Raw genomic sequence first — 56408 nt, 5'->3', positions numbered from 1 at the left:
AGCAAGTAAAGCACGGTAGCCGAAAGTGTACAAAAAGAGTGTCTTGGAATACCCGATATTTAAACCTTGTCGAGAAAAACTTGACACATACGAAGTTTTGAAGAGCCTTGACAAGCAGGAAAGTTCGTCATTATAATGATATAGACTGTCGTTTATCATTCGAACGAATTCCCTCGAGGAGGTGTCATACATGAAAAGAACTTATCAGCCTAATAAAAGAAAAAGAAGCAAAGTCCACGGCTTCCGTGCGCGCATGAGTACAAAAAACGGCCGCAAAGTATTGGCAAGACGGCGCCGCAAAGGAAGAAAAGTATTATCCGCATAACCACTGAAAAGTCTCAGTGGTTTTTTTTAACAAAAAAGGCGGTTTCGGGGTCACCGCTTTTTCACTGCATCACTGTTGGCAGGTCAGAAGGAGTATATATGAGAAAATCTTATCGGATAAAAAAAAATACAGAATTTCAGGAGGTTTTCAAGCACGGGAAGTCGTTCGCAAACCGCCAGTTTGTTGTATACGTGCTGGAAAAGGAAAACCGAAAACATTTCAGAATCGGGCTTTCCGTCAGCAAGAAGCTGGGGAATGCCGTCAAAAGAAATCAAATCAAAAGATATATCCGGCAAGTGTTTTTAGAGTTGAAAGAAGACATCCCGCCCGGATATGATTATATTATTATCGCCAGAAAACCGGCGGCCGAGATGAATTACCATGAAGTCAAGAAGAGCTTAATCCATGTCCTGAAAATAGCCCATGTCCTTAAAAAAAGTTAGAATAAAAGAAAGAAGTGCCAGGGCGTGTGGCAGCATCCGGCTGCTTTGGATCATCTAAAAAAGTAAGCGTTTTTTGCTGAAATCTCACACAGGGGAGGACAAACGATTGGGAAAAAAGTTTTTTCTGGCAGGAATGGTACTTGCCCTTGCCGCCGTGATGGCCGGCTGTACGGAATTTAATCAGGATATCACACCGGAAAGCAAAGGAATCTGGAACCAGTATATTGTATATCCCTTATCCTGGCTGATTATAAAGGCAGCCCAATTTCTGGGGGGCAGCTATGGGCTATCCATTATTTTGATTACGATTATCATCCGCCTTGCCATTTTGCCGCTGAATATCACCCAGTTAAAAAGTGCGAAAGCCATGCAGGCACTCCAGCCTGAAATCAAAAAACTGCAGGAAAAATATGCCTCAAAAGATGCGGTAACACGGCAAAAACTCCAGCAGGAAATGATGAAATTGTATCAGGAGTACCATATCAATCCTGCCGCAGGATGCCTGCCGATTTTAATTCAAATGCCGATTTTAATCGGATTTTACCATGCCATCAACCGGACGCCGGCTATCCGCGAATCCGCTTTTCTTTGGTTTGATCTCGGATCCGTGGATTATGTGCTTGCTGTGATTGCCGGGATCACCACCTTTCTCCAGCAAAAAGTGATGATGTCCGGGGGAAATTATGATGCAAATCCGCAAATGAAAATGCAAATGAACATGATGCTTTGGTTTATGCCCATTATGATTATTGTAATCGGCGTGGGGCTTCCGTCCGCGCTGCCGCTGTACTGGATTGTCGGGAACATCTTCATGATTGTCCAGTCGTATTTCATTAAAAGTCCTACTGCAAGTATGCCTGTCCAAAACGCGAAAGCCAGGGGGACGAAAAAATGAAGGAAACGACTTCAACAGGGAAAAATGTAGAAGATGCTGTCAACCAGGCCCTTCGCGAGCTTGAAACGGAAAAAGAAAATGTGGAGATTGAGATTCTTGATGAAGGCAAAAAAGGCATATTCGGTCTGCTCGGCGCGAAACCGGCAGTGGTCCATGTCCGGCTGAAAGAGACGCCGGTTGAGCAAGTGCTCTCATATTTGCGCAATATTATCGAAAAAATGGGGGTTTCCCCCGGCCTTCAATTCGAAGAACATGACCGGACATTGCATATTAACGTGACAGGCGAAAATCTTCCACTGCTGATCGGAAAAAGGGGACAAACATTAAACGCTTTGCAGTTTCTCACGCAGCTGGCAGCGAACCGGTATTATCCGCATTATGAAAGAGTGATGCTCAATATCGGCGATTACCGGAAAAGGCGGGAAGAGGCGCTAACCCGGCTTGCGGAAAGGCTTTCTGCCCAGGTTTTGCGCACCGGACGGCCGGTAAAGCTCGAGCCAATGCCATCCTATGAAAGAAAAATCATCCACAGTGCGCTCGCTCATCATAAACAGGTCATCACCTATTCAGAAGGAAATGAACCAAAACGTTATGTTGTCATTGATTTGGCAAAGCGTTGAACGGCCTCCTTCCGGGAAACCGGGGGAGGCTTTTTTTTAGCCGCACCCTCTGGACGGAAAGCTTTTTTGCCGGTTGAAAAAAACCAGCATATCCACAACCTGGAGCAATCAGCTTTTTCTGCCGTTGTTATTCACATGTGGATAAGTTAAAATGGAATTATCGGCTTTTTGTGGATTGTGGAAAAGAACATATCGCTTGTATTCACGAAAAAATTTGGTATTCTATTACGTTAGGTGAAAAAAAGAAAACAGAATGCCAATCTTTTATATAAATGACCAAAAAAGGAAGCGGGGTGAAAAAATGGAAATGGATACAATTGCGGCGATCTCGACGCCGATGGGAGAGGGAGCGATTTCGATTGTCCGGCTAAGCGGCGAAAATGCGATTGCGATTGCGAATCGATTATTTGCAGGTGTCGGCGGAAAAAAACTAGTGAATGTCCCTTCGCACACGATCCATTATGGGAAAATTGTCGACACGGACACTGGAGAAACCGTTGAGGAAGCGATGGTGAGCGTGATGAAAGCGCCGAAAACGTTCACGCGCGAAGATGTCGTGGAAATCAACTGCCATGGCGGGCTTGTCGCTGTAAACCGGGTATTGCAGCTCGTTTTAAAAAATGGTGCGCGCCTTGCCGAGCCGGGCGAATTTACAAAACGGGCGTTTTTGAACGGACGCATTGATCTCTCACAGGCGGAAGCAGTCATGGATTTAATCCGCGCCAAAACGGATAAAGCGATGAACGTGGCGATCGGCCAGATGGAAGGCAGATTGTCGAAACTGGTCAAAAAGCTGCGCCAGGAAATACTGGAAGTCGTCGCGCATATCGAAGTCAATATTGATTATCCGGAATACGACGATGTTGAAGAGATGACGCACCGCATGCTGAAAGAAAAAGCACAGTACATCAAAAATGAAATTGAAAAACTGTTGCGGACAGCGCATCAGGGAAAAATTTTGCGGGAAGGGTTGTCAACGGCTATTATCGGCCGCCCGAATGTTGGAAAATCATCATTGTTAAACAGCCTTGTCCAGGAAAATAAGGCAATTGTCACCGATATTCCCGGCACGACACGCGATGTGATCGAAGAATACGTCAATGTCCGCGGTGTGCCGCTGCGCCTGATTGACACCGCAGGCATCCGCGAAACAGAAGATATCGTGGAACGAATTGGTGTGGAACGTTCGCGGAAAGCGCTCAAGGAAGCGGATTTGATTTTGCTTGTTATCAACTCATCCGAGCCGCTCAGCCCGGAAGATGAGGCATTGTTTGAAGCGGTGGAAGGCATGGATGTGATTGTCATCTTAAATAAGTGGGACCTGCCGCATCAAGTGGAGATGGAAAGCGTCCGCGAACTTGCACAAGGCGCGAAAATCCTTACCACGTCGCTTGTAACAGAGGAAGGCATGGAAAAATTGGAAGATGCGATTGCTGCGATGTATTTTGAAGGGCAGATGGAAACAGGCGACCTGACATATGTATCAAACAGCCGCCATATTGCGCTTTTGAACCAGGCATTGGAAGCCATTCAAGATGTGCAAAACGGCATTCAATCCAACACCCCGATTGATATCATCCAAATCGACCTGACCCGGACATGGGACCTGCTCGGCGAAATCATCGGCGACACCGTCCAGGAAAGCTTACTGAACCAACTCTTCTCCCAATTCTGCCTCGGGAAATAGAAAAGCGGAGGCGACTGTATAGCGGCGTACGGATTTTGTAGTCTTCGACCGAGATAAAGGAAACACGATGAGCCGGTAGGCGAATCGATGCCCGCTTATCGAAAGGAGAAGACGTAAAAATCCGCTAGCCGCTAGGAGCCGCAGCTAGACAAAGAAAAGCGGAGGGCGTTTGCCCGTTGATTTTATAAAATAAAGGAGTGATAAGCATGCGGCAATACGATGCAGGAGACTATGATGTCATTGTAGTCGGCGCCGGGCATGCCGGTTGTGAAGCAGGCCTGGCCGCCGCAAGAATCGGTGCCAAAACGTTAATGATCACGATTAACCTTGATATGATTGCCTACATGCCGTGCAACCCGTCGATCGGCGGTCCGGCAAAAGGGATCGTCGTCCGCGAAATCGATGCACTCGGTGGTGAAATGGGCAGGAATATCGATAAAACCTATATTCAAATGCGGATGCTCAATACTGGAAAAGGGCCGGCCGTTCAGGCGCTCAGGGCCCAGGCGGATAAAGTCGAGTACCAGCGTGAAATGAAAAAAACCATCGAAAACCAGGAAAATTTGACGCTTTTGCAAGGGATGGTCGAAGCACTTGTACTTGAAGACGGTGTCTGCAAAGGCGTTGTTACAAAAACCGGCGCAAAATATACAGCCAAAACGGTTGTGCTGACGACCGGCACGTTCCTGCGCGGCGAAATTATTATCGGGGAACTGAAATATTCAAGCGGCCCGAATAACCAGCAGCCTTCCATTGCCCTCGCTGAAAAACTGGAAGAACTCGGCTTTGACCTCGTCCGCTTTAAAACCGGGACGCCACCGCGCGTAAACGGCAAAACGATTGATTACAGCAAAACGGAAATCCAGCCGGGCGATCTGGAACCGCGGGCATTCAGTTATGAAACGACGAAGATGATCACGGACCAGCTTCCTTGCTGGCTGACTTACACCAATGAACGTACCCATGCCATTATTGACGCCAATCTCGGCCGCGCGCCGATGTTTTCCGGCATGATTAAAGGCACCGGGCCGCGTTATTGCCCATCGATTGAAGACAAAGTCGTCCGCTTCCATGACAAGCCCCGCCACCAACTCTTCCTGGAACCGGAAGGCCGCCACACGGAAGAAGTATATGTACAAGGGCTCTCAACAAGCATGCCGGAAGAAGTGCAAAGGGAAATTTTGGCCTCAATTGAAGGGCTGGAGCATGCAAAAATGATGCGCCCCGGTTATGCGATTGAATATGATGCGATCACGCCGACCCAGCTGTGGCCGACACTCGAAACGAAAAAAGTGAAGAACCTTTATACAGCCGGCCAAATCAACGGGACGTCCGGTTACGAAGAAGCAGCCGGGCAGGGGATTATTGCCGGCATCAATGCAGCGCAGAGAGCACTGGGGAAAGAAGAACTTGTCCTCGGCCGTTCCGATGCTTATATCGGTGTTTTAATTGATGACCTGGTCACAAAAGGAACGCGCGAACCGTACCGCCTTTTGACCTCCCGTGCCGAATACCGCCTGCTGCTGCGCCATGACAATGCAGATCTCAGGCTGACTGAAATTGGCTATAAAATCGGCTTGATTTCCGAAGAACGTTACCGGAAATTTACGGCGAAAAAACAGGCGATTGAAGCGGAAATCAAGCGTTTGAAATCCGTCATTCTGAAACCGGATGAAAAAACGCAGACACTGATCCGGGAAGCGGGAGGAAGCGAACTGAAAGACGGCATCCACGCCGCTGATCTCCTGAAACGGCCGGAAATGCGGTATGAACATATCAAAGCGCTTGTGCCGCCTGAAACGGAACTTCCGCCTGAAGTGGAAGAACAGGTGGAAATCCAGATCAAATATGAAGGCTATATCGCAAAATCATTGCAGCAAGTGGAACGGATGAAAAAGCTGGAAGACAAAAAAATCCCGTCTGATATTGATTATGATGCGATCCACGGGCTGGCAACGGAAGCGCGCCAAAAATTAAACAAAGTGCGCCCGATCTCGATTGCCCAGGCATCGCGCATTTCCGGCGTAAATCCGGCTGATATTTCAATTTTGCTTGTCTACATTGAACAGGGGAAAATTGCAAAAATCCCTGGATAAGGCATGAAGCCCGGGTTTTTCCGGCTTCTCTCTTTTTTTACATATCAATCGAAAGGATGGAAAAATGGACAGCGGACAATTCATTCCATTATTGGCTGAAAAAGGCATCACCTTAAGCGGGGAACAAAAGCAGCAGTTTGAAACGTATTATGAATGGCTTGTTGACTGGAACAACAAGATGAACTTAACGGCGATTACGGAAAAAGGGGAAGTGTATCTCAAACACTTTTATGATTCGCTGACAGCCGCCTTTTTTACCGATTTTAACGGCCCACTGCACGTTTGTGATGTCGGCGCCGGCGCCGGCTTTCCGGGCATCCCGTTAAAAATCTGTTTTCCGGAAATCCGGCTTTCGATTGTCGATTCATTGCAAAAAAGGATTACATTTCTCGGGCATTTAACAGAAGCGCTCGGTTTAAAACAAGTTTTTCTATTTCACGACAGGGCTGAAACCTTTGCCAAAAAACCGGAACACCGCGAACAATACGATGTGGTCACGGCAAGGGCGGTCGCCAGAATGTCCGTCCTCTCCGAACTGTGCCTGCCGCTTGTGAAACCCGGCGGCAGATTTATCGCGATGAAAGCCCAGCATGCCAAAGAAGAGCTCGAAAAAGCGGAAAAAGCGATCCGTCTCCTCGGCGGACAAACGGAAAATGTATACAACTTTACCTTGCCGGTTGAAGAAAGTGAAAGAAACCTGATTGTCGTCAAAAAGGTAAAGGAAACGCCGAAAAAATATCCGCGCAAACCGGGAACCCCGGTAAAACTCCCGCTTGAATAAGGCGGGCGTTTTACCGTGCCGGAAATCGGGATGATGCGCTAAAATGAGGGAGATTGTTCGAAAAATCGCCGGGAGTTTGGCAGGAACTTGTCTTATAATAGAGAATAAGTAGTTAGGGAGAATTTATAAGGTGGTGTACAGTGAATGAAGCATCCTTTCTCTCGTTTTTTCGGAGTGGAGGAAGAAATCGGGGAAGAAGAACTGGAAGCAGAGAATGAAAATGAAGAGATTAAAAATATCTCCGTCTCCTGCATTATCCCGAACCGGTTTCAGCCACGGACCATTTTTAATGAAGAGAAAATAGATGAACTTGCAAGAACGATCCACACCCATGGCATCATCCAGCCAATCGTCGTCCGCGAATACGAAGCAGGCCAGTATGAAATCATTGCGGGGGAAAGAAGATTCCGGGCTGTCCGGAAACTGGGCTGGGAAACCGTGCCTGCCATCATAAAGAATATGAGCGATACGGAAACAGCCTCGATTGCTTTAATTGAGAACCTACAGCGCGAAGAACTGACGCCGATTGAAGAAGCGATGGCTTACGGAAAGCTTTTGGAACTTCACCATTTGACCCAGGAAGCACTGGCACAGCGCCTTGGCAAAGGACAATCAACGGTTGCAAATAAACTGCGCCTTTTGAAATTGCCCCCGGAAGTGCAGGAAGCCCTTTTGAAAAAACAGATCACGGAACGCCATGCACGGGCATTGATTCCTTTAAAAGAGGCGGAAAAGCAGGTTCGCGTCCTCAATGAAATACTCGCAAAAAATTTAAATGTGAAACAAACGGAAGATTATGTCACCCGTATGATGAATAAGCCGGAAAAAAAAGCAAAGCCGCGCAGACAGGCGTTCAGCAAAGATATGCGCATTGCCGTCAATACGATCCGCCAGTCTGTTTCCATGGTGACCGATTCCGGGATCAATCTCGATTCAAAAGAAGAAGATTTCGAGGACTACTATCAAATTACGATTCGGATCCCGAAAAAGGCGAAATCCCAATAAAAGAAACTTGGATGACAGGTTTCTTTTTTTTCAGGTGCAGGCCACTCCCTATCCACCGGCTTTAAACATCTGCCGGGTTTGTGCTGCCTGCCTTGGCTTTACAACAAAGCCCTTTTTCCTGGTATCCCGGCGGTGCTGCGTTCTTTTCTGCATGGGTGCAAGGCTTTGGCATTAGAAGCCGCGCCTCCTGGTTTTCAATTGCCGAAAAAACTTGAAACATACTTTTTTCGGTTTACAGTAAACGAATCTTGCAAACTTTGATACAATAAAGTTACGTGTTTGCCGTTTCTGCAAATGCAGACGGGCCGTGACTAGCGTGACAAAAAAGGTAGGTGGCAACCGTGGGAAAAGTGATTTCTATCGCCAATCAAAAAGGAGGCGTAGGAAAAACAACCACTTCTGTCAACTTGGGTGCCTGCTTAGCATACATCGGGAAGAAGGTTTTGCTTGTCGATACCGACCCCCAGGGAAATGCAACAAGCGGAGCCGGAATTGATAAAGGCGAAGTTCAGCAGTGTATTTATGATGTGTTAGTGGAAGATGCGAATATAAAAGATGTGATCAGGGCAACGGCCGTGGACGGGCTTTATTCCGTGCCGGCAACGATTCAACTGGCGGGAGCGGAGATTGAACTGGTTCCGACCATTTCAAGGGAAGTCAGGTTAAAGCGGGCGATCAGCGCCATCAAAGACGATTATGATTATATTATCATTGACTGCCCCCCCTCTCTCGGGCTATTGACGTTAAATGCACTGACCGCGTCGGATGCCGTCATTATCCCCGTCCAGTGCGAATATTACGCGTTGGAAGGGTTAAGCCAGCTGCTCAGCACGGTCAGGCTTGTCCAGAAGCATTTGAACCACAATCTAATGATTGACGGCGTGCTGCTGACGATGCTCGATGCCCGTACCAACTTGGGGCTCCAGGTCATTGAAGAAGTGAAAAAATATTTCAGGGACAAAGTATACCGTACCATTATCCCCCGCAATATCCGGTTAAGCGAAGCGCCGAGCCACGGGCAGCCGATTATTCTTTACGACCCCAAATCGCGCGGTGCGGAAGTGTATTTAGACTTAGCAAAGGAAGTGGCGGCAAATGGCTAAAGGACTTGGAAAAGGCATTAACGCGTTGTTTGCGAATATGGACGTCGACAAAGAAGATGCCGTGCAGGAAGTCAATATTAAAGAATTGCGCCCGAATCCTTATCAGCCGCGGAAAAATTTTGAACCCGAAGCGCTTAATGAATTAAAAGAATCCATTCTCCAGCATGGCATCCTGCAGCCGCTTATCGTGCGCAAGAGCATTAAAGGATACGAAATCATTGTCGGGGAACGGAGATACAGAGCTGCAAAAGAAGCAAAACTTACAACGGTGCCGGTTGTTGTCCGCAATTTGAACGACCGGCAGATGATGGAATTTGCTGTGCTCGAGAACCTGCAGCGGGAAGATTTAACGCCGATTGAAGAAGCCAATGCGTACCAGTTTTTGCTTGAAAAATTAAATGTTACACAGGAGGAGCTGGCAAAACGGCTCGGAAAAAGCCGGCCCTATATTGCCAATCACCTCCGTATTTTGTCTTTGCCGGTCAGCATCCAGGAAGCCATGTCTAAAGGCAAACTTTCGATGGGGCACGGCCGTACGCTGCTTGGCCTGGAAAAGAAAGAAAAAATGGAAGAAATCGCTGAAAAGGCTATTGCCGAAGGATTAAGTGTCCGCCAGCTGGAAAAGCTTGTCCAGCAGTTGAACCGGAATGTTTCACGTGAAACGAAGAAAGACAAACAGGAAAAAGATATTTTTATCCAGGAACACGAAACGGTTCTGCGCGAAAAGTTTGGGACAACCGTTCATATTAAGCGGACAAAGAAAAAAGGGAAAATTGAAATTGAATTTATGTCCAATGAAGATTTAGAACGGATATTGCAATTGCTGGATGCCGGTTTTGAACAGGAAACGTAAGAATTACAAAGATAAAGACAAAAACGGGTGAAAAAGATGGTATTGCTGGGGACAATTGTAAACGGGCTGAGCATTGTAGCCGGTTCGTTTATCGGAAGGCTGTTAAACCATATTCCGGAGCAAATGAAAGGCACCGTAATGCAGGCGATCGGGCTTGCGGTGATGGTGCTGGGGCTCGGAATGGGGCTGAAAAGTGAACAGTATATTATTGTAATATTGAGCCTTGTGATTGGCGCAGTCATCGGCGAAATGCTGCAGCTTGAAGCTCATTTGAACGGGCTTGGTGCCTGGCTGGAAAAAAAGTTTGGAAACAGCAGCCAGGGCAGTACGGCCGAAGCCTTTGTCACGGCAACGCTCGTTTTTGTGATTGGCGCGATGGCCATTCTCGGAGCATTGGATAGCGGAATCAGGGGCGACCATACGGTGCTGTACACGAAATCTGTTCTGGACGGTTTCACAGCACTGATCTTGTCTTCAACCCTCGGTTTCGGGGTGGTTTTTTCGGTTGTTCCGGTGATCCTGTATGAAGGCGCTATTGCGTTATTTGCCACGCAAATCAACCGGCTTGTCCCCGCACCGGTGCTGCACTCGTTTATTACCGAGATGACGGCAACCGGCGGGATTATGATTTTTGCCATCGGTTTGAATATTGCGGGGCTTGCCAAAATCAGGGTGGCGAATTTATTGCCGGGCATCCTGGTGGTTGCCGTGCTGGTCGGCCTGTTGCATGCTTACCATACGGTTTTCGGATGAATTTTACAAGAATGAATCAACACCTGTTTATCGGTTGAAGTATGAATGTGAACCGGCAGAAACTTACTGAAGTTGCGGATCCTTTCACTGGATCCCGGGGGCTATACAGGTTGCCGGCTTATTCATTCATTTGGTTTCGTTGTCATGATATTTTTGTTTAGAAGTTTGCGTTCACCGGGGGATTTCGGATAAACGGTTTCAAAAATGCTGCTGTTTCCGGATAACTTAAATCAGCTTTTCCTTCGCCTGTCCGCTGTTCATGGAAATCATGGCGTTTTGGTATTGAAGATGCAGATGGGCGCGGCTGATGCCTGCAGCGATCAGTTTTGCCATTTTCAGAACAAGATTTAAACGGGTATTCTGAAGGACGGTAAACTCCATAAAACCGCTGATGTTCACAATGCCTGTAATATGGATGTCGCCAACAGGAGGCAAATCTTTCTTTACACCCGCCCCCGGTTTCACCGGGCCGTCGCCGATTTGGATCATGCCGACGCTCTTCATTTTTCCAAGGCAGGCATCGACGGCAATGATGAAGGGGTCGTGGTGCTTTTGATAAATCCTTTCAATATTTTCTTCCAGGTTTAAAGCATGGACCGGCTTATCCAGCGTTCCGTATACGTTGAAGCAGGCCAGGCCTGTTTCTTCCAGAAAAGTGCCCGTTAAAGGCCCGAGCGAGTCCCCGGTGGAACGGTCGGTGCCGATGCAGACCACCACCAATTCCCGGTTTATGCTTTTCGGAAGTGCTGATAAAATATGGTTGGATATGATTTCTTTTGCCAGAACATCATCATGAAATACCTTGATACGATTGCCGCCGAATTCCAATTGTCCTTTTCTCAGATTCATATCAGCCACTCCCTCTTTGTAATAGTACCAGTATACGGAAAATCAAAAAAATCTATACATTAACATATCTCTTTTTTGATACCCGCAACCGGCAGTTTTACACATGATTCAGCCGCCAATCAAAAAGGTAATTTTTGAAAAGCGGAGCCGGTTGTCGAGCAAGCGCGGTTTTTTTGTTACAATAACGTTAAAAGAAATGAAGGTTGGTGGAATATGGGCCATTTTGAGACATATCTCAAACACCTCACATCCAAGTGGTTAAATGAAAATACATGGATCGGAATCGGGGAGACAGTACTGAAGATGATTGTGGTGCTGCTTGTCGCATCACTGGTCATTAAATTCGGCAAAAAGGCGATCGGCAAAATTTTTGCAGTCCGCGCCAAAGCCCCTCTCCGGTTTTCAGAGCGGCGCGAGGCCACATTGTTGCGGCTGATGGTGAACACATTGACCTATCTCGTCTGGTTTGTTACCATTGTCACGATTTTGTCCATTCTCGGCATCAATGTCCAGGGGCTTCTGGCCGGTGCCGGAATTGTCGGGCTGGCTGTCGGGTTCGGGGCACAAAGCCTTGTAAAAGACGTGATTTCCGGATTCTTTATTATCTTTGAAGACCAGTTTTCGGTCGGCGATACGGTGCAGATCGGGAAATACGAAGGCGTTGTGGAAGAAATCGGGCTCAGGACAACAAAAATCAAAAACTGGACCGGCGAATTATACATCATTCCGAACGGCAATATTTCCGAAGTCACCAATTTGTCCATTCATAACAGCGTCGCCGTTGTGGATGTCCGTATTCCGTACGAAGAGGATATCGACAAAGCGGAAGCGGCCATTCAGGAAATACTGGTGTCATTTGCGGGAGAGCACGAAGAAGTTGTGTCAGAGCCTGAACTGTTGGGCGTCCAGCAGCTCGGCACCACGGATGTTACGCTCAGGGTGGTGGCGGAAACCCTCCCGATGGCACACTGGTATATTGCGAGAGTGTTGAAAAAAGAAATTAAAAAAGCATTGGACGAAAATCGCATCCATGCACCTTATCCTAAAATGGTGACTTATTCCCGTACTGAGAAAGAAGAGACATTAGCCGGCCAATTTCTAAAGGGGGATGAACATGGAAGATAAAAATTTCGGGTTGTATGATATTGTGGAAATGAAAAAGCAGCATCCGTGCGGCACAAACCGCTGGAAAATCATCCGGATGGGGGCGGATATCCGCATTAAATGTGAAGGATGCGGACACAGCGTGCTGCTGCCGCGCAGGGAATTTGTCCGCAAACTGAAAAAAATCCTCGTCAAGCACGAAGAAGCATAGCCCTTTTACGGGTGTCTTTTTTTGGGAGCCGGGGTGCGGTTAAGTAAGGCCGGCAAACGAAAAATGTTAACCGGGCGCATCCAGCGGCACCCTGGGGGTTTTTGATACGGCCGGGAAAAACTTGAAAGATACGAGAATGTTTGAAGGAGTGGACATAAAATGGCGTTAACAGCCGGAATTGTCGGTTTGCCGAATGTCGGAAAATCGACTTTATTTAATGCGATCACAAAAGCTGGGGCCGAATCTGCGAACTATCCGTTTTGTACGATTGACCCGAATGTCGGCATGGTGGAAGTGCCGGACGAACGGCTGGAAAAATTAACAGAACTGTACCATCCGAAAAAAACGGTGCCGACCACTTTTGAATTTACGGATATTGCCGGGATCGTCAAGGGCGCGAGCAAAGGGGAAGGGCTCGGGAACAAGTTTCTTTCCCATATCCGCCAGGTGGACGCAATCTGCCATGTCGTGCGCTGTTTTGAGGACGAGAACATTACACATGTTTCCGGGAAAGTCGATCCGATTGATGATATCGAAACAATTAATCTTGAATTGATCCTGGCCGATCTTGAAACGGTGGACAAGCGTATCGGGCGTGTGGAGAAAATAGCAAAACAGAAGGATAAAGAAGCCGTTGCCGAATACGAAGTGCTGGCCAAATTAAAGGCGGCTTTTGAAGCGGAAAAACCGGCGCGGGCGGTGGAACTGACCGAAGACCAGCAAAAAATCGTCAAAGGGTTCCAGCTTTTAACGAGCAAGCCGGTTTTGTATGTGGCCAATGTCGGTGAAGACGACATTCAGGACCCGTCCGCAAACCCGTATGTCGGGAAGGTGCGCGAATATGCCAAACAAGAAGGCGCGGAAGTGATTGTCATATGTGCCCGCATTGAAGAAGAAATTGCCGAGCTGGATGACGATGAGAAAAAAATGTTTTTAACCGAACTCGGCATCCGGGAATCCGGTCTTGACCAGCTGATTAAAGCTGCTTACAGCCTGCTTGGCCTTGCGACTTATTTTACGGCTGGGGAACCGGAAGTCCGCGCGTGGACATTCAAAAAAGGTATGAAAGCCCCGCAATGCGCAGGCATTATCCATTCCGACTTTGAAAAAGGGTTTATCCGGGCTGAAACGGTGTCGTATGAAGATTTAATCGAATATGGCAGCGTGGCAGCTGCAAGAGAAGCCGGAAAAGTGCGCCTGGAAGGAAAAGACTACGTTGTCCAGGACGGCGATGTCATGCATTTCAGGTTTAATGTATAACAGGACTTTTGGACGAATATTCGAATTGTATTGAAAAAATTCAAATCATCCGTTAAAATAAATATCAGTCGAATATTTTCCTTCGGGGCAGGGTGCAATTCCCGACCGGCGGTGATGAGGAAACTCAAAGCCCGTGACCCGTATTCTCCGGAATGCGGTGGATTTGGTGAAATTCCAAAGCCGACAGTAACAGTCTGGATGGGAGAAGGATCAGGCGTTTATTGGAACGCGTATTTCATTATGCCGTTTTGCCCCGCACATCTTCGTGCGGGTTTTTTGTTTTCACGGGTGTATGTTGGCGGAAATTGAATACAGGAGGCATGAAAGGATTGCAAAAAGAAGATTATATGCAGCTTGCACTCCAATTGGCCGAAAGTGTGGCCGGGCAGACTTCCCCGAATCCCCCGGTTGGAAGTGTCGCCGTGAAAAACGGCACGATCGCCGGGATGGCGGCCCACTTAAAGGCAGGAGAAAAACATGCGGAAAGGCTTGCAGTGGAACAGGCCGGGCCGCTAGCAAAGGGCGCTGAAGTTTTTGTGACGCTGGAGCCGTGTACCCATTACGGAAAGACGCCGCCGTGCGCAGATTTTTTAATTGAAAAAGGCATCAAAAAAGTATATATCGCTGCATTGGACCCCAATCCGCTTGTCGCAGGCAAAGGAATAGAAAAGCTCAGGCAAGCCGGCGTAGAAGTGGAAACCGGGGTATTGAAGGAACAAGCGGAAAGGTTGTACCGCCCTTTTTTCCACTTTATTCAAACGAAAACACCGTTTGTCACTGTCAAAACCGCCATGACGGCAGACGGAAAAATTGCAGCTGAAACCCGTGACAGCAAATGGATCACAAGTGAAGAAGCAAGGCGTGATGCCCGCTGGTTAAGAAGCAGGCATGATGCAATACTTGTCGGCATACAAACCGTTCTCCAAGATAACCCCCTTCTCACCGCACGTTTGCCCCATTCCGGGAAAAATCCTATTCGCATTGTATTAGACACCCATTTGCGCATCCCGCCGGAAGCGAAAGTGCTAAACGGCGATGCGCCAACCATTATTTTTTGCGGAAGCGATGCACCAAAAGAAAAAGAACAATGTCTGAAGCAGCTTAATGCCGAAGTGGCCCGCATGCCGCATGCCCGCCTCTTGATCCGTGACGTGTTAGCGGCGCTCGGAAAAAAAGGCATGATGACTTTACTCGTCGAAGGCGGCGCGGCGGTAAACAGCTCATTTTTAAAAGAAGGCGCAGTGCAGCAGTATATTTTTTACATTGCCCCGAAAGTGGTCGGCGGGCAAAACGCGCCGTCCCCTTTCGGCGGACACGGGTTTGGCAAGGTGGCCGATGCTTTGCCGCTCCGGTTTGAAAAAGTGGAACAGATCGGGCCGGATTTAAAAATTACGGCTGCCGTCCAAAAGGGGGTGCCGGAGCATGTTTACAGGAATTATTGAAGAAACCGGCATATTGAAACGTGTGGAAAGAGGCCCCCGCTCCCTTAAGCTTGCCGTACAGGCCAGGACGGTTCTCCAAGATGTACGGCTTGGCGACAGCATTGCAGTGAACGGTGTTTGCTTAACCGTCACATCCTATACGCCAAATGCATTTACGGCTGATGTCATGCCTGAAACATTTTTCAGCACGGCATTGGCCGGGCTGAACATCGGCAGCAAGGTCAACCTTGAACGGGCAATGGCTGCAGGCGGGCGGTTCGGCGGGCATTTTGTCACAGGGCATGTTGATGGCACGGGCACGGTCTGTTTGAAACAAAGGATGGAAAATGCCGTTTATATCACGATTTCTGTTCCCTCCTCCCTGTCCGCCTTTCTGATCCCAAAAGGCTCGGTTGCACTCGACGGCACCTCCCTGACTGTGTTCGGGGCTGCGGACGGGCAATTAACCGTTTCATTGGTGCCGCATACGCAGCAGCATACGATATTGCCGGAAAAAAAGATTGGCGATGCCGTGAATATTGAATGCGATATTTTGGCCAAGTATATGGCAGGGCTGTTCAGGAACGGAGAACGGGCGGAAAAAGAGAGCGGCATGATGGCGCTCTTAAAAGACCAAGGTTTTATGTAAACAAAGGGGTGAAAAACTTGTTTCATACCATTGAAGAAGCAGTAGAAGACTTAAAGGCCGGAAAAGTCGTGATTGCCGTCGATGATGAAAATAGGGAAAACGAAGGTGATTTTATCGGCCTTGCGGAAAAAGCGACACCGGAAATGATCAATTTGATGGCCAAAGCAGGACGCGGGCTCATCTGTGCACCGATTACGGCGGAAAAAGCACGGCAGCTCGATCTTTACCCGATGGCACGGCAAAATACCGACAGCCATGAAACGGCCTTCACCGTGAGCATTGACCATGCTGCCACCCGGACCGGCATCAGCGCATTTGAACGTGCCAAAACGGTCCGGCACCTGGCAGAAGACGCGGTAAAAGCCGAAGACTTTCACCGGCCGGGGCATATTTTCCCGTTAGTGGCCAAAGCAGGCGGCGTCCTGGAACGGTCCGGCCATACGGAAGCAGCCGTTGACCTGGCAAAACTGGCAGGCGCAAATCCGGCCGGCGTGATATGCGAAATCATGAATGAAGACGGCACGATGGCACGACTCCCTCAACTGGAGGAAATGGCCAAAAAATTTGGCATCAAACTGGTGACGATCCAATCGTTAATCGAGTACAGAAAAAAACATGAGAAACTGATTCAAAAAGAAGCGGAAATCACGCTGCCGACGCGTTACGGCACGTTCCGGGCTGCCGGCTACAAAGATTTGCTGTCAGGGGGAGAACATGTTGCCCTTATAAAAGGGGAAGTCAACAGCGAAGAGCCGGTGCTGGCAAGGATCCATTCCGAATGCCTGACCGGTGATTGCTTCGGTTCCCTCCGTTGCGACTGCGGCCCGCAGCTTGCCCGGAGCCTAGCGCGGATTGAAAAAGAAGGGCGCGGTGTCCTCGTTTATATGCGGCAGGAAGGGCGGGGGATCGGGCTTCTGAATAAATTGAAAGCTTACCGGCTGCAGGAAAAAGGATTGGACACAGTGGAGGCCAACCGACGGCTTGGATTTCCGGCAGATATGCGCGACTACTGCATCGCTGCGCAAATTTTAAAAGATCTCGGGGCAACACAAGTCCGGCTTTTAACAAACAATCCTGATAAAGTGGAGGCATTAACGCGTTACGGTATCCGAATTGCGGAAAGAGTGCCGGTTGAAATCGCACCTGTCCGTGAAAATGAAGGATATTTGCGTACGAAAGCGGAAAAAATGGGGCATTTGCTGCATATATAGGAGGAGATCAAATGGGACAAGTATTTGAAGGCAATCTGGTTGGAACCGGCTTAAAAATCGGCATGGTTGCTGCCCGCTTTAATGAATTCATTACAACAAGGCTTGTAAGCGGGGCAAAGGATGCATTATTAAGGCATGGCGTTAAAGAAGAAGCAATTGATCTTGCCTGGGTACCGGGCGCGTTTGAAATCCCGCTGGCGGCAAAAAAAATGGCAGAAACGGACAAATATGATGCCGTATTGGCACTTGGCGCGGTGATCCGCGGCGCGACCCCGCATTTTGAATATGTAAGTGCAGAAGCGGCAAAAGGAGTCGCCCATGCAAGCCTTTCTACAGAAACACCTGTCATTTTCGGGATTCTGACAACCGACACGATTGAACAGGCGATTGAGCGAGCCGGGACGAAAGCAGGCAATAAAGGCTGGGATGCGGCAGTGAGCGCGATCGAAATGGCGAATGTCATCCGGAAAATAGAAGCATAAATTTGAAAAGGGTGTTATTGCTTTTGATGTAAAAACTTAAGTCCGTTTTATAAAAAAGCCCTTGCGAAAGGAACGTATGTTTGATAAAATAGGGATGTCAGCGATAGCAAAAAGCGGGATGGAGTCTTAAGACAATTGATTTTGCCTGCGGGATATGGTATACTTACGACTTGTGAGTAATGAATGCATGAACCATTGCTCCTTGCCCTTTTGAATAAAAGGGCCGCATAGTCCATAAGGAGGTGACAAACAGATGAGAAAGTACGAAATTATGTACATTATCCGCCCAAATATTGAGGATGAGGCAAAAAAAGCGCTTGTTGAGCGTTTTGACAATGTCCTCAACAACCAGGGTGCGGAAATCATCGAATCGAAAGAGTGGGGAAAACGCCGTCTTGCATACGAGATTCAGGACTTCCGTGATGGTTACTACCATATCATCAACGTGAATGCTGAACCGGTTGCAGTCCAGGAATTTGACCGTCTGGCGAAGATTAATGGTGATATTATCCGCCACATTGTTGTAAGAGAAGAAGAATAATTTTTAACGATAAAACGTTTCACGTGAAACGGATTTTGAATCATGAGAGGGGTTGATTCTGATGTTGAACCGTGTTGTTCTCGTAGGCAGGCTGACAAAAGATCCCGATTTGCGCTATACGCCGAGCGGAGTAGCGGTTGCTACTTTTACCCTGGCTGTAAACCGTACGTTTACAAACCAGCAGGGGGAAAGGGAAGCGGATTTCATCAATTGTGTTGTTTGGAGAAAGCAGGCTGAAAATGTGGCCAACTACTTAAAAAAAGGAAGTCTGGCAGGCGTAGACGGCCGGATTCAGACACGCAACTACGAAGCTCAGGACGGCCGGCGCGTGTATGTCACAGAGGTCGTGGCAGACAGCGTCCAGTTTCTTGAACCGAGAAGTGCGAATCAGGAACGCGGCAGCAGCCAGAATTACGGGAACAACCAAGGGAGTGCTTTCCCGGGGTACAATCAGAATCAAAATCAGTATCAGCGTAATGATTCAAAGCCTGATGAAGATCCGTTCTCAAATGATGGACAACCGATTGACATCTCTGATGATGATCTTCCGTTTTAATGCGGGAAGACCCGTAAAGTTGTGATAAAAAGGAGGGTGAAAAAATGGCAGGTGGACGCAGAGGCGGACGGAAACGCCGGAAAGTATGCTACTTTACAGCGAACCATATTACCCATATCGACTATAAAGATGTGGACTTGCTGAAAAAGTTCATTTCTGAAAGAGGAAAAATTCTTCCTCGTCGTGTAACGGGTACAAGTGCAAAATACCAACGTAAATTGACAACTGCAATCAAACGCGCACGTCAAATGGCGTTGCTTCCTTATGTTGCAGAAGACAAATAAGCAGCGGAAAAAGCAACTGGATTTTTCTTTCAATATATGAATGAAAAAAGACACCCTGTTTTCAGGTTGTCTTTTTTCATTTTATTATCTTTTTGCTTCATGGAATGGTTATGGTAAAATGAGGGGAAATGATGGTTTTTTGAAGGGAGCATGCGTGTGAAAAAAACAAGAATGCTGACAGAAGGGGCGATGCTTGCAGCGGTTTTCGGCGTCATGCTGCTTGTTGCATTGCATGTCCCGGTGATCCGGATAATTGTTCTGGTTTTTCTTCCGCTGCCTTTTATCCTGTTTTGTGCCAAATATCCTTTGCGTTCGATTCTTGTCTTTTGTCTGGTTTGTTTGCTTGTGTCTGCCATTATGGGAACAGTCATGGCAATCCCGATGGCCGTTTTTTTTGGTTGTATTGGATTTGTTATGGGATACGCTATTCAGCTAAAAAAATCAAAATTATTTATATACATAGCTACCAGCCTGGCCTTTTTAGCAGTCACGATCATCGGGCTGTTTGCCGCCCTGAAGTTATTCCATCTGAATATCATCGCGGAAAACTTAAACATCATGCAGCAGTCAATCGAACAGTCGAAATCTCTTGTCAACAGCCTTGGGGAACCACAGGCCTATGAGGACCGGTTTGCGCAAATGGCCGATGTCGCAAGCCAGATGTACTCTGTCTATTTGCCGAGCTTGTTATTGCTTTCTGCCTTTATCGCCGTTTTTGTGCTCATTTCTGTGAACTTTCCAATCGCCAAACGTTTCGGTGTCCCGGTTCCGTCCTTTCAACCTTTCCGCGAAATGCGGCTGCCGGGAAATATCTTATGGTATTTCATTCTGGCAATGGTGGCCAACCTGCTGATGCACGGGGACACGGGCAGCTTCTTTGCAAAAGCGGTTCTGAATCTGATGCTGATTTTCCAAATTCTCATTTTGCTGCAGGGGTACGCTTTTATAAGCTTTGTCAGCCACGAGAAAAAATGGCCAAAAGGGTTACTGGCTTTCGCCGTCATTTTATCAATCATATTCAGCCCGCTGCTTTATCTTGTTATGATATTCGGTATAATGGATTTAGGATTTGATTTCAGGCGGATGATTCAAAAGTGACCCTTTCTTAGTTTCTCAATATAGGAGCTGAAGGTATGCCTTCTTACTACAATAAACGGTTCATGCGCTATCCGTTATACGGCTTAATTGCAGTGTCTCTCATCCTGCTCGGTATTATTTTCTTTTACCACTGGTGGATAACGGCAGCCGGCATTGTTGTGCTCGGGGCGTTATCCTACTGCGCATTTTACGTGGAACAACGGTCGAGCGAAGAAATCGAACGCTATATCTCCAATCTTTCCTACCGGGTCAAACGCGTCGGTGAAGAAGCGCTGATGGAAATGCCGATCGGGATCATGCTGTACAATGAAGATTACATCATTGAATGGACAAACCCGTTTATGGCCTCCTGCTTTAATGAAGACACACTTGTCGGGCGTTCCCTTTATGATGTAGCGGAAGTGCTCGTACCGCTGATTAAGCAGGAAATGCATTCCGAGACGATTAGTCTGAATGAAAGGAAGTACAGGGTTGTCCTGAAACTGGAAGAGCGGCTGCTTTATTTTTTCGACATTACGGAACAGGCCGAAGTCGAGCAGTTGTATGAAGATGAACGGACCGTGATCGCCATTATTTATTTGGACAACTATGATGAAGTGACACAAGGCATGGACGACCAGTCTGTCAGCAGCCTGAACAGTCTCGTGACTTCGATTTTAAACAAATGGACAATGGAGTTCGGCCTGTTTTTTAAACGAATTTCGTCTGATAAATTTATTGCGGTATTTAATGAACGGATTTTGCATGAATTGGAAGACAATAAATTCTCGATTCTTGATGAAGTCAGGGAGGCCACAGCGAAGCAAAACGTGGCGCTGACTTTGAGCATCGGGGTTGGCGCAGGTGTCCCGTCCCTCCCCGAACTTGGGGAGCTTGCCCAATCGAGTCTCGACATTGCCCTCGGGCGCGGTGGTGACCAGGTTGCCATCCGGCAGGCGAACGGAAAAGTGAAATTTTACGGTGGCAAAACAAATCCGGTTGAAAAGCGGACAAGGGTCCGGGCCCGCGTGATTTCCCATGCGCTGCGGGAACTCATGATGGAAAGAGACAAAGTGATGATCATGGGCCACAAATTTCCGGATATGGATGCCATCGGAGCGGCTGTCGGCATCCGGAAAGTGGCGGAAATCAACCAAAAAGACGGCTATATTATTTTAAATCCGAGTGAAACGGACACAAGTGTCAAGCGGCTGCTTGGGGAAATAAAACAGTATCCGGATTTGTATGCCCGCTTCATTACACCGGATGAGGCGCTTGAAATGGCGACGGATGACACATTGCTTGTTGTCGTTGATACGCACAAGCCTTCCCTTGTCATCGATGAACGAATCGTCAGGCGGATTGAAAATGTCGTTGTCATTGACCATCACCGCCGCGGGGAAGACTTTATTAAAAACCCGCTGCTTGTCTATATGGAACCGTACGCCTCTTCGACATCCGAACTTGTAACCGAATTGATGGAATACCAACCGAAAAACGGCAAAATCAATATGCTTGAAGCAACTGCCCTGCTTGCTGGTATAATAGTGGATACAAAAAGTTTTACATTGCGGACAGGCTCACGGACGTTTGATGCAGCATCCTATCTTCGTGCCCAGGGTGCCGATACGGTGCTTGTACAAAAATTTTTAAAAGAAGATTTGCGTTCGTATATCCAGCGCGCCAAGCTTGTGGAAACCGTTAAATTTCCGCTAAACGGCATCGCGGTGGCAAAAGGGAAAAATGAAACCATTTATTCCCCTGTTTTAATGGCGCAGGCTGCCGATACGATTTTAATGATGAACGGCGTCGATGCTTCTTTTGTCATCGGACGGCGCAGCGAGAATGAAGTGGGGATCAGCGCAAGGTCGCTTGGAAGCGTCAATGTGCAAATCATTATGGAAACGCTGGATGGCGGCGGGCACCTTTCCAATGCAGCCACCCAGATGAAAAATATAACGGTTGATGAGGCAGAAGAAAAGCTCATTCAAGTGATAGAAGAGTATATGGAAGGGAGTCAGCAATCATGAAGGTCATATTCCTGAAAGACGTAAAAGGCAAAGGAAAAAAAGGAGACATTAAAAATGTGGCGGATGGTTATGCCCACAATTATTTGTTCAAAAACGGGGCGGCAATAGAAGCGACGCCTGCCAATCTGAAAAGCATGGAAGCCCAAAAACGGAAAGAAGAAAAACTGGCGCAGGAAGAACTGGAAGAAGCCAAAAAATTAAAAGAGAAACTTGAGAACATAACGGTTGAAATCAAAGCCAAATCGGGCCAGGACGGGCGACTGTTCGGCTCGGTTACAAGCAAACAAATCTCTGAACAACTGAAAAAAAGCTTCCAGATTCAGGTGGATAAAAGAAAAATAGAGCTGCCGGATGCGATCCGCACTTTGGGTTACACGAAAGTGCCGGTCAGATTACATCATAACGTAACGGCAGTGCTCAATGTCCACGTTTCCGAATAGAAACGTATTTTACCAGCTTTCTTTTTGTTTTCCGCGTGTTAAAATAATAGTACGTGCAGAAAAATGTGATCCATTTTATCGTGATCACATTTTTTCTATTTGGAATAAGTGTGCGGTTCTCTTACGGCAAACGGGTTACCGGTTAAACTGCCATTCTCCCCGGCATGCTTATGTTTGGTGCCGGAACTGGATGATTTAGGATAAAATGGAGGATTCAAAATGAATGAATTGCAAGACCGCATTCCCCCCCAAAATATTGAGGCGGAACAGGCAGTGCTTGGTGCCATTTTTTTGGAGCCTTCTGCATTTATAACAGCTTCGGAAATTTTGACGGCAGAGGATTTTTACCGGAATGCCCATCAAAAAATTTTCCAGGTGTTTGCGAAGCTGAATGATGCCGGCAAGGCAGTCGATCTTGTAACAGTGGCGGAAGAATTATCAGCCACCCGGCAGCTTGAAGATGCAGGCGGCCTCTCTTATTTGAGCGAACTGGCCGCAAGCGTTCCGACAGCGGCCAATATCGCTTACTATGCCGGAATTGTAGCTGAGAAAGCTTTGCTCAGGCGCCTGATTCGGACTGCCACCCATATTGCCCAGGAAGGCTATACGCGGGAAGACGATGTCGATGAACTGCTTGATGAAGCCGAACGCAGCATTATGGAAGTGGCCCAGCGCAAAAATGCCGGCGATTTTAAACATATCAAAGATGTCCTTGTCAGCACATATGATAACATCGAAATGCTCCATAACCGGAAAGGCGACGTCACCGGGATACCGACAGGGTTTTACGAGCTTGACCGGATGACAGCCGGTTTCCAGCGCAATGATTTGATTATTGTGGCGGCGCGCCCGTCTGTCGGGAAAACGGCATTTGCCCTCAATATCGCGCAAAACGTCGGCACGAAGACAGAGGAAAATGTGGCGATCTTTAGCCTTGAAATGGGCGCTGAACAACTTGTCATGCGGATGCTGTGCGCGGAAGGCAATATCGATGCCCAGCGGCTCCGGACCGGGGCGCTGACAGACGAAGACTGGCGGAAACTGACGATGGCAATGGGAAGCCTCTCTAATTCCGGCATTTATATTGATGATACCCCTGGAGTAAGGGTAACGGAAATCCGCTCGAAATGCCGGCGCCTGAAACAAGAGCACGGGCTTGGCATGGTGGTCATCGACTATTTGCAGCTGATTCAAGGAAGCGCCCGTTCCCGGGAAAACCGGCAGCAGGAAGTTTCTGAGATTTCAAGATCGCTGAAGGCGCTGGCGCGTGAACTTGAAGTGCCGGTCATTGCCCTTTCCCAGCTTTCCCGGGGCGTCGAACAACGGCAGGATAAGCGCCCGATGATGAGCGATATTCGTGAATCGGGAAGCATTGAACAAGATGCTGATATCGTGGCTTTTCTGTACAGGGAAGACTATTATGAACAGGACACGGAGAATAAAAACATCATTGAAATCATTATTGCGAAGCAGCGGAACGGCCCGGTCGGCACCGTCCAGCTCGCTTTTATAAAAGAGTACAATAAATTTGTGAACCTGGAACGGCGGTTTGACGATGCGCCTGTTCCGGCATAGCAAGTATCGATATGAAGCTTTTCCTTTTCGGGGAAAGGCTTTTTTTGTGCGTTTTACGAATAAAAATGCTGAAAAAATATATAAATGTTCGGATTTACATTGACTGTTGGCGGTTTAAGCTGGTAAAATGATGGATGGAAATCATGATTTGTAAAATATGCGGAGGTGCACTCAATGTCGTCAGTTGTCGTGGTAGGTACACAATGGGGGGACGAAGGAAAGGGAAAAATTACCGACTTCCTCTCTGAAAATGCGGAAGTGGTGTCCCGCTATCAGGGCGGGAATAACGCGGGCCATACCATCCGTTTTAATGGGGAAACGTATAAACTACATTTGATTCCGTCGGGGATTTTTTATAAAGACAAAATTTGTGTTATCGGAAACGGTGTCGTCGTCGATCCAAAGGCGCTCGTCGAGGAACTGGATTATCTGAACGGACGGGGTATTTCAACGGAAAACTTGCGCATCTCCAACCGTGCGCACGTCATTCTGCCTTACCATATTAAACTGGACGGTGCAGAAGAGGAACGGAAAGGCAGCAATAAAATCGGCACGACGAAAAAAGGGATCGGCCCGGCGTATATGGATAAAGCAGCAAGGACCGGTATCCGGATTGCTGATCTGCTTGATTACGAAGAATTCAAAGAAAAACTGACGCGCAATCTTGAGGAAAAAAACCGTCTGTTTGAAAAAATATACGAAACGGAAGGCTTTACGCTGGAAGAAATTTTGGAGCCTTATTACGAATACGGCCAGCGCTTTAAACAATATGTCTGCGATACGTCGGTTGTTTTAAACGACGCGCTTGATGCGGGCAAACGCGTCCTTTTTGAAGGGGCGCAAGGGGTCATGCTCGATATTGACCAGGGAACTTATCCGTTTGTCACATCATCCAACCCGATTGCCGGCGGCGTCACAATCGGTTCCGGTGTCGGCCCGTCGAAAATCAACCATGTTGTCGGCATTGCCAAGGCTTATACGACACGTGTTGGCGATGGCCCGTTCCCGACAGAGCTTTTGGATGAAACCGGCGACCGGATCCGCGAAACCGGACATGAATACGGCACAACGACAGGAAGAGCGCGCCGTGTCGGCTGGTTTGACAGTGTTGTCGTCCGCCATGCGCGCCGGGTGAGCGGCCTGACAGACTTGTCCGTAAACCTGCTCGATGTACTGACCGGCATTGAAACGTTGAAAATTTGTGTCGCCTACCGCTATAAAGGGAAAGTGCTTGAAGCGTTCCCGGCCAGCTTAAAAGTGCTGGCTGAATGCGAACCGGTTTACGAAGAACTGCCGGGCTGGACGGAAGATATTACCGGCTGCCGTTCCCTTGATGAGCTCCCGGACAATGCCCGCCATTACCTAGAGCGCATTTCCCAACTGACCGGGGTTCCCCTTTCCATGTTTTCCGTCGGTCCGGACCGCCTGCAGACGATTGTGGTGCAAAGTGTCTGGCGGGTGTGACGGAAAACCCGGACGAATCGGATTTGGGCTGCCGGAAAAACGGTAGTGGAACCACGTCGAAAAGAAAACCGATGAAAAAGCATCATCGGGTGAGGTTGCTAAAAGCGATTTTCATCCCAGAATGTCCACTAGAACGGAAAAAACGGCGAGATCCCATAAAAGGGGTTTCTCGCCGTTTTTATATTGTTTTAAAGTGGGTCATGATTTTCCATCTTTTACGGCGGCCATGCTTGAAAATGAACATTTGCTGAAATTTCAATTGCCATTCACTTAAAAAATTTGTAGAAATGTGTTGCAAAATGGATGATAGATATGATAACATTACTTCTGTTGTTACAAAATGCACAATGGTCCCGTGGTGTAGCGGTTATCACGCCTGCCTGTCACGCAGGAGATCGCGGGTTCGATTCCCGTCGGGACCGCCATTTTTAATTATACATATTTGTTTTCGGTTCGGGCCCGGTAGCTCAGTCGGTAGAGCAAAGGACTGAAAATCCTTGTGTCGGCGGTTCGATTCCGTCCCGGGCCATTTACTAAAAAGCACTGCGATGACTTAGACTCTCGTAGTGCTTTTTTATTATATGGCTCTTCTAACCCGCCAGAATGGAAAACAGGATGCAAGCCGTATCCCCCGGCACTCTTGATAGATATTACCAGGGGGCATGGTTTCAGTAGAATTGGACAATTTTTATGCAAGTAAGTTAAAATTGTAATAGTATGGCTGCTGGAAGCTGCCTGTGAATCCTTTGATACAGAGCAGCAATGCTTCTGGATTTCCAGGGGCATTGCTGTTCGCCATGATGCGGGGAAAATGAGATTTTTTAGGAACATAAAGACTAAAGATGATAGAAAGTTGTAGATAGATGTCAATCAATGAGAATGGCGCATTTTAAATGAAGGAGTATGGACGATGGATAAAAAAATTTTGGTCGTGGATGATGAAAAACCGATTGCCGATATTTTGCAGTTTAATTTAACAAAAGAGGGTTATACGGTGTATTGCGCTTATGACGGTGAGGAAGCATTGGAAAAGGTGGAAGAGGTGCAGCCGGATTTAATTGTCCTTGATATTATGCTGCCGAAGCGGGATGGCATGGAAGTGTGCCGCGAAGTGCGGAAAAAATACAATATGCCGATCATTATGGTAACGGCAAAAGATTCGGAAATTGATAAAGTGCTCGGCCTTGAGCTCGGTGCCGATGATTATGTCACAAAACCTTTCAGCACCCGTGAACTGATTGCCCGTGTCAAAGCGAATTTGCGGCGGCACCAGCAGACGCCCGCGGCTCCGGGTGAGGAAGAGGAATCCAATGAAATTGCGATCGGTTCACTTGTCATTCATCCGGATGCTTATGTCGTCTCAAAACGCGGCGAGACGATTGAACTGACGCACCGCGAATTTGAGCTGCTCCACTATCTGGCGAAGCATATCGGGCAAGTGATGACGCGTGAGCACTTGCTTGAAACCGTGTGGGGTTATGACTATTACGGCGATGTCCGGACAGTGGACGTAACGGTCAGACGGCTCCGCGAAAAAGTGGAAGATAACCCGAGCCACCCAGAGTGGATTGTGACAAGGCGCGGTGTCGGCTATTATTTGCGCAACCCTGAACAGGAGTAGCCAAATGAATAAGGTGAAATTCTTCCAGTCTATTCACTTTAAGTTTGTCCTGATTTATATTCTGCTGATCGTCGTCGCGATGGAGATTATTGGGGTGTATTTTATCAATAAGCTGGAAAACCAGCTCGAGACGAATTTTAAAAAATCGATATACGACCAGGTCAATGTGCTTGAATACAGTATTGAAGACCTGTTGACGAAAAAGCAGAACCAGGCGGCGGATATTACGTTAAAAGTGAGGAAAGTACTGGGCGATTTTAAAAGCACGGATGTATCTGAAATCCGGCTGATCGACGCGCACAGCGGCGTTATTTTGGGTACTTCTTCCAATGACCAGAGCATTGTCGGCCAAAAAACAACCGAAGATATTGTCAAAAGCGTCCGTGTAACCGGCCAGCCGGAAGACCAGATTTATTTGGACAAGCAGACTGGCGACCGAATGTGGGTGCTGGCTTCCCCGATTAAAGCAAATGGTGAGCTGATCGGAATCATTTACCTTGTCTCCAAAATTGAAACGGTTTACCGCCAGGTGCAGGCGATTAACCAGATTTTTATGACAGGGACGGTTATTGCCGTACTGGTTACAGCCCTGCTTGGCATCATTACCGCACGCACGATTTCAAAGCCGCTCAGTGAGATCCGCAAGCAGGCGATGGCGATGGCACGCGGCAATTTTGCCCGGAAAGTCAAAGTGATCGGGAATGATGAGATCGGACAGCTCGCTTATTCGTTTAACCATATGACAAAAAAGCTGCAGGAGGCGCAGGCCAGCACGGAAGGCGAGAGAAGAAAACTCGACTCCATCCTGACCCATATGACAGACGGTGTAATTGCGACCGACCGGAGAGGAAGGATTATTTTAATTAACGAGCCGGCTGCCGAGATGCTGGATGTTTCACGTGAAACAGTGCTTTCCCAGCCGCTTATATCGGTTTTAAAAATTGAGAATGAACATAAGTTTGATGATTTATTGACAGAGCAGGATTCCGTTATCCTTGACTTCAGTACGGATGAAGAACCGTATATTTTACGAGCGAATTTTTCGGTGATTCAAAATGAAGCCGGTTTTGTCAGCGGCCTGATTACGGTTTTGCACGATGTCACCGAGCAAGAGAAAATTGATATGGAACGCCGCGAATTTGTGGCCAATGTGTCCCATGAATTGAGAACGCCGCTGACCACGATGAGAAGCTATTTGGAAGCTTTAACAGACGGGGCATGGAAAGATGAGAAAATTGCACCGCAGTTTTTAGGCGTGACGCAAAATGAAACGGAACGAATGATCCGGCTGGTGAATGATTTGCTGAAGCTTTCAAAAATGGACAGCAAAGACGAACATTTAAATAAAGAGTGGGTCAATTTTGTGGAGTTTTTCCACCATGTCATTGACCGGTTTGAAATGGCAAAGCAGCAGAATGTCACGTTCAAACGCAAGTTGCCGAATACGGAAATTTTTGTGGAAATCGATGAAGATAAAATGACCCAGGTGTTGTACAACATTATATCCAATGCGTTGAAGTACTCCCCTGAAGGTGGCCAGATTACGTTTAAGCTGAGGGAACTGAACGAAAAAATTGAAGTCAGCATTTCTGACCAGGGTGTAGGCATCCCGAAAGAAAACGTAAAGAAAATTTTCGAGCGCTTTTACCGTGTTGATAAAGCGCGCAGCCGCAAACTCGGCGGAACAGGGCTCGGCCTTGCAATTGCAAAAGAAATGGTGGAAATGCACGGCGGAAGCATTTGGGCAAGCAGTAAAGAAGGAAAAGGAACGACCATTTACTTTACCCTTCCCTACGAACCGGCACAAGAGGATGAGTGGCTATGAGTCTTGAAAAAGCAAAAACCATCATATTGACGTTGCTCGTGCTTCTGAGCTTGTTGTTAACGTGGCTGATCTGGAACAACCAGCCGAATTATGACTTGCTCAACTTAAAAGATCTGGACAATATCGCGATTGCAAAGGAAAAAAAGGTGCCCGGCATCATCCTCCCTGACAAAGTACTTTACCATGAGAATGACGGAACAACCGGCACGGTTCATGACGGGGAAATTTCACGGGTGATGAATCTGCTTCGAACATGGACATTTGATATGAGCAGCTCTCGCCTGTTGCAAAAAAAAGACCTGTATAATTTAATGTACGGAAAAAACAGGATTGAATTGGACTTTCCGGCCCCTGTCCCGTTCAGTGTCTATCAATCGGTCCTGAACTTTGCCAATAAAAAAGTGCCGGATGCCGATTTTGACCATATTGTTATCGAATTAAACAAAGGAACCAAAAACTTAAACCATGTTTATTTTATTTCAACGGCGTCCAATAAAGTATATGAGGCAAGCACAGATCAAAAATCCATTCAGGTGTTCATTTCAAAACTGAACGACAACAAATCTTTGTACAAGCCGTATACTGCCTTTGCCCTTTCCGGCCCGAGAAGAATCTACCTGCCTGCCGGAAATCCGGTGGTGAACCAGTACAAATATGCGACAACCGATATTGAAATTGATAAATTTAAAAAAGCGCTGTTTGCCGATCCAAACTTTGTAAAGAAAGTGGCGGGGGAATATACAAACGGTATCAGCCTGTTGCGGACAGATGAATCCAATAAAGTCTTAACCTTCGTGAATCCAGGGGAAGACATCGGGTACAGCTCCGATCCAAACCATCTGCTGACGCGGGCCATTGATTTTATTAACCAGCACAGCGGCTGGACGGACCAGTACCAGTATTTCGAAATCAATGAGCGGGAAAATGAAGTCACGTTCCGGCTTTTTAAAGACGGCTATCCTGTTTTTAACGATGACGGCATGGCGGAGATCCGGGAATACTTGGGCAAATCGGAAATTTACAAGTATGTCCGCCCGTACTTCAACCTGTCGCTCAACCTGACGTTAAAACCGGCTGCTGTTAAACTCCCGCCGGCTCAGGATGTAATCGCCGGCTTGCAGACAAACCCTTCCGTTCAAATGAACAAGGTGAGAGATATTGCAGTCGGGTACCGTTTACAAAAAGACAGTGACGATATCCTTTCGCTGCAGCCGGCCTGGTATTATTGCGAAGACGGAATTTGGAAAATGGCAGGGGGGGATGAAGATGGACTGGAGTAAAACAAAAACAATCTTTATTCTTGTTTTCTTGGTGCTTGATATTTACCTTTCCTGCCAGTTGTATTTCAAACATGTCAAAAATCAGTATGAAGTCATTGGCAGCCCGACAGCGGAACAAAGCTTAAAGGCTGCAAACATTACGTTCGTGAACCTGCCGAAAGGAAAGGCAAAACGGCCGTATATCAGCGCGGAAGAAAAAGTATTTACCGCAAAAGACTTGAAAAAATTGAAAAACCAGCAGGCGGAAATCGTGAACGGGTATCAACTCAGTTCCGCTTTTGATAAGCCGGTGAAATTGGGAACAAAAATCAAAACGGACCAGCTGGAGGCGGTTATTCAAGAAAATATGCTTTACGGCAGCCGCTATAAACTGTGGAACTATGATAAAGACTTGAATCAGGCCGTCTTTTATGAGACATATAACGGAAAAATGATTTTTAATAATAAGAACGCGAAATTGACCGTGTATTTAAATGACCAGAATGAAATCATTTCCTATGACCAGACGTATTTGACCAATATTAAAATCTACCGAGAAGAAGAAGAGACATTGTCGGCGGTAAAGGCGGTGGAAGCCTTATATAAGAAAGGAACGCTGAAACCGAACAGCAAAGTGACGAAGGCGGAACTCGGTTACTATACGAGGGTGCCGGAACTCCAGGTGCTTGTGCCGACATGGCATTTTACAGTAAAACACGGGAATGAAACAGAGCAATTATTTATCAATGCATTTGAAGGTCAGGTCAACGAAATGGAAAATGCACAATAATTTTGGAGAGGATACGATGGGGATGCAATTTAGTGTACTTGCGAGCGGAAGCACGGGAAATGCGATCTATGTGGAGACAGAGCAGCATGCTTTTTTAGTGGATGCCGGTTTAAGCGGAAGGCAAATGGAACAGCTTTTCGGACAGATTGGCCGCAATATTGCCGATTTAAGCGGAATCCTTGTTACGCATGAACACAGTGACCATATTAAAGGAATCGGGGTGCTGGCACGGAAATACAAGCTCCCGATTTATGCCAATGACAAAACATGGTCGGCGATGGAAGGCATGATTGGAGAGATTCCAACAGATTTGAAGTTTTCATTCGGGATGGAATCTGTCCAATCGTTCGGAAGCCTTGAGATTGAGTCATTCGGCGTTTCCCACGATGCCGTCCAGCCGATGTTTTATATTTTTCATGAAGGCAGCAAAAAATTGGTCATCATTACGGATACAGGTTATGTCAGCGATCGGATGAAAGGGACGATTTCCAATGCGGACATTTTTGTTTTTGAAAGCAACCACGATGTGGAAATGCTCCGGATGGGAAGGTACCCGTGGAGTGTAAAACAGCGCATTTTGAGCGATGTCGGGCATGTGTCGAATGAAGATGCCGCACTTGCGATGAGCGAAGTGATCGGGGACCGGACAAAACGAATATACCTTGCCCATTTAAGCAAAGATAACAATATGAAAGACCTCGCGCGGATGGCGGTTTCCCAAACGCTTCAGGAACAGGGCCTGGCGGTCGGCGAAACGTTTTCATTATATGATACGGATCCGAAAATTCCAACGGCCTTAACAGCTGTTTAACCAGAGCAATCCGGTGGCAGAATCTGTCGCTGTGGGGCCCGCCGCCAACAACCGGGGCAGCGTTTAATCGGCAGGCGGGCCATATTTTTTTTTATTTTGGCGCTTGATTTTTAGTAATTTTTAATTATCAGCCATTATAATGGAATCAGAACGGGCAAAAAAGAGCTCCTTCATCTAACTTCTATTTTCCTCATCAGTACAGAAAGGGTGGTGCGCAATGGGATATTATGATGATCAGGACGGCCAACGGCGTGGAAAAGAAAACAGGCGGAGCGGCGGAAAATTTGGTTATTTTCTTTCCGGGCTGATTGGCGTGATTGTGGGGGCGCTTGTGGTAGCCCTTCTTTTTCCAAATATTTTTGGAAAAACGAACTCAGACTCTTCTGCGGTAGATTCAAATTCTGTGGCAAATACCAGCACGTCAACGGCAAAAACAACGAAAACCGTCTCGTTAAAGGTGACAACCGATATTACAAAAGCAGTGGAAAAGACGGAGAAAGCGGTTGTCGGCGTCTCAAACATTCAAAAACAAAGTATTTGGTCTGATGATATGTTTGGGCAGGACTCAAAATCTTCTTCCTCTTCTTCTCAGGAAGCCGGATCCGGTTCCGGGATTATTTACAAAAAAGCCGGTGATAAAGCTTATGTCGTCACCAATTACCATGTGATTGAAGGGGCAAATGCGCTGGAGGTGACCTTATCGAACGGGAAAAAGCTTTCTGCCAAACTTGTCGGCGGCGATAAATATACGGATCTGGCCGTTCTACAAATAGACGGCAGCAATGTGACAACGGTTGCCCAATTCGGTGATTCGGATGCATTAAAACTTGGAGAATCTGTCATTGCGATCGGTAACCCGCTTGGTGAAGAATTTGCCGGATCTGTTACAGAAGGGATTGTTTCCGGGTTGAATCGGACTGTTCCGGTGGATATCGACGAAGATGGAACGGAAGATTGGCAGGAAGAAGTTATTCAAACCGATGCTGCGATCAACCCTGGCAACAGCGGTGGTGCTTTAATCAATATTTCCGGCCAGGTTGTCGGGATCAACTCCATGAAAATTTCAAATGAGTCGGTTGAAGGCATCGGATTTTCGATTCCAATTAATTCAGCAAAACCGGTCATTCACCAGTTGGAAACAAAAGGGAAAATTACCCGCCCGGCAATGGGTGTCGGGATTGTAAACGTCTCGGATATCTCGGCTTACCAGCAGCAGGAAACGTTAAAATTGCCTACCAATGTGACGACCGGCGTTGTGATTGGCTCTATTGAAAACGGGTCCCCTGCCGGTAAAGCCGGTTTGAAAGAATTTGACGTCATTTACAAACTGGACGATCAAAAAATTAACAACACCGTGGAATTAAGGAAATATCTGTATGAGCATAAACAGCCCGGCGATAAGGTGAAAGTGTCGGTATACCGGAACGGCCAGCCGAAAACATTCACATTAACACTCGGGACCGCTTCGGGAAGCAATTAACAAACTGCGGAGGAAAGGCGGAAAGCTTTTCCTTCCTTTTTTTGCGGCATTCAGTTATCAACAGGTCAAAGCGTGCTGCGGATAGCATCCAGAATGAACATTTTGTTGGAAAAGGTTCCTGTACGGGCGGATATTTGTGGAAATTGCTCGAAAAAAAGGTTATAAACAGGCTGTGAATAGCGAAAAATGGTGAAATATATCTTGTATGGAACGGTTATTCCCACACAAAATGTGGATAGTTTCTGTGGATATGTGGATAACCCTTGTCAGTAGCTTGTGGGTAAGGTGGGTGTAAGTTGTGAATATCTCTATCGTTACAGTGGGAAAATTAAAAGAAAAATATTTGAAACAAGGCATTCAGGAATATTTAAAACGTCTTTCCGCTTATGCAAAAGTTGAAATCATCGAAGTAGCGGATGAAAAAGCGTCCGAAATGCTGAGTGCAGCGGAAATGGAGCTGGTAAAGCAGAAGGAAGGCGAGCGGATTCTTGCAAAAATCAGCCCGGACACCTATGTCATCACCCTGGCGATCGATGGGAAAATGAAGTCGTCAGAGGAACTGGCCGATTCACTCGACCGCCTTGCGACATACGGCAAAAGCAAAATAGCCTTTGTGATCGGCGGCAGTCTCGGCTTAAGCCAAGCGGTTCTGCAGCGCGGCAACGAAAGCCTCTCTTTTTCAAAAATGACCTTCCCCCACCAGCTCATGCGGCTCATCTTAGTCGAACAAATTTACCGCGCATTTCGGATTATTAGGGGGGAACCGTATCATAAATAGAGGTAAAAATTGTTGAAGATAAGGTGGAATTTTATTGTCGGAAGCGGGTATTGGCTGTGGATAATCAGTTTCATTATCCGCTTTACGATACAACATGTGGATAAGTATAAAGGTTTTAGATATGTTGACTTCTGTAAAATCGAATTCAAGTTCAATGTTTTTAATGGTTCTTGATTTTCCTGTTTGTTTAATTGTAATTTTATCGATCAATAACTGAAGTAATTGTTTTTGATTTTCTCTTGATGTCTGCTTATAAACGAATAGAAACTTTTCAAGTAACAATTCAATGAGTTCCGGTTGAATAACTTTTGAGTCAGAAGAACTCAAATGTAATGTAATCTCATTTTTCTTCTGTTCTAATTCTCTTTTTTCATTGGAAACCTTTTGTAATCTTTCTTGTAGGATATCTATCGGGAGTGTATTCTTTTCAAAAGCTTCCATATATTTGTCTTGCAATTGCTGGATTTCCAACAAGCGGTTTTCAATTTGTTCTAGTTCTTTATTCAGTTTGTTTAGAGAACTAGCAGAACTTGAATTTGCATCGACCAATACAAACGGATACACGTGTTCATGAAGGAAACGTTGATTCCAATTTTGGATCATCGGATCCAGTCCTTTGCACAACGAGGAGACCGTGGACTTGGAAAACGAAGTCCCGCACAATTCTTCTGTGATTTGGGCGATCTTGCGGGTAGACACTCCGTTTACGACCATTTCCATGAGGGCAAGTACCAGAGCTTGTTCGCCCGTTGATCGCGTTGAAAGAGTTCGGTGGAAAATTCCCCATCCCTTGTCTGCGGCACGCGCAAGGTCAACCGTCCCACCCGAGTCGTCAATTGGCGGGGATAAGACCCTTTCGATAGCCTTTTCACTCCTCTGTGCGCTCATAACGGCCGGCGCCAAGTTGATCCGTTAACTGAGCTTCAAGGATTTGATTCAAGACCTGTTCCAATAGTTTGGCCAGTCGTTGATCTTGCGACAGGAACCCATGCAGAATTTCATCGCTTATAGTAATATATTGTATTGAGCCATAGTTGCTTACCTCCTTTTTGTTTTTGTTTTGGTCAATGTTCATTCTATCAAAGGGAAAGCAACGTGGCTCTTTTTATATTTCCTTTTTACACAATTTTACGGACTCAACCTATAATAGTAAATGTTTGATTGACTGGAAGCTATTTACCTATTACAATATAACTATATTGACCCAGACAATATTTTGGCAGGTGATCAATTGATAGGTTTAGAATACATCCTTGAACTTTATGGTATGCAGCAAATTGAACTGGCCGAAAAGCTTGGAATTAAAAAGCAAAATATTAATCTTTGGATTAAAAGAAAGCAAAAGATCTCCAAAAAACATTTACCTACGTTGGAACAAATTTTTGGCATAGACGCTAAATACTTTTCGAAAGAATTAACTGATTTGGATAAACTGGAGATTCAAAAAGAAAAATTAAAACGGGATTTACAGCCTATTATCACGAAATATGAAGAACAGTTCCTCATTGGGGAAGAAAATGATCTTGTTGAAGTGCCAGTTTATGACAAAGAGGAATTGAATCAAATAGAACACGATATTGAAAAAGCCAAACTAATCGAAAAATTTCGGAACATGCTTAATCGTGCTGAACATCAACCTTATCTCGACACATTTAAATTGGTTCTTGAACTTTTAGATAAGGCACAGCATGAACCGGTTTTCCATAAAACAATAGAAGCTTTAGCGCATTATTTAGAAGTGTTACCAGATTGGGTGTCAACAGGCCCAGAACAAGATGAATTTGAAAGCGAATTATTCGAAGTATTAGATGATTTTAATTACTAGAATTAAAGGAGACTTCATGATGGAAACAGCAAAGATTGGATTCGAAGAAACACTTTGGAAATCTGCTGACAAATTACGTGGAAGCATGGATGCATCCGAATATAAACACGTAGTCTTAGGATTGATTTTCTTAAAATACATTTCTGATAAGTTTGAAATGAAGTATAACGAGTTAGTTGAAGAAGGAGAAGGTTTTGAAGAAGACCGCGATGAATATACAGCAGAGAATATTTTCTGGGTACCGAAACAGTCACGTTGGAGCTTCATTAAAGACCGTGCGAAAGACCCGAAAATCGGTCAATATATTGATGAAGCGATGATTGAAATTGAAAAAGAAAACCCGTCACTCAGAGGTGTGTTAGATAAACGTTATGCCCGCCCTGAGATTGATAAACGCCGATTAGGAGAACTGATAGACCTCATTTCAACCATTAAATTGCACAGCAAACAAGAAAAAGACTTACTTGGTCGAGTTTATGAATATTTCTTAGGTAAGTTTGCCAGTGCAGAAGGAAAAGGCGGTGGCGAGTTCTATACGCCACAAAGTGTTGTTAAAACATTGGTTGAAATGATTGAACCTTATGAAGGGCGGATTTATGACCCTTGTTGTGGTAGTGGCGGCATGTTTGTTCAAAGTGAAAAGTTTGTTGAACGCCATCAAGGAAAAATTGATAATCTCTCTATTTATGGTCAGGAACTCAATTCAACGACTTGGAAGCTTTGTAAAATGAATCTTGCTATCCGTGGAATTGAGGGGAATATCGGCGAACATCATGCGGATACATTCCACAATGATTTACATAAAACGTTGAAAGCAGATTTCATCCTTGCCAATCCTCCATTCAATGTGAGTGACTGGGGCGGAAATGAATTAGTGGATGATGTTCGTTGGAAATTCGGCACACCGCCAGCGAGCAATGCCAATTATGCATGGTTACAGCATATGATTTATCACCTTTCACCAAATGGCGCAGCTGGTATTGTATTAGCAAATGGTTCGTTAAGTTCCAATACATCGAATGAAGGGGAAATCCGTAAAAACATACTTGAAGCGGATTTAGTCGATGCCATTGTTGCTTTGCCTGACAAATTATTCTATTCAACAGGAATACCAGTGAGCTTATGGATTTTAAACCGTAATAAAAAAAATCATCCAAAATACCGAAGTCGTGAACATGAAATTCTATTTATCGATGCCCGAAACATGGGTCAAATGGTTGACCGCCGCCTTCGTGAATTAACGGAAGAAGATATTCAAAAAATTGCAGGAACATACCGAAACTGGCGTAAACCAGATGGGAAATATGAAGACATCAAGGGATTCTGTAAATCAGCGACTTTAGAAGATGTCCGTCAAAATGACTATGTATTAACTCCCGGACGCTATGTTGGAATAAGTGATGTCGAGGATGATGGTATACCATTTGAAGAAAAAATGGAAACCCTCACCAGTGAATTAAGAGAACTATTTGAAAAATCCCACCGATTGGAAGAAGAGATTAGAAAAAATCTAGGGGGGATTGGGTATGAAATCTGAAATAATTTTAGAAGAATTAGGTAATCTGGTAGAAATTAAGGGAGGAAAAAGATTACCAAAAGGAACTAAATTATCGAAGGAAAAAACAAACCATCCCTATATACGTGTTAAAGATATGCATGGACAAAAAAATTTAAGAATAACCCCCGACTTCGAATATGTAACTGAAGATGTTTTTAATGCTATAAAAAAATATACTGTATCAAAAAATGATATTATCTTATCAATAGTTGGTACAATAGGTTTAGTATCTAAGATTAGTGAATCTTTAGATGGTGCAAACTTGACGGAAAACTGTGTTAAACTAATAAATTTTAAAAACATTGACGAAGATTATCTATATTATTATTTATCTTCTGAAATAGGACAGCATGAGATTTATAAAGGTATAGTAGGATCAACACAACCGAAGTTGCCTATTTATAATATAAAAAAGGTTAAAGTACCTATGCGTGAAATAAAAGAACAAAAAGCCATAGCCAACATCCTTTCAACCTTAGACGAAAAAATTGAAACGAACAATCAAATCAACGAAAAGTTGGAAGAAATGGCTCAAGCATTGTTTAAACATTGGTTTGTAGATTTTGAATTTCCGAATGAAAATGGCGAGCCATATAAATCAAGTGGCGGCGAAATGGTTGAGAGTGAGTTGGGGATGATACCGAAGGGGTGGGAAGTATCTAAATTAAGTGAATTAATTACACTTTACAATTCAAAGAGAATACCATTATCTAAAAATGAGAGAGACAAAAGAGAAAAGATATATCCTTATTACGGAGCTTCATCTCTAATGGATTATGTTGATGATTATATATTTGATGGTGTCTATGTTTTGCTTGGAGAAGATGGTACAGTAATTGATGAATTAGGTTATCCAATACTTCAATATGTGTGGGGGAAATTTTGGGTTAATAATCATGCTCACGTCATTAAAGGTAAAAATGATTATTCAGAGGAATTTGTTTACATGTTATTAAAAAATACAAATGTTAGTTCTGCAGTAACGGGAGCAGTTCAATTAAAAATAAACCAAAAAAATCTAAAAAATCTATCTGTTGTAATACCAGAAGATATGGATTTAATAAAACAGTTTTCTGGTATTTTGGATTATCAATTTTCAATTATTAGAAATAACAGTGATCAAAATAAAGTACTAACTTCTATACGTGACAATCTTCTACCTAAATTAATGTCCGGAGAAATCCGTGTCCCGTTGGATGAAGAAGTGTTATCAGAACAAAATTAAAGAATAAAAGTCATATCCCGTTTCGAAAGGGGAGAGGTGGATGAGTTTTTTAGAAAATTTTACGGAAGATAAGCTGGAAGATGCAGCGATTGAGATTCTTCAGGAACTTGGCTATGACTATGTCTTTGGTCCGGACATTAGTTGTGACGGAGAAAGACCGGAACGCAAAGATTATCGTACCGTAATTTTAGAAGACCGTGTAAAAGATGCTTTGTTTAAACATAATCGCCATTTGCCACAGGAAGCAATAGAAGAAGCATTTCGGCAAATTATAGCTTTTAATAGTCCAAGCTTAGAAGAAAACAACCGTCATTTTCACAAATTAATCACTGAAGGCATTGATGTGTCGTTTCATCAAGATGGTCTTAGCCGTTCGATGAAGGCATTCTTGATTGATTTTGAAGAACCAGCTAATAATGATTTTTTGGTAGTGAATCAGTTTACGGTCGTTGAAAAAGAAGAACGCCGCCCGGATTTAGTTATTTTTATAAATGGCATCCCATTCGTCGTTATCGAATTAAAATCAGCATCTGATGAAAATGTGAGTATCGATAATGCCTATGCACAAATTCAAACGTATAAACGTGATATTCCATCTTTATTTTATTATAATGCGTTTTGTATTTTATCCGATGGAATTAATGCGAAAGCGGGAACGATTACCGCAAGTCAAGAACGTTTTATGAATTGGCGGACGGTGGATGGAGAAAACATTGAGCCACTTGAAGTGCCGCAATATGAAGTGTTGTTAAGAGGGATGCTGGCAAAAGACCGGCTTATTGATATTATTGAAAACTTTATTCTCTTTCAGGAATCCAAAGAAGAAGAACGAGATGAAAATGGGAAGAAAATCGGTGAAAGAAAAACGATTGCCAAAATTCTCGCTGCCTATCACCAATATTTTGCGGTAAAAAAAGCGGTGGAAAAGACAAAAATAGCGACCAGTGAGAATGGAGACCGTAAAATCGGTGTTATATGGCATACACAAGGTTCGGGTAAAAGTTTTTCGATGGTTTTTTATACAGCACAGCTTGTCAAGCAGCTAAATAATCCAACTATTGTAGTAATTACTGACCGCAACGATCTAGATGACCAGTTATTTTCGACATTTTCTAAATCAAAGGATATTTTAAGACAAACACCGAAACAAGCAGATGTCCGCAAATTGAGTGAGGAACAGAAAAAACAACAAGCCAACGAAAAATCCAAAGAGATAAACGGATTATATGATCTTCTAAATGACCGGGAATCAGGCGGTATTATTTTTACAACGATTCAAAAGTTCAAACCGGAAGATGGCGAAATGCCGGTTTTAACCGATCGTAAAAATGTGATTGTTATTGCGGATGAAGCTCATCGCAGTCAATATGGTTTTTCTGCAAAGACAAATACGAAAACAGGCGAAGTGAAATATGGATATGCAAAATATCTTCGTGATGCACTTCCGAATGCTTCCTTTATCGGTTTTACAGGAACACCGATTGAGCTGGAAGATAAGTCAACGCCCGCTGTTTTCGGTAATTATATTGACATTTATGATATGACGCGAGCAGTTGAAGACAAAACAACGGTTAAAATTTATTATGAAAACCGTATTATCCGCTTGGAAGCTAATGAAGAAGAATTAGCGAAGATCGATGAAGAATTTGAAGAGATTACCGAAGATCAGGAAGAATCAGTACGTGAAAAATACAAGTCCAAATGGTCAAGGCTCGAAGCCATCGTTGGTTCACCTAACCGCATAAAACAATTGGCAAAAGATATAGTCAATCATTACGAAGAAAAGGCAAAAGCAATTGACGGAAAAGCAATGATCGTCTGTATGAGTCGCCGTATTTGTGTCGCACTTTATAACGAAATTGTCAAATTACGTCCAGATTGGCATTCTGATGATGATGACAAAGGAAAAATTAAAGTCGTCATGACAGGTAGTGCTGGAGATGATGATTTCTTACAGCCACATATTGGCGGAAAGAAACGCCGTGATTTATTAGCAAAAAGAATGAAAGATAATAATGATGAACTAAAAATCGTCATTGTACGAGATATGTGGCTGACTGGATTTGACGTACCTTCCATGCATACGATGTACATCGATAAACCGATGAAGGGTCATAATCTCATGCAGGCAATCGCACGGGTAAACCGTGTATTTAAAGATAAATCAGGCGGTGTGGTTGTCGATTATATTGGAATATTAGAAAGCTTAAAGAAAGCTTTAAATCAATATACCGAAAGTGATAAGAAAACAACAGGTATCGATACATCGGCTGCAATTGCTGTGATGAAAGAGAAACTTGAAATCCTGCAAGATATGATGCATGGGTTTGATTACTCTGCTTATATGGGTTCATCCCAAGCGGGTCGTATTCGTGCAATCACCGGCGGAATGAATGTCATTTTTGGAAAGAGTGAAAAAGAACAAAAAGAATTCAAAAAGACTGCAACTGAGCTAGCAAAGGCGCATTCACTTTGTGCAGCGACAGATGAAGGAAAAGCAGCAGCCCTTGAAGTTAGTTATTTTAAAGCGGTAAAGGCTAGCCTTAATAAACTTCAAGAAAAACAACCGAAGCGAAAGACGAAAAAAGAAATCGAGGCACGCGTTAACCAATTACTCGAACGGTCCATTATTTCAGAAGAAGTAGTGGATGTCTTTGAAGTGATGGGATTAAAACATCCGGATGTTTCCATATTGTCAGAAGAATTTCTCGAAGAAGTACGTTCATATGAATATAAAAATTTAGCGGTTGAAATGCTAAAAAAATTACTTGAAGGCAACATCAAAACAATGGAAAGACGCAACCTTGTCAAATCCCAAAAATACTCGGAAAAACTAAAACAATCGCTAAACAAATATAAAAACCAGTTCATTACGAATGCCGAAGTCATGGAAGAATTAATACAAATGGCGAAGGACATGAAAAAAGAACGAGAAGAAGAAAAAGATCTAGGATTAAATGAAGATGAAATCGCCTTTTACGATGCATTAACATCGGAATCTATAGTCAAAGAATTAATGGAAGATGAAGTCTTACGCAAAATCGCCAATGAACTAACGCAAGCAATAAGACGGAACATGACCATTGACTGGCATGTTCGAAAAAGCGCCCGTGCAGGAATGAGGAGAATCATTAAGCGACTATTGAAGAAATACGATTACCCACCAGAACAAGCGAAAAAAGCTTTAGACACAGTTATGCGTCAAGCAGAGTTGATGGCAGAAAATACGGAAGTAAGAGATTGGAATACGCTGCAGGCTGCGGAGTCTAAAAGTGAATATGAAGTTTAAGTGCATCAGTGTCAGTCATTTCTAGAAAAATTATAGGAGTGAAGGATGAATCATTCAGCAGATAAAAGGATTTCCTGAAATTTACATTGTCAAATTGTGTATCATTATTCTAAAGAATTATCATAAAATATGATATTATGATATTAAGACTTGTAAAGCGTTTTCCCGGGGACTACCTCATTCTGTAAAAGAGGCATTGTTTCCGGAATAATAGGAATAAATACAGGGATAAGGAGAAGGTAATCATGAGCATCAAACAGGGAAAAACAGACGTCATCTTAATCGGTGCCGGTATTATGAGTGCAACGCTGGGCACCATGCTGAAAGAACTAGCCCTGGATTGGGAAATCACCGTATACGAGAAGCTGGAAAAACCGGGGGAAGAAAGTTCAAATGAATGGAACAATGCGGGGACCGGGCATTCGGCATTATGTGAGCTGAATTATACGCCTGAAAAACCGGACGGCTCAATAGACATTACAAAAGCTGTAAATGTAAATGAACAATTCCAGCTTTCAAGGCAGTTCTGGTCCTACCTGGTTAGCAAGGGGCTGATCCACAATCCACAGGACTTTATCCGGCCAATCCCGCATATGAGCCTCGTAGAAGGGGAGGCGAACGTTGCTTTTCTTAAAAAACGATTTAAAGCGCTGTCAGCCCATCCGCTTTTTGAAGGAATGACGTTTTCCGACGACCCTGAACAATTAAAGGAATGGATTCCGCTTGTGATGGAAGGCCGGACGTCTAACGAACCGATTGCAGCAACGAAAAGCGATGCAGGGACGGACGTGAACTTCGGCGCCTTGACCCGCATACTGTTTGACCATTTGGAACGCCAAGATGTCGAAATAAACTACAAGCATGCTGTTCAAGATATTCAACGCACCCCGGAAGGAAACTGGGAAGTGAAAGTGCATGATATTGAGCACAACAGAATCGAATACCATACGGCGAAATTCATTTTTATCGGGGCCGGTGGCGGAAGCCTGCCGTTGCTTCAAAAAACCGGCATTCCGGAGTCCAAACATATTGGAGGGTTTCCGGTAAGCGGGTTATTTATGGTGTGCAACAATCCTGAAGTCATCAACCGCCACCATGCAAAAGTGTACGGGAAAGCGAAAGTCGGTGCGCCGCCGATGTCTGTGCCGCATTTGGACACAAGATATATTGACCATAAAAAATGTTTGCTGTTCGGCCCGTTTGCCGGCTTCTCGCCGAAGTTTTTAAAAACAGGGTCAAATTTAGACCTGATTGGTTCTGTGAAGCCAAATAATGTCGTGACCATGCTTGCGTCCGGAGCAAAAAATGTGCCGCTTGTGAAATACTTGATCGGGCAGCTTCTCTTGTCAGACGAAAAACGGCTGGAGACGCTGCAGGAATTCATTCCGGATGCGAGATTGGAAGACTGGGATGTTGTCGTAGCCGGGCAGCGGGTCCAAGTAATTAAAGATACGGAAGCAGGCGGAAAAGGCACGCTTCAGTTCGGCACGGAGGTGGTAACGGCTGCTGACGGTTCAGTCGCAGCATTGCTCGGCGCTTCGCCGGGTGCTTCTACTGCTGTCCATGTTATGCTCGAAGTCATTGAAAAATGCTTCCCGGACCGGAAAAATGCATGGGCACCAAAAATAAAAGAAATGATCCCATCTTATGGCGTGCGGCTCGCGGAAAATCCGGAACTGCTGCATCAAATTCACGCTGAAACGGCAGAGACGCTCGGCCTGACGGAAAAAGAACCGGCCTACCGGTAACACGCTTGAGCGCTAAAATGAAAGGTCTTTGATCCTAAAGCGGATTGAAGGCCTTTTTTTTGGCTGTAACGCAGGCTCAATCAGCACTCCTGTTGCAGGCAGCCGGAAAACAGCACAGGTGCAAGCGAAGGGACAATTTCGGCATGCTGTTTTCTTTTTTGGGTGCCATCCAAAGAAAACCCTATCAAGTCGATAGGAATATATTGATTTTCGCCCCGGCGTTCAGTAAAATAAAGATGTTGCTAAAATGCTGAATATTTCTTATCCCGGGCGGCAGAAGGGCTCTCTTTGGAAACCGGCATCCTAATATATAAGTTGAACTCTATTCCTTTTTCATGCCATGTCTATTCTGATCGTCATGGATTTTGCCGCGAAAAACTTAAGTTCATTTTATATAGCTACAGTTCATGATCGTCTATCAAGATAAGAAAACCGCAGCAATACCTGAAAAAGGGCAGTCGTTTTCTTAGGAAACGGCTTTTTGTCGTCCGGCCTTTGAAATGCACTGGGTCCTGAATCGGGACAGCAACGTATACATATCGGGCGGCTGGTGCAAGCCCGCCTGGATTGAAGAGAATTTTTCAAAAAAGGAGGGGTGAGATGGACTGGACCGTTGTGCAAAACAGCTTGCCCATGTTTGAAAAAGGATTCTGGCTCACTTTGCGGCTTTCCTTTTTCGGCATTATCGGGGCTGGTGTTCTTGGCTTGATATGCAGTTTTATCCAGTATTTTAAGGTGCCGGTTTTACGGAAGCTTGTATCGGCCTATGTGGAACTGTCCCGCAATACGCCTTTATTGATCCAGTTATTTTTCCTTTTTTACGGGCTTCCGCAAGTCGGGATCAAATTTTCTGCCGAGGTTTGCGGGATTATCGGGATTATTTTTCTTGGCGGCAGTTATATGGCAGAAGGGTTTTCCGGAGGGCTTGCAGGCGTTTCGAAAACGCAGATTGAGTCCGGGCTTGCGATCGGTCTGAGCAGGTTCCAGCTGGCACGCTACGTCATCTTTCCGCAGGGATTGATGCTCAGTGTCCCGGCATTCGCCGCAAATGTCATTTTTTTAATCAAGGAAACCTCTATCTTTACCGTGTTGGCGATTCCGGAACTGACCAACACGGCACTTGACTTGATCGGGATGTATTACAACACGAATGAGTATCTGTTTATGCTCGTTGTGGCTTATGCCATCATTTTAATTCCATTGTCCATCTTGCTGACATGGCTGGAGAAGAAGGTGCGTTATGGGACATTTGGGAATTAATATCTTTTTTGAAGGAGCCAACTTTTTACGTTTACTGGGTGGATTATACGTATCGGCAAAAATTGCTTTTCTGTCCATCGTTTTCGGCGGTATCCTCGGCATCGTGCTGGGGGTTTTAAGGACATTGCACAATCCGTTGCTCCGCCTTTTACTCAGGCTGTATTTGGAGTTTTTCCGCATCGTGCCGACGATTGTCCTGTTATTTTTGTTTTACTATATTCTGCCGCAAAGCTTTAACATCAACTATAAGGCGGATACGGTCGGGACGATTGTCTTCAGCCTGTGGATGGCTGCCGAAATGAGCGATATTGTCCGTGGTGCGCTGATTTCTGTCCCAAGGCATCAGGTGGAATCCGGAAAAGCGGTCGGTTTAAGCACGGTTCAGCTTTACCGGTACGTGCTGCTGCCGCAATCGGTCCACTTAATGATTCCGGCGGCCATTAACCTGATGACCAGAATAATTAAGACGACTTCCCTTTTGCTATTGATCAGCGTCGTGGATGTCATCAATGTCGGCCAGCAAATCATCGAAGCGAATAGCCACCGCTATCAGGATGGCGCGTTTTGGATATACGGTTTTATATTTATCCTGTATTTCATTTTATGCTATCCGCTTTCCCGGCTGGCAAGGCGGTTAGAAAGGAGGGGCAAAGCAGGGGCTAATGGCTGAACCTTTACTGAAAGTCGAACATTTAAAAAAGTCGTACGGCGAAAAACGGGTGCTGGAGGATATCTCTTTCGAAGTGGAGGAAGGCAGTGTAGTTGTTCTCCTTGGGCCGTCCGGATCGGGAAAAAGTACATTGATCCGCTGCTTAAACGGTCTCGAAGCCTTCCAGGGTGGCACCATTATGTTTAATGGGGAAACCGTACGGCCGTCGCCGAAAAACTGGCGCAGGCTCAGGCAGCAGATCGGAATGGTTTTCCAGAGCTATGATTTATTTCCGAATATGACGGTGTTGGAGAACATCCTGCTCGGTGCAGTGAAAGTCCAGAAACGGAAAAGAGACGAAGCAGCGCGCCAGGCCATGAGCCTGTTAAAGGAAGTCGGCATGGAGCAGTATGCCAATGCCTATCCGCGCCAGCTTTCCGGCGGGCAGAAACAGCGGGTGGCGATTGTCCGCGCGCTTGAGCTGAACCCGAAGCTGATGCTGTTTGATGAAGTGACCGCCTCGCTTGACCCGGAAATGGTGCGCGGCGTGCTCGAGATCATCCTGCGGTTGGCAAGAGAAAAAATGACGATGATTGTTGTCACGCATGAAATGAATTTTGCCCGGCAAATCGGGGATAAAATCTTGTTTTTGGAAGACGGGAAGATTCTCGAAGAAACCCCGGGGCGCCAATTTTTCACAAAGCCGCAGACAGAGCGGGCGAAAAATTTTCTGGAAAGCATGGATTTTTAAAAGAAAAATATTTTGGAGGGTTAGACCATGAAAAAGCATCGTTTGTTTGGTTTGGTTTCAGCATTTTTACTGATTTTGTCGCTGGCGCTTGCAGGCTGCGGCAAAAGTTCCGGCAATTCTTCAAGCAGCAATCCGTCCAGTGTTTCAGCCATTAAGAAAAACGGCACGATCAAAATTGCCGTATTCGGCGATCTTCCGCCATACGGATGGGTCGATAAAAACGGGCAACGCCAGGGATATGATGTTGCGCTCGCCAAACAAGTTGCCAAAGATCTTGGCGTAAAAGTGAAATTCGTGCAAGTGAATGCCAACAGCCGTGTGGATGCATTGAAATCAAATAAAGTGGATCTGGTTCTGGCGAATTTTACAGTCACACCGGAACGGAAGCAAGTTGTTGATTTTGCCAAGCCGTACATGAAAGTTTCCATCGGTGTTGTTTCACCGAAGAAAAAGCCGGTCACAAGTGTCAGCCAATTAAAAGGCAAGTCTTTGATCGTCAACAAGGGCACCACTGCGGAAAACTATTTTACAAGCAAACAAAAAGATGTGAAATTGCAAAAGTACGATTCCAAAACAGAACAGTTCAATGCGCTTAAAAACGGACGGGCCGTTGCACTGGCGGACGACAATTCCTACCTGTATGCCTGGGTGAAAAACCATCCGGATTATACGGTTGGCATTAAAACGCTCGGGCCGAACCAATATATTGCCCCTGCTGTGAAAAAAGGGAATCAATCGCTCCTCAATTGGATGAACAAAGAAATTACGAAGTTAAACAACAATGGCTTTTTCAAAAGTGATTACAACAAAAATCTGGCGCCATATTTTGGCAGTGATATCCGTGCGGAAGACATCATTATAACGAAGTAAAAAAGGCAGGCTGCCGTTTTTGCAGCCTGCTTTTCTTTAATTGGCGGGGCTTTTTTCGGTTTCCGCGGGTCGGCTTTGCTTTGTTCCGCGCGAAAGCAGAAACTGTTGTTTGTAAGGCTCGGTTGTGGCCGCACCATGGACATACGTTTTATAAACATACGGGGACGTCATGGCTCTCAGCATCGCGCCGTAGTTCATATAAAAGCTTACTTCATCGCCCGGCACGAGAACCGCATCCTTTGTATCCAAAATGATATGGTCGCTGCTTGAGCCAATGATATGGAACGGCCGGACAGGGGTAAGGCCTGAAACAAGCACATCATGCCGGCCCGCACTGATAATGGTCCGCCGTCTGTTGCCCCTGTCGATAAAGGTGACTTGTTCCCCAAATGCATTTTTGCCAATTGTCCCATATGGCACGGAAGGTTTGATTTTTGATTCGATGACTTCGGCAACAAAGCAAAAGGCATCCTGATATAATGACGGAATGATATGCCCGCCTGATGTTTCGCGGCCCAGCAAAATGGACTCGCCGAGCCGTACATTGTTTACGGCCTCGGCATCTTTTGTTTTCACGGCCCAGTTGTAATTGGCGGAGTTGCCGCCGGAAACATAAGGAAGTTTGAGGGAAAACAGCTCCTGCATAGCTTGGACAAACCGGGAAAACGTCTGCATCTTCTGTTCGGTCGGGAGCACGCCTCCAAAGCAGGCAAAGTTCGTCCCGATTCCGGCCAGTTCAATCCCGGGGCAGGTGAATATTTCTCTGATCATCGCAGGGGCATCTTTTAATAATATGCCTTCCCTCAAATCTCCCATTTCCACCATCAGGATGATTTTATGGGTTTTCTGTTGCCGCACCGTTTCAGCGGATAATGCACGGATCGTATCCAGCTCCGTGTTCATGCTGATATCCGCATACCGGACCGTTTTTTCTACTTCGCTGATCCCGGGGGAACGAAGCAAAATCAAATCTGCTTTGATCCCCGCTTTTCTCATTTTTTCGATATTTGCAATCTTCGAGTCTGCGAGGCTTGTGATGCCTGCCTCCACCAGGGCGCCGGCAATGTTTAAATCGGCTGTAACGCCTTTCACAACGCCTGTAATGCTGATTCCTTTCCTCCCAAATAATTGTTTTAACGTTTTGGCATTGTGCCGGATCTTCTCCAGATTGATTTCCACCCGTGGAAGAACGGCCATCAGGAAACCACTGCCTTTTTCAGGGAAGGGAAGAAATCGAGCAAGGCGTTTATAATTTTGTCTGTGCCGGTTTTTAACACATCCGTAACCGGAAGATGGTAAGTTTCTTCATAGCGGCGGATGGTTTCTTCCAGTTCGCGCTCTGACATCCCATCGTGGTTGAGCGTAATGCCGATGACTTTTGTCTTTCCGAAATGTTCAATCAGGCTGATTTCATCTTCCACTTTCGGCACTTCGGCAAATGGAAAATCGGATAAATATTTTCGTTTCGGGGCGTGTTGTAAAATGACTGCTTGCGGCCTTGCCCCTTTTAAAATGCCGGTTGAGCTTGCATATGCCGGATGGCTGAGCGCGCCCTGGCCTTCCACGATGATCATATCCGGATGTTCTTCTTTATTGGCCCGCAAAATTTCGCGCTCCAGTTCACCGATTAAATATTGGAGTGGGAAAGCATCCATCGCAAACCCGTACTTGGCGCCCTGGATCAAGCCTGTCTGCCCGGTTGCGATAAATGCCGGGCGGTAGCCTTTTTCCATGAATGCCTTTTCAATGCATTTGGCAGTTGTCCGTTTTCCGCAGGCCCCGTCTGTTCCGAGCACGGCAACGACAGGGGTGTTCATTTTCAAAATTTCTCCGGTAAACAAAGTCCATTCTTTTTTCGGCCGCGGTTTGCGGATATCGCGGATCGTGACACCGCAAGCCTGTGCGTGGGCCGCCATTTCTTCATCTTCTGTTAAAAATTCCTGGAGCGGGTTGATGATGTTCAATCCGGCTTCCATTGCCTGCAGAATGACTTTTCTTTCTTCCGGTTTTAAAAAGGCGTTCGCCGGCGCGATGCCGAAAATGAAGTCATCCGTTTTCGGGCCGGAGTGGATGAGTGCGTCTTCCAGGTCTTTGCAAACCGGAATGCCGCTCCATTTGTTGTCGAGGAGCATGCCGGCATCCTGCCCGTGTTTGCTGCTGTCAATGACAGCCGTAATGGTGTAATTCCCGGGTTCACGGATGAGTCCGTTTGCTGTTTTGCCATCTGTTGTGCCAAATTGGTTTTCGCAATATACAATTGCCCGCTTTTTCATTGCCATCCCTCCATTTATTGAAATTCAGGCAACACAAAAAGAACACCTAATGGCTTCAAATAGTAAAATACTAAAGAAGTTAGCTGTCCGCGTTTACGTATGGGCATGCCGGAAAACCTGAGGTTATTGGAAGCTTCCAAATATTATTATAACAATGACGGAGTAAAAAGGGAAGCAGGAAGCATGCAACCAGGACAGCAAAAAAAGGGGCAATTCCGCTGCCAATCCGGCATTTGGAAAAGCCCCTTGCATTTGGAACGGCGGGCATTCGGCATTCACCCGAGTCTCATTTTAAAGTCGTGATAACCGAACTCACGGACAATTGTGCAATCGCCGTTTTTGTATTGGATCGCGATGGCCGGAAGCGGCATGCCATTAAAGGTGGTGTTTTTCACCATGGTGTAGATGGCCATATCGTCAAATACAAGGCGGTCGCCTTCTTTAAGCGGCTTATCGAAGGAATAATCGCCGATCGTATCGCCGGCGAGGCATGTCTGGCCGCCAAGCCGGTACGTATACGGTTTTTCGCCCGGCTCCCCAGCCCCGATGAGCGGCGGGCGGTACGGCATTTCCAGCACATCCGGCATATGGCACGAAGCGGAGGTATCGAGGATCGCGATGTCCATGCCGTTTTTCACCGTGTCAAGCACTGTTGTGACAAGATAGCCGGCATTTAAAGCAACAGCTTCGCCCGGCTCAAGGTAGACTTCCAAACCGTATTTGTCCTGCATCCGCTTGATGCATTTTTCGAGGAGCGGAATGTCATAGTCTTCCCTCGTAATATGGTGGCCGCCGCCGAAATTGATCCATTCCATTTGCGGCAGCCATTCCCCGAACTTTTCTTCGACGGCATCCAACGTTGTCTCCAGATCGTCCGCATTTTGCTGGCAGAGCGTGTGGAAATGGAGGCCGGTGACGCCGTCCAGAAGCGCAGGGCGGAACTGTGCCTGCGTCACACCGAAGCGCGAGCCTGGCGAACAAGGGTCATAAATCGCATGCCCGGTCTGTGTCGAGCATTCCGGATTGATGCGCAGGCCCACCTTTTTTCCGCCTGCAAGCACACGGCCTTTGAATTTCTCAAGCTGTGAAAATGAATTAAAAATAATATGGTCGCAAATCGAGACGATCTCATCGATTTCACCTTCACGGTAAGCGGCGGAAAAAATATGGTTTTCTTTTCCCATTTCCTCATGCCCGAGGCGTGCTTCATACAAGCCGCTTGCTGTTGTCCCGCTCAAGTATTTGCCGATGAGCGGGTACAAAGCAAACATCGAAAAAGCTTTTTGCGCTAAAACAATTTTACATCCGGTCCGTTTCATCACGCCGTTTAAAACTTTCAAATTGTCTTCGAGCTTTTGTTCATCAATCACATAGCAAGGCGTCGGCAGTTCTTCAAATCTCATCAGTCGACAAGCTCCGGATTAAAGCTTTCTTTCCACGGCAGGCCCCATTTGTTCAGGGCTTCCATGAACGGATCGGGATCAAATTCTTCCACATTATAAACGCCTTTTCTGTCCCATTTACCCTGGATCAGCATCATCGCGCCGATCATTGCCGGCACGCCGGTTGTGTACGATACCGCCTGCGAGCCGACTTCTTTATAGCAGGCTTCATGATCGCACACATTGTAAAGGTAATAGGTTTTGTCCTTGCCGTCTTTTTTGCCGTGAAAAATGCAGCCGATATTCGTTTTCCCTTTTGTGCGCGGGCCGAGGGAAGCCGGGTCCGGCAGCACAGCTTTCAAAAACTGCAGCGGCACGATTTGCTTGCCTTCAAATTCAATCGGCTCAATCGAAGTCATGCCGACGTTTTCCAGGCATTTCAAATGGGTCAGGTAACTTTCGCCAAACGTCATGAAGAAACGGATCCGTTTAATGCCAGGGATGTTTACAGCAAGCGACTCCAGCTCTTCATGGTGCAATAAGTACATATCGCGTTCGCCGATTTCAGGAAAATCATATACGCGTTTGATCTCCATCGGCTTTGTTTCGACCCATTTGCCGTTTTCCCAGTAGCTGCCATTGGCGGAAACTTCACGGATGTTGATTTCCGGGTTGAAGTTTGTTGCGAACGGATAGCCATGGTCGCCGGCATTGCAGTCCAAAATATCAATATAATTGATTTCATCAAAATGGTGTTTCAGGGCATAAGCGGAAAATACGCCTGTTACGCCCGGGTCAAAGCCGCTGCCGAGAAGGGCGGTAATGCCGGCTTCTTCAAAACGTTCGCGGTACGCCCATTGCCATTTGTATTCAAATTTTGCCGTGTCTTTCGGCTCATAGTTCGCGGTGTCGAGATAGTTTGTTTTTGTTTGAAGGCAGGCTTCCATGATGGTTAAATCCTGGTAAGGCAGCGCCAGGTTCATGACGACATCCGGTTTCACTTTTTCAATTAAAGCAACCAGTTCATCGACATGATTGGCATCGACCTGTGCAGTCGTCACTTTCGTTTTGCCGCCGTCAAGCTTTGCTTTTAACGCATCGCATTTTGATTTCGTACGGCTTGCGATGCAGATTTCTTCAAAGACTTCGCTGTTTTGGACACATTTATGCGCAGCGACCGATGCTACGCCGCCGGCCCCGATAATCAACGCTTTTCCCATTCTTCTGTCTCCTTCAAAAAGAATTTTTGCATAATAAAAAGCAAGTGCAATCCGCATACGTGCGCACAACACTTGCTTGAAATCATCATCCTAAAAAAGCATGCATATCTGCAAAAAAACGGATATACGCCTGCCATAAAAGTCCGTGGACAATATGGAAGAAAGCTTTATATTCCTATAGGATCAGAGTCTATATAGCAAATAATTACTTTTACCACTCTTATTGATCGTTTCACAAGTTGATGTGCACAAGCACCGGTTGTAAAGTAACCAACTTATAAAATTTGAGTTTCCCACTCAATCAATAAGGCAACCAAAAGTTGCCGATTCGGCATTTGGCCCGGCACACCGATGCCTTTACTCCACTGGCCAAAATTATCTGCTTGGAAAGACTCCTGATGCTCTATATATGCTTTCCAAATCATGCTCTTCTATCGTATCAGCACGAACTTAAAATAGCAAGAAGAAAATTTTTCATGACGCCTTGGTTAAAACCTTCATCATTTCAATACGGTCGTTTTCAAAAATTCTTTTGTCCTTTCCTCCTGCGGGTTTTCAAAAATTTGTTCAGGGGTGCCTTTTTCAATAATCCTGCCTTCATTCATATAAACAATCCGGTCTGCGACTTCGCGGGCAAAACCCATTTCATGTGTGACGATCACCATGGTCATGCCTTCTTCCGCCAGTTCTTTCATCGTGGCCAGCACTTCGCCGACAAGCTCCGGATCAAGGGCGGAAGTCGGCTCGTCAAACAGCATGATATCAGGGTGCATAGCGAGCGAACGCGCAATGGCGACCCGCTGTTTCTGCCCGCCGGAAAGTTTGCCCGGATACACATCCGCTTTGTCGGAAATGCCAACTTTATCGAGCAGGGCACGGGCTTCTTCCACCGCCTGTTTTTTGGGGATTTTTTTTACCATCACCGGCGCTTCGATCACGTTTTCCAAGACGGTTTTATGCGGAAACAGGTTGAAGTGCTGGAAAACCATGCCGACCTTTTGCCGCACTTCATTGATATTATGGGTTTTTGGTGTGATTTCCTCCCCTTCAATTTTAATTGTGCCGCTGTCTTTTTTCTCCAAAAAATTGAGGCAGCGGAGCAGGGTGCTTTTGCCTGAACCGCTTGAGCCAATCAGGCAGATCACATCGCTTTCGTGTACTGCGAGATTAATATTTTTTAAAACGTGGAGATCGCCAAACGATTTATTTAAGTTTTCGACCGTAATCATTTCCTTCATAGGAACGGAGCCTCCTTTAATCACTGACAGCTAAATATTTTTCCGCGCGGCTGACAATAAACGTCAGCAGGGCGACAAGGATTAAGTAATAGACTGCGACGATCAATAAATACGTCATTTCGTCAAAATTGTTGGCGCCAAGGGTCGTTGCGATATTGAACAGCTCGTCCATGGAAATAAATGCGGCCAGCGATGAATCTTTTAAGCAAATGATGAATTGATTGCCGAGCGGCGGCAGCGCCCTCCGGAATGCCTGCGGCAAAATGATCCGGCGCAGTGCAAGCGATTTTGTCATACCAAGGGAACGGCCGGCTTCCATCTGCCCTTTGTCGATCGATGGATCGTGCCGCGCAAGATTTCGGCAATATAGGCGCCGTTATGCAGCGCGAGTGCAAGGGAAGCCGCCCAGAAGTCAGGGATTAGAAAGAGCCCGCTGAGCCCGAAATAAAGAATAAAGATTTGCACGATGAGCGGCGTGCCACGGATAAGGTAAATATAAAGATCGGAAATCAGCCCGAATATTTTGATCCGGGAAATTTTTAACAGGGCAAACAGAAGCCCGATGGCAACGCCGATTAAAATCGAAACGATGGTCAGTTCAAGCGTCAAAACCATTGCTTCGAGGAAAACGTGCTTCGTACTGGCGAGCACATGGAAAAAGTGAGAAAAACTAGGCAATGTACAACATTCCTTTCTGCCGGTCTAGTTCGGTTTTTTGGTGATGTCTTTGCCAAAGTATTTTTTGCTGATCCGTGCAAGCGTCCCGTCTTTTCTAAGTTTTTCGAGCGCCCGGTTAATATCTTTTGCAAGCTTCGGATTGTCTTTTGCCACGACAATGGCCTGCTCGCTCCGCTCGATCAGCTGCCGGCCGGTAATTTTGTACCCTTCTTTGATCGCGGTCTTTCCCGTCACAAAGTCGGTAATGACGGCATCGTGGCGGCCTTCCGAAAGTGCTTTCAGAGCAGTGATGTCACTGTCATACACTTTTACATTTTTCGTATATTTGGAAGCAATGTCCGCATAGGTGGATCCTTTTGCGGCGGCTACTTCCTTGCCGGAAAGATCTTTAACGGTTTTTATCGCGCTGTCCGGCCTTGTAAAAATTTGCGGCCCGGAATAGTAGTAAGGGGTTGTAAAGATGACATGTTTGCTGCGCTGCGGGGTCACGGTATGGCTCGCAACCGCTGCATCTGCCCGGCCGGTATTGATGCCTTCCACAAGCCCTTTGAATTTCATCCGTTTTTGAACAGGCTTTAGCCCAAGTTCTTTTGCAATCGCATTTCCTACTTCAATATCAAATCCAGTCATGGTCAAATCGTCTTTCACATAGCTGAATGGTTTGAATTCGCCGGAAGCCACAAATGTAAATGTATCTTTATGGATCAGTTTTGCCCCGTCCGGCAGTTCATCCTTTTTCGCACATGCCGATAAAAGGACGACTAGCATTGCAGATAAGAATAGAAATGCCCCTTTTTTAACATGCTGCCCCATGGCTTTCTCCTTCCCAAAGTTTGTCCGATTTGCTAACTTGCTCATCGTTTTTTTACCTTGTTCATATAAAAATAATCATAAGCGGGCGGTTTAGGGAGACAGCAAAAAGGATGCAACACCCTGTTGCATCCTTTATGTAGTAGATTGATAGATCCTTCATCATTCCGGCATGAGTTCCAGTTTTGAGTGGATCGTTACATCATTAAAATCAATGCCCAATTGAATGGCAGTTTGCGCCACTTCCGGACGGATGCCCGAAAGAATGCATTTTACCCCGATTAACCGCAGCGTCTCAATCAGCCGGAAAATTTGCTGGGCGACCATCGTATCGATGACGACCACGCCGGATAAATCAATGTACAGAAGGAGAACGCTTTTTTCTGCGCATTGTTCAAGGGTTTTTTCCAGAATGATTTTCGCACGGTTGGAATCAATTTCCCCGACAAGCGGCAGCAGCGCGGTATTTTTGCCGACCATAATGACAGGGGAACTTAGCTCTTTAATCGTTTCTTGCTGGGACTCCAGCCGCTTTAAGGAATAGTGGTGGTTTTCTTTCATAAACCAGATCATGACATGTTCGAATGTACGGATGATCGCCCTGCGCCAAAAATTCAATTCCTCATATGTATACTCTCCTTCGTGAGCTGCAACAAATGAATCGAACAGGTCGAGATACTGTTCCTGCGTGTGGAAGAACTCGCGCAAAATGAAGTGGTTCGGTGTGGCAAGATGCTCTTCATCTTGTGCAACGCTCATTACCCACTTTTCAAAATGGTGTAAAAAGGTATCTTCATCTTTTAAAAACACTTCACAAAACTGGACGTGGAACTCGTGGTTCTGCTCTTTCAGTCTTGCAACCACTTCGGGGTCGGTGGACGCATAAACCCCCTGCACGCTGTTTTTGTCGAGAGATGCGTACCAGTCTTCCGTCAATTGCCATGTTTTTTCAAGGAAAAAATGATGCAATGCCTGTCTTAGCTCCATTTTATCACCCGCATGATGTAAGATTTAATTGATAATCATGATCATTTTCGCCATTTCTTGTCTTTCTATTTTAAAATAAAATTCTATTTATTGAAATAGAAATGTTGGATTCGCAGCTCTGAAGAGTAAATTCATCAATTTTTAGATGTTTTATGATAAAATGACTTATCCACATTTAGAAAATTTTTCCATCTATTTTTTCTGCTTTCAAAGCCAAAAAGAGCCGAATTTGCAAATTTCTTTTTTAAAATTGTGGATAACTTCAAAAAAACCTTTTTTTACATCACATCCTTTGCTATAATATAACCATTAAGTAAACCTTACTTGTATTGGCTTACTTAAATGGGTGAAATCCTCGTCTGTTAA

At 45.7% G+C, this 56408-nt stretch carries 50 protein-coding genes, 2 tRNA genes, 2 pseudogenes and 1 riboswitch; of the genes and pseudogenes, 44 read left to right on the top strand and 10 right to left on the bottom strand.

Annotated elements, in window-relative coordinates; all coding sequences use genetic code 11:
- The first annotated feature begins 190 nt into the window (after positions 1-190).
- From rpmH to P9687_RS00670, 11 genes are all read left to right on the top strand, one after another.
- Positions 191-325, top strand: a complete 135-nt coding sequence (gene rpmH / locus P9687_RS00720) for a 50S ribosomal protein L34 (protein ID WP_003397591.1) — start codon at positions 191-193, stop codon at positions 323-325.
- A gap of 98 nt (positions 326-423) precedes the next feature.
- A complete protein-coding gene (rnpA, locus tag P9687_RS00715; protein ID WP_014096604.1) occupies positions 424-768 on the top strand; it encodes a ribonuclease P protein component in 345 nt (114 codons plus the stop codon).
- Positions 769-874: 106 nt separating this feature from the next.
- Complete coding sequence (gene yidC, locus P9687_RS00710; RefSeq protein WP_014096605.1) at positions 875-1663, top strand: membrane protein insertase YidC; 789 nt, start codon at positions 875-877, stop codon at positions 1661-1663.
- Entirely contained in the window at positions 1660-2283 is a 624-nt protein-coding gene (gene jag, locus P9687_RS00705) for an RNA-binding cell elongation regulator Jag/EloR (RefSeq protein WP_014096606.1), read from the top strand. The genes yidC and jag overlap by 4 nt, the downstream gene beginning before the upstream one ends.
- A gap of 301 nt (positions 2284-2584) precedes the next feature.
- Positions 2585-3970 (top strand): tRNA uridine-5-carboxymethylaminomethyl(34) synthesis GTPase MnmE, encoded by a 1386-nt coding sequence (mnmE, locus tag P9687_RS00700; protein WP_328228684.1) that lies wholly within the window; start codon positions 2585-2587, stop codon positions 3968-3970.
- Positions 3971-4176: 206 nt separating this feature from the next.
- Positions 4177-6066 carry a tRNA uridine-5-carboxymethylaminomethyl(34) synthesis enzyme MnmG gene (gene mnmG / locus P9687_RS00695; RefSeq protein ID WP_260832180.1) on the top strand — a complete coding sequence of 630 codons (1890 nt, stop codon included), beginning with the start codon at positions 4177-4179 and terminating at the stop codon, positions 6064-6066.
- Positions 6067-6130: 64 nt separating this feature from the next.
- Positions 6131-6847 (top strand): 16S rRNA (guanine(527)-N(7))-methyltransferase RsmG, encoded by a 717-nt coding sequence (rsmG, locus tag P9687_RS00690; RefSeq protein ID WP_017552562.1) that lies wholly within the window; start codon positions 6131-6133, stop codon positions 6845-6847.
- Positions 6848-6991: 144 nt separating this feature from the next.
- Entirely contained in the window at positions 6992-7852 is an 861-nt protein-coding gene (gene noc / locus P9687_RS00685) for a nucleoid occlusion protein (RefSeq protein ID WP_013860897.1), read from the top strand.
- 341 nt (positions 7853-8193) lie between these two features.
- Entirely contained in the window at positions 8194-8955 is a 762-nt protein-coding gene (locus P9687_RS00680) for a ParA family protein (protein WP_014096611.1), read from the top strand.
- Entirely contained in the window at positions 8948-9808 is an 861-nt protein-coding gene (locus tag P9687_RS00675; RefSeq protein ID WP_061565613.1) for a ParB/RepB/Spo0J family partition protein, read from the top strand. Before P9687_RS00680 ends, P9687_RS00675 begins: the two co-directional genes overlap by 8 nt.
- Before the next feature lie 36 nt (positions 9809-9844).
- Positions 9845-10561 carry a DUF554 domain-containing protein gene (locus P9687_RS00670; protein WP_061565614.1) on the top strand — a complete coding sequence of 239 codons (717 nt, stop codon included), beginning with the start codon at positions 9845-9847 and terminating at the stop codon, positions 10559-10561.
- 225 nt (positions 10562-10786) lie between these two features.
- On the opposite strand, the gene yyaC is transcribed toward P9687_RS00670, so the two are convergent.
- Positions 10787-11410 (bottom strand): spore protease YyaC, encoded by a 624-nt coding sequence (yyaC, locus tag P9687_RS00665; RefSeq protein WP_017554607.1) that lies wholly within the window; start codon positions 11408-11410, stop codon positions 10787-10789.
- 213 nt (positions 11411-11623) lie between these two features.
- On the opposite strand from yyaC, the gene P9687_RS00660 reads away from it, so the two are divergent.
- From P9687_RS00660 to rlmH, 24 genes are all read left to right on the top strand, one after another.
- Positions 11624-12535, top strand: a complete 912-nt coding sequence (locus P9687_RS00660) for a mechanosensitive ion channel family protein (RefSeq protein ID WP_035188768.1) — start codon at positions 11624-11626, stop codon at positions 12533-12535.
- A complete protein-coding gene (locus tag P9687_RS00655) occupies positions 12525-12725 on the top strand; it encodes a DUF951 domain-containing protein (protein ID WP_017550663.1) in 201 nt (66 codons plus the stop codon). Before P9687_RS00660 ends, P9687_RS00655 begins: the two co-directional genes overlap by 11 nt.
- 159 nt (positions 12726-12884) lie before the next feature.
- Positions 12885-13985: a redox-regulated ATPase YchF gene (gene ychF / locus P9687_RS00650; RefSeq protein ID WP_013860890.1), complete on the top strand. Its 1101-nt coding sequence runs from the start codon at positions 12885-12887 to the stop codon at positions 13983-13985.
- A 74-nt stretch (positions 13986-14059) separates the two neighbouring features.
- Positions 14060-14199, top strand: a riboswitch (FMN riboswitch).
- 106 nt (positions 14200-14305) lie between these two features.
- On the top strand, positions 14306-15427 hold the full coding sequence (gene ribD / locus P9687_RS00645) for a bifunctional diaminohydroxyphosphoribosylaminopyrimidine deaminase/5-amino-6-(5-phosphoribosylamino)uracil reductase RibD (RefSeq protein WP_013860889.1): 1122 nt from the start codon (positions 14306-14308) through the stop codon (positions 15425-15427).
- Positions 15408-16055, top strand: coding sequence for a riboflavin synthase (locus tag P9687_RS00640; protein ID WP_328228685.1), 648 nt, complete (start codon positions 15408-15410; stop codon positions 16053-16055). The genes ribD and P9687_RS00640 overlap by 20 nt, the downstream gene beginning before the upstream one ends.
- Before the next feature lie 17 nt (positions 16056-16072).
- Positions 16073-17266: a bifunctional 3,4-dihydroxy-2-butanone-4-phosphate synthase/GTP cyclohydrolase II gene (locus P9687_RS00635; protein WP_071452205.1), complete on the top strand. Its 1194-nt coding sequence runs from the start codon at positions 16073-16075 to the stop codon at positions 17264-17266.
- Positions 17267-17277: 11 nt separating this feature from the next.
- Positions 17278-17748: a 6,7-dimethyl-8-ribityllumazine synthase gene (gene ribH, locus P9687_RS00630; RefSeq protein ID WP_071452204.1), complete on the top strand. Its 471-nt coding sequence runs from the start codon at positions 17278-17280 to the stop codon at positions 17746-17748.
- A gap of 253 nt (positions 17749-18001) precedes the next feature.
- A complete protein-coding gene (rpsF, locus tag P9687_RS00625) occupies positions 18002-18289 on the top strand; it encodes a 30S ribosomal protein S6 (RefSeq protein ID WP_014096621.1) in 288 nt (95 codons plus the stop codon).
- Positions 18290-18350: 61 nt separating this feature from the next.
- Positions 18351-18845 carry a single-stranded DNA-binding protein gene (gene ssb / locus P9687_RS00620; protein WP_014096622.1) on the top strand — a complete coding sequence of 165 codons (495 nt, stop codon included), beginning with the start codon at positions 18351-18353 and terminating at the stop codon, positions 18843-18845.
- Positions 18846-18889: 44 nt separating this feature from the next.
- Positions 18890-19129 (top strand): 30S ribosomal protein S18, encoded by a 240-nt coding sequence (gene rpsR / locus P9687_RS00615; RefSeq protein ID WP_013860883.1) that lies wholly within the window; start codon positions 18890-18892, stop codon positions 19127-19129.
- 156 nt (positions 19130-19285) lie between these two features.
- Entirely contained in the window at positions 19286-20227 is a 942-nt protein-coding gene (locus P9687_RS00610; RefSeq protein ID WP_328228850.1) for a YybS family protein, read from the top strand.
- A 35-nt stretch (positions 20228-20262) separates the two neighbouring features.
- Positions 20263-22236, top strand: coding sequence for a DHH family phosphoesterase (locus tag P9687_RS00605; protein WP_035188759.1), 1974 nt, complete (start codon positions 20263-20265; stop codon positions 22234-22236).
- A complete protein-coding gene (rplI, locus tag P9687_RS00600; RefSeq protein WP_014096625.1) occupies positions 22233-22676 on the top strand; it encodes a 50S ribosomal protein L9 in 444 nt (147 codons plus the stop codon). Before P9687_RS00605 ends, rplI begins: the two co-directional genes overlap by 4 nt.
- A 219-nt stretch (positions 22677-22895) precedes the next feature.
- Complete coding sequence (gene dnaB, locus P9687_RS00595; protein ID WP_014096626.1) at positions 22896-24251, top strand: replicative DNA helicase; 1356 nt, start codon at positions 22896-22898, stop codon at positions 24249-24251.
- A gap of 174 nt (positions 24252-24425) precedes the next feature.
- Complete coding sequence (locus P9687_RS00590) at positions 24426-25715, top strand: adenylosuccinate synthase (RefSeq protein WP_014096627.1); 1290 nt, start codon at positions 24426-24428, stop codon at positions 25713-25715.
- A gap of 349 nt (positions 25716-26064) precedes the next feature.
- Positions 26065-26140: transfer RNA gene (locus tag P9687_RS00585), tRNA-Asp, on the top strand.
- A 31-nt stretch (positions 26141-26171) separates the two neighbouring features.
- Positions 26172-26244, top strand: a tRNA-Phe gene (locus tag P9687_RS00580).
- Positions 26245-26625: 381 nt separating this feature from the next.
- Positions 26626-27336 (top strand): response regulator YycF, encoded by a 711-nt coding sequence (gene yycF / locus P9687_RS00575; protein WP_014096628.1) that lies wholly within the window; start codon positions 26626-26628, stop codon positions 27334-27336.
- 4 nt (positions 27337-27340) lie between these two features.
- Complete coding sequence (gene walK, locus P9687_RS00570; RefSeq protein ID WP_035188742.1) at positions 27341-29161, top strand: cell wall metabolism sensor histidine kinase WalK; 1821 nt, start codon at positions 27341-27343, stop codon at positions 29159-29161.
- On the top strand, positions 29158-30441 hold the full coding sequence (locus P9687_RS00565; protein WP_035188740.1) for a YycH family regulatory protein: 1284 nt from the start codon (positions 29158-29160) through the stop codon (positions 30439-30441). The genes walK and P9687_RS00565 overlap by 4 nt, the downstream gene beginning before the upstream one ends.
- The gene (locus P9687_RS00560) at positions 30428-31210 is read left to right on the top strand and encodes a two-component system regulatory protein YycI (protein WP_026683518.1); all 783 of its coding nucleotides are present in this window, start codon (positions 30428-30430) and stop codon (positions 31208-31210) included. The genes P9687_RS00565 and P9687_RS00560 overlap by 14 nt, the downstream gene beginning before the upstream one ends.
- 16 nt (positions 31211-31226) lie before the next feature.
- Complete coding sequence (locus tag P9687_RS00555) at positions 31227-32021, top strand: MBL fold metallo-hydrolase (protein WP_026683519.1); 795 nt, start codon at positions 31227-31229, stop codon at positions 32019-32021.
- Positions 32022-32238: 217 nt separating this feature from the next.
- Entirely contained in the window at positions 32239-33501 is a 1263-nt protein-coding gene (locus P9687_RS00550) for a S1C family serine protease (RefSeq protein WP_026683520.1), read from the top strand.
- Between the two features lie 298 nt (positions 33502-33799).
- Positions 33800-34279 (top strand): 23S rRNA (pseudouridine(1915)-N(3))-methyltransferase RlmH, encoded by a 480-nt coding sequence (rlmH, locus tag P9687_RS00545; RefSeq protein ID WP_035183097.1) that lies wholly within the window; start codon positions 33800-33802, stop codon positions 34277-34279.
- A 537-nt stretch (positions 34280-34816) separates the two neighbouring features.
- Here rlmH and P9687_RS00540 read toward each other — a convergent pair.
- Positions 34817-35311 (bottom strand): annotated as a pseudogene (locus P9687_RS00540) (transposase); the annotation flags it as partial.
- Positions 35312-35510: 199 nt separating this feature from the next.
- Here P9687_RS00540 and P9687_RS00535 point away from each other — a divergent pair.
- The 9 genes from P9687_RS00535 to P9687_RS00495 all read left to right on the top strand — a co-directional run bounded on the left by P9687_RS00535 (position 35511) and on the right by P9687_RS00495 (position 47454).
- Complete coding sequence (locus P9687_RS00535; protein ID WP_017550648.1) at positions 35511-36104, top strand: helix-turn-helix domain-containing protein; 594 nt, start codon at positions 35511-35513, stop codon at positions 36102-36104.
- 16 nt (positions 36105-36120) lie between these two features.
- Complete coding sequence (locus tag P9687_RS00530; protein ID WP_026683523.1) at positions 36121-37641, top strand: class I SAM-dependent DNA methyltransferase; 1521 nt, start codon at positions 36121-36123, stop codon at positions 37639-37641.
- Positions 37631-38887 carry a restriction endonuclease subunit S gene (locus P9687_RS00525; RefSeq protein WP_026683524.1) on the top strand — a complete coding sequence of 419 codons (1257 nt, stop codon included), beginning with the start codon at positions 37631-37633 and terminating at the stop codon, positions 38885-38887. The genes P9687_RS00530 and P9687_RS00525 overlap by 11 nt, the downstream gene beginning before the upstream one ends.
- Before the next feature lie 40 nt (positions 38888-38927).
- Positions 38928-42176 carry a type I restriction endonuclease subunit R gene (locus P9687_RS00520; protein ID WP_328228688.1) on the top strand — a complete coding sequence of 1083 codons (3249 nt, stop codon included), beginning with the start codon at positions 38928-38930 and terminating at the stop codon, positions 42174-42176.
- 245 nt (positions 42177-42421) lie between these two features.
- On the top strand, positions 42422-43924 hold the full coding sequence (locus tag P9687_RS00515) for a malate:quinone oxidoreductase (protein WP_110134279.1): 1503 nt from the start codon (positions 42422-42424) through the stop codon (positions 43922-43924).
- A 600-nt stretch (positions 43925-44524) separates the two neighbouring features.
- A complete protein-coding gene (locus P9687_RS00510; protein WP_013860860.1) occupies positions 44525-45184 on the top strand; it encodes an amino acid ABC transporter permease in 660 nt (219 codons plus the stop codon).
- Entirely contained in the window at positions 45165-45854 is a 690-nt protein-coding gene (locus P9687_RS00505; protein WP_035188723.1) for an amino acid ABC transporter permease, read from the top strand. Before P9687_RS00510 ends, P9687_RS00505 begins: the two co-directional genes overlap by 20 nt.
- Positions 45847-46584 carry an amino acid ABC transporter ATP-binding protein gene (locus tag P9687_RS00500; RefSeq protein WP_328004840.1) on the top strand — a complete coding sequence of 246 codons (738 nt, stop codon included), beginning with the start codon at positions 45847-45849 and terminating at the stop codon, positions 46582-46584. The genes P9687_RS00505 and P9687_RS00500 overlap by 8 nt, the downstream gene beginning before the upstream one ends.
- Before the next feature lie 27 nt (positions 46585-46611).
- Positions 46612-47454: a cysteine ABC transporter substrate-binding protein gene (locus P9687_RS00495; protein WP_061575436.1), complete on the top strand. Its 843-nt coding sequence runs from the start codon at positions 46612-46614 to the stop codon at positions 47452-47454.
- A 36-nt stretch (positions 47455-47490) separates the two neighbouring features.
- On the opposite strand, the gene P9687_RS00490 is transcribed toward P9687_RS00495, so the two are convergent.
- From P9687_RS00490 to P9687_RS00455, 8 genes and pseudogenes are all read right to left on the bottom strand, one after another.
- Complete coding sequence (locus P9687_RS00490; protein ID WP_328228689.1) at positions 47491-48651, bottom strand: alanine/ornithine racemase family PLP-dependent enzyme; 1161 nt, start codon at positions 48649-48651, stop codon at positions 47491-47493.
- A complete protein-coding gene (locus tag P9687_RS00485; RefSeq protein WP_061565307.1) occupies positions 48651-49727 on the bottom strand; it encodes a DUF1611 domain-containing protein in 1077 nt (358 codons plus the stop codon). The genes P9687_RS00490 and P9687_RS00485 overlap by 1 nt, the downstream gene beginning before the upstream one ends.
- 275 nt (positions 49728-50002) lie before the next feature.
- Positions 50003-51130: a carboxynorspermidine decarboxylase gene (gene nspC / locus P9687_RS00480; RefSeq protein WP_014096653.1), complete on the bottom strand. Its 1128-nt coding sequence runs from the start codon at positions 51128-51130 to the stop codon at positions 50003-50005.
- Positions 51130-52329, bottom strand: a complete 1200-nt coding sequence (locus P9687_RS00475) for a saccharopine dehydrogenase family protein (protein WP_014096654.1) — start codon at positions 52327-52329, stop codon at positions 51130-51132. The genes nspC and P9687_RS00475 overlap by 1 nt, the downstream gene beginning before the upstream one ends.
- Before the next feature lie 500 nt (positions 52330-52829).
- Positions 52830-53567 carry an amino acid ABC transporter ATP-binding protein gene (locus P9687_RS00470; RefSeq protein WP_035183123.1) on the bottom strand — a complete coding sequence of 246 codons (738 nt, stop codon included), beginning with the start codon at positions 53565-53567 and terminating at the stop codon, positions 52830-52832.
- 16 nt (positions 53568-53583) lie between these two features.
- Positions 53584-54245, bottom strand: a pseudogene (locus P9687_RS00465) (amino acid ABC transporter permease).
- A 24-nt stretch (positions 54246-54269) separates the two neighbouring features.
- A complete protein-coding gene (locus P9687_RS00460; RefSeq protein ID WP_061086811.1) occupies positions 54270-55058 on the bottom strand; it encodes a transporter substrate-binding domain-containing protein in 789 nt (262 codons plus the stop codon).
- Positions 55059-55217: 159 nt separating this feature from the next.
- Complete coding sequence (locus tag P9687_RS00455) at positions 55218-56042, bottom strand: STAS domain-containing protein (protein ID WP_035188747.1); 825 nt, start codon at positions 56040-56042, stop codon at positions 55218-55220.
- Positions 56043-56408: the final 366 nt, after the last annotated feature.

The organism is Weizmannia sp. CD-2023, assembly GCF_036225245.1.
GTDB lineage: Bacteria > Bacillota > Bacilli > Bacillales > Bacillaceae_C > Weizmannia > Weizmannia faecalis.
Note: the sequence above shows the minus strand (reverse complement) of the source record. Positions and strands in the feature narration are given on the sequence as shown.

Bases quoted from the DNA above. Each gene is read 5' to 3' on its own strand.
- rpmH (WP_003397591.1), top strand. From the start codon at position 191: ATGAAAAGAACTTATCAGCCTAATAAAAGAAAAAGAAGCAAAGTCCAC.
- rnpA (WP_014096604.1), top strand. From the start codon at position 424: ATGAGAAAATCTTATCGGATAAAAAAAAATACAGAATTTCAGGAGGTT.
- jag (WP_014096606.1), top strand. From the start codon at position 1,660: ATGAAGGAAACGACTTCAACAGGGAAAAATGTAGAAGATGCTGTCAAC.
- mnmE (WP_328228684.1), top strand. From the start codon at position 2,585: ATGGAAATGGATACAATTGCGGCGATCTCGACGCCGATGGGAGAGGGA.
- mnmG (WP_260832180.1), top strand. From the start codon at position 4,177: ATGCGGCAATACGATGCAGGAGACTATGATGTCATTGTAGTCGGCGCC.
- rsmG (WP_017552562.1), top strand. From the start codon at position 6,131: ATGGACAGCGGACAATTCATTCCATTATTGGCTGAAAAAGGCATCACC.
- noc (WP_013860897.1), top strand. From the start codon at position 6,992: ATGAAGCATCCTTTCTCTCGTTTTTTCGGAGTGGAGGAAGAAATCGGG.
- P9687_RS00675 (WP_061565613.1), top strand. From the start codon at position 8,948: ATGGCTAAAGGACTTGGAAAAGGCATTAACGCGTTGTTTGCGAATATG.
- P9687_RS00670 (WP_061565614.1), top strand. From the start codon at position 9,845: ATGGTATTGCTGGGGACAATTGTAAACGGGCTGAGCATTGTAGCCGGT.
- yyaC (WP_017554607.1), bottom strand. From the start codon at position 11,410: ATGAATCTGAGAAAAGGACAATTGGAATTCGGCGGCAATCGTATCAAG.
- P9687_RS00660 (WP_035188768.1), top strand. From the start codon at position 11,624: ATGGGCCATTTTGAGACATATCTCAAACACCTCACATCCAAGTGGTTA.
- P9687_RS00655 (WP_017550663.1), top strand. From the start codon at position 12,525: ATGGAAGATAAAAATTTCGGGTTGTATGATATTGTGGAAATGAAAAAG.
- ychF (WP_013860890.1), top strand. From the start codon at position 12,885: ATGGCGTTAACAGCCGGAATTGTCGGTTTGCCGAATGTCGGAAAATCG.
- ribD (WP_013860889.1), top strand. From the start codon at position 14,306: ATGAAAGGATTGCAAAAAGAAGATTATATGCAGCTTGCACTCCAATTG.
- P9687_RS00640 (WP_328228685.1), top strand. From the start codon at position 15,408: ATGTTTACAGGAATTATTGAAGAAACCGGCATATTGAAACGTGTGGAA.
- ribH (WP_071452204.1), top strand. From the start codon at position 17,278: ATGGGACAAGTATTTGAAGGCAATCTGGTTGGAACCGGCTTAAAAATC.
- rpsF (WP_014096621.1), top strand. From the start codon at position 18,002: ATGAGAAAGTACGAAATTATGTACATTATCCGCCCAAATATTGAGGAT.
- ssb (WP_014096622.1), top strand. From the start codon at position 18,351: ATGTTGAACCGTGTTGTTCTCGTAGGCAGGCTGACAAAAGATCCCGAT.
- rpsR (WP_013860883.1), top strand. From the start codon at position 18,890: ATGGCAGGTGGACGCAGAGGCGGACGGAAACGCCGGAAAGTATGCTAC.
- P9687_RS00605 (WP_035188759.1), top strand. From the start codon at position 20,263: ATGCCTTCTTACTACAATAAACGGTTCATGCGCTATCCGTTATACGGC.
- rplI (WP_014096625.1), top strand. From the start codon at position 22,233: ATGAAGGTCATATTCCTGAAAGACGTAAAAGGCAAAGGAAAAAAAGGA.
- dnaB (WP_014096626.1), top strand. From the start codon at position 22,896: ATGAATGAATTGCAAGACCGCATTCCCCCCCAAAATATTGAGGCGGAA.
- P9687_RS00590 (WP_014096627.1), top strand. From the start codon at position 24,426: ATGTCGTCAGTTGTCGTGGTAGGTACACAATGGGGGGACGAAGGAAAG.
- yycF (WP_014096628.1), top strand. From the start codon at position 26,626: ATGGATAAAAAAATTTTGGTCGTGGATGATGAAAAACCGATTGCCGAT.
- walK (WP_035188742.1), top strand. From the start codon at position 27,341: ATGAATAAGGTGAAATTCTTCCAGTCTATTCACTTTAAGTTTGTCCTG.
- P9687_RS00565 (WP_035188740.1), top strand. From the start codon at position 29,158: ATGAGTCTTGAAAAAGCAAAAACCATCATATTGACGTTGCTCGTGCTT.
- P9687_RS00560 (WP_026683518.1), top strand. From the start codon at position 30,428: ATGGACTGGAGTAAAACAAAAACAATCTTTATTCTTGTTTTCTTGGTG.
- P9687_RS00555 (WP_026683519.1), top strand. From the start codon at position 31,227: ATGGGGATGCAATTTAGTGTACTTGCGAGCGGAAGCACGGGAAATGCG.
- P9687_RS00550 (WP_026683520.1), top strand. From the start codon at position 32,239: ATGGGATATTATGATGATCAGGACGGCCAACGGCGTGGAAAAGAAAAC.
- P9687_RS00530 (WP_026683523.1), top strand. From the start codon at position 36,121: ATGATGGAAACAGCAAAGATTGGATTCGAAGAAACACTTTGGAAATCT.
- P9687_RS00525 (WP_026683524.1), top strand. From the start codon at position 37,631: ATGAAATCTGAAATAATTTTAGAAGAATTAGGTAATCTGGTAGAAATT.
- P9687_RS00520 (WP_328228688.1), top strand. From the start codon at position 38,928: ATGAGTTTTTTAGAAAATTTTACGGAAGATAAGCTGGAAGATGCAGCG.
- P9687_RS00515 (WP_110134279.1), top strand. From the start codon at position 42,422: ATGAGCATCAAACAGGGAAAAACAGACGTCATCTTAATCGGTGCCGGT.
- P9687_RS00510 (WP_013860860.1), top strand. From the start codon at position 44,525: ATGGACTGGACCGTTGTGCAAAACAGCTTGCCCATGTTTGAAAAAGGA.
- P9687_RS00505 (WP_035188723.1), top strand. From the start codon at position 45,165: ATGGGACATTTGGGAATTAATATCTTTTTTGAAGGAGCCAACTTTTTA.
- P9687_RS00500 (WP_328004840.1), top strand. From the start codon at position 45,847: ATGGCTGAACCTTTACTGAAAGTCGAACATTTAAAAAAGTCGTACGGC.
- P9687_RS00495 (WP_061575436.1), top strand. From the start codon at position 46,612: ATGAAAAAGCATCGTTTGTTTGGTTTGGTTTCAGCATTTTTACTGATT.
- P9687_RS00490 (WP_328228689.1), bottom strand. From the start codon at position 48,651: ATGGCCGTTCTTCCACGGGTGGAAATCAATCTGGAGAAGATCCGGCAC.
- P9687_RS00485 (WP_061565307.1), bottom strand. From the start codon at position 49,727: ATGAAAAAGCGGGCAATTGTATATTGCGAAAACCAATTTGGCACAACA.
- nspC (WP_014096653.1), bottom strand. From the start codon at position 51,130: ATGAGATTTGAAGAACTGCCGACGCCTTGCTATGTGATTGATGAACAA.
- P9687_RS00475 (WP_014096654.1), bottom strand. From the start codon at position 52,329: ATGGGAAAAGCGTTGATTATCGGGGCCGGCGGCGTAGCATCGGTCGCT.
- P9687_RS00470 (WP_035183123.1), bottom strand. From the start codon at position 53,567: ATGAAGGAAATGATTACGGTCGAAAACTTAAATAAATCGTTTGGCGAT.
- P9687_RS00460 (WP_061086811.1), bottom strand. From the start codon at position 55,058: ATGGGGCAGCATGTTAAAAAAGGGGCATTTCTATTCTTATCTGCAATG.
- P9687_RS00455 (WP_035188747.1), bottom strand. From the start codon at position 56,042: ATGGAGCTAAGACAGGCATTGCATCATTTTTTCCTTGAAAAAACATGG.